This window comes from Pseudomonas sp. 58 R 3 (genome assembly GCF_900006605.1).
In the GTDB taxonomy this organism is placed as follows: Bacteria; Pseudomonadota; Gammaproteobacteria; order Pseudomonadales; family Pseudomonadaceae; genus Aquipseudomonas; species Aquipseudomonas salomonii.
In genome coordinates this window covers 159,115-213,508 of sequence record NZ_CVTT01000084.1, presented here as the reverse complement: position 1 = coordinate 213,508, position 54,394 = coordinate 159,115, and the positions used below count along the sequence as shown (strand labels likewise).

General features: G+C 61.6%; 47 protein-coding genes and 1 pseudogene (1 of these 48 cut by a window edge). 17 read left to right on the top strand and 31 right to left on the bottom strand.

The window, feature by feature from the left end; all coding sequences use genetic code 11:
* The 11 genes from BFP92_RS27655 to tssA form a co-directional block, all read right to left on the bottom strand.
* The coding region (locus BFP92_RS27655; RefSeq protein ID WP_170875860.1) for a DUF6531 domain-containing protein at window positions 1-1,871 on the bottom strand (1,871 nt) is incomplete at its 3' end.
* A gap of 12 nt (window positions 1,872-1,883) precedes the next feature.
* Window positions 1,884-2,318, bottom strand: a complete 435-nt coding sequence (locus BFP92_RS27650) for a DcrB-related protein (RefSeq protein WP_065931928.1) — start codon at window positions 2,316-2,318, stop codon at window positions 1,884-1,886.
* 15 nt (window positions 2,319-2,333) lie between these two features.
* The gene (locus BFP92_RS27645; protein ID WP_065931927.1) at window positions 2,334-4,274 is read right to left on the bottom strand and encodes a type VI secretion system Vgr family protein; all 1,941 of its coding nucleotides are present in this window, start codon (window positions 4,272-4,274) and stop codon (window positions 2,334-2,336) included.
* A gap of 158 nt (window positions 4,275-4,432) precedes the next feature.
* Window positions 4,433-7,090, bottom strand: coding sequence for a type VI secretion system ATPase TssH (tssH, locus tag BFP92_RS27640; RefSeq protein ID WP_065931926.1), 2,658 nt, complete (start codon window positions 7,088-7,090; stop codon window positions 4,433-4,435).
* Window positions 7,083-8,126, bottom strand: coding sequence for a type VI secretion system baseplate subunit TssG (tssG, locus tag BFP92_RS27635; protein ID WP_065931925.1), 1,044 nt, complete (start codon window positions 8,124-8,126; stop codon window positions 7,083-7,085). Before tssG ends, tssH begins: the two co-directional genes overlap by 8 nt.
* Window positions 8,090-9,949 (bottom strand): type VI secretion system baseplate subunit TssF, encoded by a 1,860-nt coding sequence (gene tssF, locus BFP92_RS27630; protein WP_065931924.1) that lies wholly within the window; start codon window positions 9,947-9,949, stop codon window positions 8,090-8,092. Before tssF ends, tssG begins: the two co-directional genes overlap by 37 nt.
* A complete protein-coding gene (gene tssE / locus BFP92_RS27625; protein WP_005792513.1) occupies window positions 9,946-10,461 on the bottom strand; it encodes a type VI secretion system baseplate subunit TssE in 516 nt (171 codons plus the stop codon). The genes tssF and tssE overlap by 4 nt, the downstream gene beginning before the upstream one ends.
* Before the next feature lie 104 nt (window positions 10,462-10,565).
* On the bottom strand, window positions 10,566-11,054 hold the full coding sequence (locus BFP92_RS27620; RefSeq protein WP_005792512.1) for an Hcp family type VI secretion system effector: 489 nt from the start codon (window positions 11,052-11,054) through the stop codon (window positions 10,566-10,568).
* Between the two features lie 149 nt (window positions 11,055-11,203).
* Entirely contained in the window at window positions 11,204-12,700 is a 1,497-nt protein-coding gene (gene tssC / locus BFP92_RS27615; RefSeq protein WP_056860861.1) for a type VI secretion system contractile sheath large subunit, read from the bottom strand.
* Between the two features lie 2 nt (window positions 12,701-12,702).
* Window positions 12,703-13,209, bottom strand: coding sequence for a type VI secretion system contractile sheath small subunit (tssB, locus tag BFP92_RS27610; RefSeq protein WP_017135823.1), 507 nt, complete (start codon window positions 13,207-13,209; stop codon window positions 12,703-12,705).
* Window positions 13,210-13,263: 54 nt separating this feature from the next.
* Entirely contained in the window at window positions 13,264-14,283 is a 1,020-nt protein-coding gene (gene tssA, locus BFP92_RS27605) for a type VI secretion system protein TssA (RefSeq protein ID WP_065931923.1), read from the bottom strand.
* A gap of 393 nt (window positions 14,284-14,676) precedes the next feature.
* Between tssA and tagH the strand changes: the two genes are divergently transcribed.
* From tagH to BFP92_RS27540, 13 genes are all read left to right on the top strand, one after another.
* Window positions 14,677-16,005, top strand: a complete 1,329-nt coding sequence (gene tagH, locus BFP92_RS27600; RefSeq protein WP_065931922.1) for a type VI secretion system-associated FHA domain protein TagH — start codon at window positions 14,677-14,679, stop codon at window positions 16,003-16,005.
* A gap of 56 nt (window positions 16,006-16,061) precedes the next feature.
* On the top strand, window positions 16,062-16,571 hold the full coding sequence (tssJ, locus tag BFP92_RS27595; protein WP_065931921.1) for a type VI secretion system lipoprotein TssJ: 510 nt from the start codon (window positions 16,062-16,064) through the stop codon (window positions 16,569-16,571).
* 18 nt (window positions 16,572-16,589) lie between these two features.
* Window positions 16,590-17,924 carry a type VI secretion system baseplate subunit TssK gene (gene tssK / locus BFP92_RS27590; RefSeq protein ID WP_065931920.1) on the top strand — a complete coding sequence of 445 codons (1,335 nt, stop codon included), beginning with the start codon at window positions 16,590-16,592 and terminating at the stop codon, window positions 17,922-17,924.
* A 6-nt stretch (window positions 17,925-17,930) separates the two neighbouring features.
* A complete protein-coding gene (locus BFP92_RS27585; protein ID WP_065931919.1) occupies window positions 17,931-19,220 on the top strand; it encodes a DotU family type VI secretion system protein in 1,290 nt (429 codons plus the stop codon).
* Window positions 19,217-22,717 (top strand): type VI secretion system membrane subunit TssM, encoded by a 3,501-nt coding sequence (tssM, locus tag BFP92_RS27580; protein ID WP_065931918.1) that lies wholly within the window; start codon window positions 19,217-19,219, stop codon window positions 22,715-22,717. The genes BFP92_RS27585 and tssM overlap by 4 nt, the downstream gene beginning before the upstream one ends.
* A complete protein-coding gene (tagF, locus tag BFP92_RS27575) occupies window positions 22,714-23,367 on the top strand; it encodes a type VI secretion system-associated protein TagF (RefSeq protein ID WP_065931917.1) in 654 nt (217 codons plus the stop codon). Before tssM ends, tagF begins: the two co-directional genes overlap by 4 nt.
* Window positions 23,368-24,087 (top strand): PP2C family protein-serine/threonine phosphatase, encoded by a 720-nt coding sequence (locus BFP92_RS27570; protein ID WP_065931916.1) that lies wholly within the window; start codon window positions 23,368-23,370, stop codon window positions 24,085-24,087. It abuts the gene before it with no gap.
* Window positions 24,084-27,062 carry a serine/threonine-protein kinase gene (locus BFP92_RS27565; RefSeq protein ID WP_065931915.1) on the top strand — a complete coding sequence of 993 codons (2,979 nt, stop codon included), beginning with the start codon at window positions 24,084-24,086 and terminating at the stop codon, window positions 27,060-27,062. The genes BFP92_RS27570 and BFP92_RS27565 overlap by 4 nt, the downstream gene beginning before the upstream one ends.
* Window positions 27,062-27,766: an ABC transporter ATP-binding protein gene (locus BFP92_RS27560; protein WP_056860851.1), complete on the top strand. Its 705-nt coding sequence runs from the start codon at window positions 27,062-27,064 to the stop codon at window positions 27,764-27,766. Before BFP92_RS27565 ends, BFP92_RS27560 begins: the two co-directional genes overlap by 1 nt.
* The gene (locus tag BFP92_RS27555; protein WP_065931914.1) at window positions 27,766-28,950 is read left to right on the top strand and encodes an ABC transporter permease; all 1,185 of its coding nucleotides are present in this window, start codon (window positions 27,766-27,768) and stop codon (window positions 28,948-28,950) included. Before BFP92_RS27560 ends, BFP92_RS27555 begins: the two co-directional genes overlap by 1 nt.
* Window positions 28,943-30,655 (top strand): formylglycine-generating enzyme family protein, encoded by a 1,713-nt coding sequence (locus BFP92_RS27550; RefSeq protein WP_065931913.1) that lies wholly within the window; start codon window positions 28,943-28,945, stop codon window positions 30,653-30,655. The genes BFP92_RS27555 and BFP92_RS27550 overlap by 8 nt, the downstream gene beginning before the upstream one ends.
* A gap of 84 nt (window positions 30,656-30,739) precedes the next feature.
* The gene (tagQ, locus tag BFP92_RS27545) at window positions 30,740-31,666 is read left to right on the top strand and encodes a type VI secretion system-associated lipoprotein TagQ (protein ID WP_065931912.1); all 927 of its coding nucleotides are present in this window, start codon (window positions 30,740-30,742) and stop codon (window positions 31,664-31,666) included.
* Between the two features lie 125 nt (window positions 31,667-31,791).
* Complete coding sequence (locus BFP92_RS27540; RefSeq protein WP_065931911.1) at window positions 31,792-32,172, top strand: helicase; 381 nt, start codon at window positions 31,792-31,794, stop codon at window positions 32,170-32,172.
* A gap of 59 nt (window positions 32,173-32,231) precedes the next feature.
* On the opposite strand, the gene BFP92_RS31565 is transcribed toward BFP92_RS27540, so the two are convergent.
* From BFP92_RS31565 to exbB, 10 genes are all read right to left on the bottom strand, one after another.
* Window positions 32,232-32,990 (bottom strand): hypothetical protein, encoded by a 759-nt coding sequence (locus BFP92_RS31565; RefSeq protein ID WP_139114127.1) that lies wholly within the window; start codon window positions 32,988-32,990, stop codon window positions 32,232-32,234.
* A gap of 388 nt (window positions 32,991-33,378) precedes the next feature.
* Entirely contained in the window at window positions 33,379-34,779 is a 1,401-nt protein-coding gene (locus BFP92_RS27530; protein ID WP_065931909.1) for an aminoacyl-tRNA deacylase and HDOD domain-containing protein, read from the bottom strand.
* 77 nt (window positions 34,780-34,856) lie between these two features.
* Window positions 34,857-36,932: an ATP-dependent DNA helicase RecG gene (recG, locus tag BFP92_RS27525; RefSeq protein ID WP_065931937.1), complete on the bottom strand. Its 2,076-nt coding sequence runs from the start codon at window positions 36,930-36,932 to the stop codon at window positions 34,857-34,859.
* An 8-nt stretch (window positions 36,933-36,940) separates the two neighbouring features.
* Window positions 36,941-37,861, bottom strand: coding sequence for a hydrogen peroxide-inducible genes activator (locus tag BFP92_RS27520; protein ID WP_015886540.1), 921 nt, complete (start codon window positions 37,859-37,861; stop codon window positions 36,941-36,943).
* A gap of 113 nt (window positions 37,862-37,974) precedes the next feature.
* A complete protein-coding gene (locus BFP92_RS27515) occupies window positions 37,975-38,505 on the bottom strand; it encodes an iron transporter (protein WP_065931908.1) in 531 nt (176 codons plus the stop codon).
* The gene (locus tag BFP92_RS27510; RefSeq protein WP_065931907.1) at window positions 38,502-39,329 is read right to left on the bottom strand and encodes an FTR1 family iron permease; all 828 of its coding nucleotides are present in this window, start codon (window positions 39,327-39,329) and stop codon (window positions 38,502-38,504) included. The genes BFP92_RS27515 and BFP92_RS27510 overlap by 4 nt, the downstream gene beginning before the upstream one ends.
* A gap of 3 nt (window positions 39,330-39,332) precedes the next feature.
* Window positions 39,333-39,668, bottom strand: a complete 336-nt coding sequence (locus BFP92_RS27505) for a cupredoxin domain-containing protein (RefSeq protein ID WP_170875876.1) — start codon at window positions 39,666-39,668, stop codon at window positions 39,333-39,335.
* 169 nt (window positions 39,669-39,837) lie between these two features.
* The gene (locus tag BFP92_RS27500) at window positions 39,838-40,587 is read right to left on the bottom strand and encodes an energy transducer TonB family protein (protein WP_065931906.1); all 750 of its coding nucleotides are present in this window, start codon (window positions 40,585-40,587) and stop codon (window positions 39,838-39,840) included.
* A complete protein-coding gene (gene exbD / locus BFP92_RS27495; protein ID WP_003195519.1) occupies window positions 40,584-41,009 on the bottom strand; it encodes a TonB system transport protein ExbD in 426 nt (141 codons plus the stop codon). The genes BFP92_RS27500 and exbD overlap by 4 nt, the downstream gene beginning before the upstream one ends.
* Before the next feature lie 6 nt (window positions 41,010-41,015).
* Entirely contained in the window at window positions 41,016-41,999 is a 984-nt protein-coding gene (gene exbB / locus BFP92_RS27490; protein WP_065931905.1) for a tonB-system energizer ExbB, read from the bottom strand.
* A 189-nt stretch (window positions 42,000-42,188) separates the two neighbouring features.
* On the opposite strand from exbB, the gene BFP92_RS27485 reads away from it, so the two are divergent.
* Window positions 42,189-43,040 carry an SDR family oxidoreductase gene (locus BFP92_RS27485; protein WP_065931904.1) on the top strand — a complete coding sequence of 284 codons (852 nt, stop codon included), beginning with the start codon at window positions 42,189-42,191 and terminating at the stop codon, window positions 43,038-43,040.
* Between the two features lie 107 nt (window positions 43,041-43,147).
* Here BFP92_RS27485 and BFP92_RS27480 read toward each other — a convergent pair whose 3' ends face one another.
* From BFP92_RS27480 to BFP92_RS27455, 6 genes are all read right to left on the bottom strand, one after another.
* Window positions 43,148-43,891, bottom strand: a complete 744-nt coding sequence (locus BFP92_RS27480; protein WP_065931903.1) for a hypothetical protein — start codon at window positions 43,889-43,891, stop codon at window positions 43,148-43,150.
* A gap of 56 nt (window positions 43,892-43,947) precedes the next feature.
* Complete coding sequence (locus BFP92_RS27475; protein ID WP_003176922.1) at window positions 43,948-44,328, bottom strand: RidA family protein; 381 nt, start codon at window positions 44,326-44,328, stop codon at window positions 43,948-43,950.
* 24 nt (window positions 44,329-44,352) lie between these two features.
* Window positions 44,353-46,458 carry a bifunctional GTP diphosphokinase/guanosine-3',5'-bis pyrophosphate 3'-pyrophosphohydrolase gene (spoT, locus tag BFP92_RS27470; RefSeq protein ID WP_056860838.1) on the bottom strand — a complete coding sequence of 702 codons (2,106 nt, stop codon included), beginning with the start codon at window positions 46,456-46,458 and terminating at the stop codon, window positions 44,353-44,355.
* A gap of 60 nt (window positions 46,459-46,518) precedes the next feature.
* Window positions 46,519-46,782 (bottom strand): DNA-directed RNA polymerase subunit omega, encoded by a 264-nt coding sequence (rpoZ, locus tag BFP92_RS27465; protein WP_003176920.1) that lies wholly within the window; start codon window positions 46,780-46,782, stop codon window positions 46,519-46,521.
* A 167-nt stretch (window positions 46,783-46,949) separates the two neighbouring features.
* Window positions 46,950-47,570 carry a guanylate kinase gene (gene gmk, locus BFP92_RS27460; protein WP_065931902.1) on the bottom strand — a complete coding sequence of 207 codons (621 nt, stop codon included), beginning with the start codon at window positions 47,568-47,570 and terminating at the stop codon, window positions 46,950-46,952.
* 10 nt (window positions 47,571-47,580) lie between these two features.
* Window positions 47,581-48,444 carry a YicC/YloC family endoribonuclease gene (locus BFP92_RS27455; RefSeq protein WP_065931901.1) on the bottom strand — a complete coding sequence of 288 codons (864 nt, stop codon included), beginning with the start codon at window positions 48,442-48,444 and terminating at the stop codon, window positions 47,581-47,583.
* Window positions 48,445-48,660: 216 nt separating this feature from the next.
* Between BFP92_RS27455 and rph the strand changes: the two genes are divergently transcribed.
* Window positions 48,661-49,383, top strand: coding sequence for a ribonuclease PH (gene rph, locus BFP92_RS27450; protein ID WP_017253725.1), 723 nt, complete (start codon window positions 48,661-48,663; stop codon window positions 49,381-49,383).
* A gap of 22 nt (window positions 49,384-49,405) precedes the next feature.
* Window positions 49,406-49,774, top strand: a complete 369-nt coding sequence (locus BFP92_RS27445) for a DUF4870 domain-containing protein (RefSeq protein ID WP_065931900.1) — start codon at window positions 49,406-49,408, stop codon at window positions 49,772-49,774.
* Window positions 49,775-49,832: 58 nt separating this feature from the next.
* On the opposite strand, the gene BFP92_RS27440 is transcribed toward BFP92_RS27445, so the two are convergent.
* Complete coding sequence (locus BFP92_RS27440; RefSeq protein WP_003176915.1) at window positions 49,833-50,612, bottom strand: exodeoxyribonuclease III; 780 nt, start codon at window positions 50,610-50,612, stop codon at window positions 49,833-49,835.
* 82 nt (window positions 50,613-50,694) lie between these two features.
* Here BFP92_RS27440 and pyrE point away from each other — a divergent pair, with 82 nt between their 5' ends.
* Window positions 50,695-51,339 (top strand): orotate phosphoribosyltransferase, encoded by a 645-nt coding sequence (pyrE, locus tag BFP92_RS27435; RefSeq protein ID WP_017135848.1) that lies wholly within the window; start codon window positions 50,695-50,697, stop codon window positions 51,337-51,339.
* Window positions 51,340-51,460: 121 nt separating this feature from the next.
* Here the strand turns inward: pyrE and argB are convergent, their stop codons facing one another.
* From argB to dut, 3 genes and pseudogenes are all read right to left on the bottom strand, one after another.
* On the bottom strand, window positions 51,461-52,366 hold the full coding sequence (argB, locus tag BFP92_RS27430) for an acetylglutamate kinase (RefSeq protein WP_015886532.1): 906 nt from the start codon (window positions 52,364-52,366) through the stop codon (window positions 51,461-51,463).
* Window positions 52,367-52,385: 19 nt separating this feature from the next.
* Window positions 52,386-53,807, bottom strand: a pseudogene (locus BFP92_RS27425) (phosphomannomutase/phosphoglucomutase); the annotation flags it as partial.
* A gap of 240 nt (window positions 53,808-54,047) precedes the next feature.
* On the bottom strand, window positions 54,048-54,394 hold the 3' portion of the coding sequence (gene dut, locus BFP92_RS27420) for a dUTP diphosphatase (RefSeq protein WP_056860833.1). 109 nt of this gene lie beyond the right edge of the window; 347 of the gene's 456 nt are visible here — the last part of the coding sequence; its start codon lies off the right edge, out of view — the gene reads right to left on this strand; the stop codon is at window positions 54,048-54,050.

Below are 54,394 nucleotides of genomic sequence, written 5' to 3'. Positions count from 1 at the left end.
CCGCTCTCATCGTAGCTGTACTCATAGCGCCCACCCAGCGGATCAGTCGCGCTGAGCAACTGACGTTCGTCATTCCACTCAAACAGCCAGGTCTGGCCAAGGTTATCGCTGTATTGAATGATCTGATGTTGAGTGTTCCAGTACCGCGTACTCACGCGCTGCAAACCATCGGTGATCCGCGTGAGTCCGGCCTGCAGGTCATAGTCGAACTGGTAAGCATCGCCCTCATCGGTCCAATGCCGAACCACGCGCCATTCCAGGCCTTCAACCAGTGCCCACTCATAGAAACAGCGCAATCCGGTGGGCAATTGATGCTCCACCATTCGGCGCCCGGCATCGTAGGCAAAGCGCCGCTGCACTTGATCGGTTGCATCACGCACTTGCGCCAGATTGCCCGCTGCGTCGTAGCCGTAGCTCACCAGCACTTCGCGACGTTGATCCGGGTACAGGCGTTCGATGCGGCTCAGATAGCCCTGATCGCGGATCAGCTCAACCTGAACCAGATCGAACGTATCGCGCAGGCGCACCAAGTGCCCGGTTTCGTCATAGTCGAGGTAGATGCGGTTGTCGTTACGATCACCCAATTGGCTCAGACGCAGTTGCGACGGGTTCGCTGGCGCAGCTTCGAACAAGCGGTACATGCCGTCGTCGCTTTCGATCAGCAACTGCCCATTGAGGTGTCGCCGCACCGCAAGCCCTTCACCGGCGCTGAACACTGCGCCGCCCAAGGGAATGGCGCCCATGTCGATGGGCCGACCCTGCTCATCGGTATACACCAGCGTTTCGCCGCCCTCGGGATGGGGCTGAATGTCGACGCACACCTCGTACGGCACACTCCAGCCGACGCCAAACAGGCTGCCCGGGCGCTCATCGCGACTGTTGTAGAAGCGCTGCCAGTCAATCGGCAGGATGCCCGGCAGTACGAAATCCAGCTCCTCGACATCACCCAATACCTTCGCGCCCGTCGCAGCATGCACCGGGTTCGACGAACCCATCGCGGCGTTGGCCGCGGCCCCCATCGCGCTGCTGATGGCCATCGAAGTGGCGCCGCTGACCAACATGCACGGCAACTTGCTGAAGAACTTGCCCTTGCCCCCTTTGAGCATCAACAGCGCTGTAACCGCCAGCCCGACGCCGGGCGTCTTGCCGCTGCGAATTTCACGCACCACTACCGAACCGCCGCCGATGGTCACGTTGGAGGAAATCAGCCCGGACGACACCACCGTCGCATCGCAGGTACTGCGATCACCACTGCGCACGGCGGGTTGGCCGTTGATGGTGACCTTATCCGAGCCTTCGGCCAGAAACTGCGGCGGCATCGGCGGGTGCTTCATGCACACCACCAGGTCCAGCGGCTTGGGCACGGCGCCCGGCGCAGGCGTTGCAACGGTAGGGCGCCACATCTGCGAGAAGAAACCCTCGGCCATGTCCAGGTAACTGGGTTCCGGCTCGGGTTTGGTTTCTTCCAGCTCGGTACCGGCCGGCGTGACATGGGAGCTGATCGCCCCGGCGGCACGGGCGGCAGGTATGTTATTGGTCAGGGTATTGGTGGAACCGGTGAGAATGTTCGCCTGCACCGTGGGCGGAAACAGGGCGTTACTGAAGGCATCGCATAGCTTGGTCAGCCCTTTGTCCGCGCCACTTTTGCTCATGGCCAGGCCAACAATCGTGCCCACCACCGCCCCCAGCAGGAAGCAGCCGAGCCCGCCGGTGACCACGGTAATGCCGGTGGCAGCCACCACGGCAGCCGTCGCCACGGCCGTGATCGCGATATTGGCCGCCACCTCCAGCACACCGCCGAGGATGTCCGCCATCATCGACGTGTGGGAGAGCGCATCGCCCATCCGGGCTGCCCATAACGCGTCAGACATGCAGGCGGCTCATCAAGAAATAGCGTCGAACGACAACGAGTTTTTGATCAATGCCCAGTGCGCAGCCTCGGCATCGCCCAGCTTTTCAGCCTTCACATAGCTCAAGGCGAGCATCTTGCGCGTACCTGGCAACACCAGCGCCAGTTGATACTGAAACACCTTGTCATTGCCCTTGTTGAACTGGCTGCGCAACTCGATACCTTCCACCTCTTGAGCGGCGCCCAGGCGCACGGTAACGCGGGGTTGGCAGCGCAACTCCTGCACCTGTTTTTCCAGGCGCTTGAGTTGGTCGTCGAAGTTGCTGTGCAACGTTTCGCCTTCGGCCAGCAAGCTGCGGCTGACGATCAAAGAAGTGCCCAGCTCGGGAAACTTGAGAATATTGATCGTCGCGTCCTGCAACTCTGCGGCCGGCAGTTGGAACTGAAATTCGTTGATTCGGTACGTCATGGCAAACAGGTCTCGTCAGGAGCTTTTAGGCGTGGGGAACGCGGCTTTGATATTGGCGTCGATGCTGGCTTTGACGCCCTGGCCATCGGGCGTGGCACCAGCGCCGCCGCCGTTGTTCAGGTGCAGGAGGCCGCCGGTATTAAACTCGGCATCGCCGCTGGCATAGAAACTGATATTCACGCCCGTGAGGTTGATCTGCCCGCTGGCATTTAACTCCAGGATGCTTTCGCCGCAGACCAGCCGCAGGTTCTCGCCCACTTCGATCACATAGCTCTGGCTGATGCTGTCGGTCTTCCTTTGGCCTACCGAGAGGATGTCCTCCTGCTTGACGATACGCAGGCGGTTATTTCCAATCGTCACCGTCTCGTTATGGCCAATGCTCTTGTTGCGGTCGTGCCCCACCGAGTGGCTTTCATCCACTTCCACCACGATGTCCTGGTTGCGCTCGGCGTGGATATACAACTGCTCCAGCCCCTTCTTGTCCTCCATGCGGATTTCATTGAAGTTGGCCGGCGTGCCGCCTTTGCTGGAACGGCTTTTCATACCGCTCTGGGTGGCGTTTTCCGGCAGGTCGTAAGGCACGGTCTGCTCGGCGTTGTACACCCGCCCGGTGATGATCGGCCGGTCCGGGTCGCCTTCCAGAAAGCTCACAATCACTTCCTGGCCGATCCGTGGGATCTGCATCGAGCCCCAGTTTTTACCGGCCCAGGATTGCGACACACGTATCCAGCACGAGCTGTTTTCGTTGGATTGGTCGTGACGGTCCCAGTAAAAATGCACCTTTACGCGGCCGTACTGGTCGGTCCAGATTTCCTCGCCCTTGGGGCCGACCACCAGCGCAGTCTGCGGGCCTTTGACGATGGGCCGATAGGTGCTGGCCAACGGGCGGAAGCTTTGCTGGGCGTCAATACAGGTGAGGCTGCTTTCGAACTGCGCCGCTCCCGAGCCTCCGCCGCTTTCCAGGCTTTCCTGGACGATGGCATAGCGGCAGCCGACGATCAGGTATTCGCGGTTCTGGTCCTGGCGGCTGAAGCCGGTGAGGCTGAACAAATGGCCCGAGCCCAGGCCACGCGCATTACCGCTGAACTCGACCTGCTCATGCAGGGTTTGCAGGGCTTCAATGCGGGTGCGCGCGTAGTGTTCGCCGTCGGCGCTTTGCACGTAGGTGCCGGGGTAGTCGTACAGCGGGTAGTCGCCGGCGGTGTGCGGGCGCGGCATGGCCGAGCGTACGTCGATGCTGGCGCTGGGGCGCTGGAAGTCGTAGTCGTTAAGCTCAAGCGACCCCGGCTGCACTTCCTGCGCCAGGTGCCAGTTGTGCATATGGTCGCGTTCGCGCTGCTGTTCGTCCTTGGGGTAGTACGGGATCGATGCGTAGCCCGGCACCGTGGAGTGGGCGCCATAAGCATCGGCCAGCACCAGCACATGACGGTCCTGCTCATGGCGGAAGAAGTAGTAAATACCTTCCTGCTCCATCAGGCGGCTGACGAAATCGAAGCTGGTCTCGCGATACTGCACGCAATATTCCCACTCGCGATACGGGCGGCTCAGCGCGTCTTCGAAGTCGGAAAAACCCAGGTCGCGGAACACCTGCTTGATGATCTGCGGGATGCTCAGGTTCTGGAAAATCCGGCAGTCCGAGGTGCGGCTGAGCAGCCACAACCACGGGCGCAGGGTCACCTGATAACTGGCGAACTGGCCCTGGTCGATATTCTGGCTGCAACGCGCGACGATGCCGTGGAAGTGCCGCTCGCCACCGTCCGCCAACTGCACGCCGACACTCATCGGCTTGCCCAGCAACTGGTTAAGGTCGATGTTGGCGTCCAGCGAGGTCAGTCGCAGCTCATAGTTGAACAACCTGCCCAGCTCCTCGCCGCCGCCCATTTCATTGAGCAGCAGCACATCCGGCCCCAGAGGGCTGGTGATCTTGGCCAGGCGTGAGGCTTGGTTGAATAGCATCGGTAGTCCCGTAAATTGCGTATTAACTGTAGGAACCGGTTCTAAATGTGGGAGCGGGCTTGCTCGCGAATGCGGTGTGTCAGCTGATGCAACCGGTGACTGATTCACCGCATTCGCGAGCAAGCCCGCTCCCACAGTTTTGATCGTATTCCGTCAGGTCAATCGCTGAAGTCGTAGTGCAATTCATTATCCCGGCTGCTGATACGCACACCCGCCAGCGCCTTGCCTTCGAGCATGCGTGTGAGGAATTCACGGCTCATGTCCGGCAGCAGACTGTTGGTCAGGATGGTGTCGATCATGCGCCCGCCGCTTTCGGTTTCGGTGCAGCGCGAGACGATCAAATCGACCACCGCGTCGTCGTAATCGAAGGCGACCTTGTGGGTGTTCTCCACGCGCTTTTTGATGCGATTGAGCTGCAGGCGGGTGATCGCCTTGAGCATCTCATCGCTCAACGGGTAATACGGAATCGTCACCAAACGGCCCAGCAGAGCCGGCGGGAAAATCTCCAGCAGCGGCTGGCGCAACGCCTTGGCGATTTCTTCCGGCTCGGGGATGTTCGCCGGGTCTTTGCACACCTGGGAAATCAGCTCGGTACCGGCGTTGGTGGTCAGCAGGATCAGGGTGTTCTTGAAGTCGATCACCCGGCCTTCGCCGTCTTCCATCACGCCCTTGTCGAACACCTGGAAGAAGATTTCGTGCACGTCCGGGTGGGCTTTTTCCACTTCGTCCAGCAGCACCACGCTGTAGGGTTTGCGCCGCACCGCTTCGGTCAGCACACCGCCTTCGCCGTAGCCGATATAACCTGGTGGCGCGCCCTTGAGTGTGGATACCGTGTGGGCTTCCTGGAACTCGCTCATGTTGATGGTGATGACGTTCTGTTCACCGCCGTACATGGCTTCGGCCAGGGCCAGGGCGGTTTCGGTCTTGCCCACACCCGAGGTGCCGGCGAGCATGAACACGCCTATCGGTTTGCTTGGGTTATCGAGCCCGGCGCGGGAGGTCTGGATGCGCTTGGCGATCATCTGCAAGGCATGGTCCTGGCCGATGATGCGTTTTTTCAGATGCTGGTCGAGGTTGAGCACCGTCTCCAGTTCGTTGCGTGCCATGCGGCCCACCGGGATGCCGGTCCAGTCGGCGACCACCGAGGCCACGGCCTGGTAGTCCACGGTCGGCAGGATCAGCGGGGTTTCGCCTTGCAGCGCAGTGAGCCGTTGTTGCAGGTCGACCAGTTGGGCGCGCAACTCATCGTTGCCGCTGTCTACCACGCCCGCCTTTTCGCGCAAGGTCGCGCGAGTGGCCAATAGCTCATCAACCAGGGTTTTTTCTTCGGCCCAGCGGCTTTCCAGCGTTGCCAGGCGTTCGCGCTCGGCGCTCAGCAAGGCTTCGCTATGGGTTTGACGCGCACCAATGGCAATGCCGATGGCATGCTCACGGGCGATGATTTGCAGCTCGGTTTCCAGCGCTTCGATGCGACGGCGGCTGTCGTCCACTTCGGCTGGCACGGCATGCAGGCTGATGGCGACGCGGGCACAGGCGGTGTCCAGCAAGCTCACGGATTTATCCGGCAACTGGCGCGCGGGGATGTAGCGGTGCGACAGTTTCACCGAGGCTTCCAAGGCTTCATCAAGGATCTGCACCTGATGGTGTTTTTCCATGGTCGAGGCCACGCCGCGCATCATCAGCAGCGCTTTGTCTTCCGACGGCTCGGCCACCTGCACCACCTGGAAGCGGCGGGTCAGGGCCGGGTCTTTCTCGATGTGTTTTTTGTACTCGGCCCAGGTCGTGGCGGCTACGGTACGCAAGGTGCCACGGGCCAGCGCCGGCTTGAGCAGGTTGGCGGCATCACCGGTCCCGGCGGCGCCACCGGCACCCACCAGGGTGTGAGCTTCGTCGATAAACAGAATGATCGGCTTGGGCGAGGCCTGCACGTCTTCGATAACCTGGCGCAGGCGCTGTTCGAACTCGCCCTTCATGCTGGCACCGGCTTGCAGCAGGCCCACGTCGAGGCTGCGCAGTTCCACATCCTTGAGCGCAGGCGGCACGTCACCGGCGACGATGCGCAGGGCGAACCCTTCAACCACGGCGGTCTTGCCCACACCCGCTTCACCGGTGAGGATCGGGTTGTTCTGGCGCCGACGCATCAGGATGTCCACCAGTTGGCGGATCTCTTCATCACGCCCCACGATCGGGTCGAGTTTGCCGCTGCGCGCCTGCTCGGTCAGGTCGACGGTAAAGCGCTTGAGCGCTTCCTGCTTACCCATCGCACTTGGCGCCATGGCACCGCTGGCTTCGCCCGGTACGGCACCGGCACTGAAGCCATCGCTGGCACTGAGCGCATTCTCCGGCGAATCGCCGACGTATTCGTCAAAACGCTCGCTCAGGGCTTCGGGTTTGATCTTGTCGAACTCAGCTGACAAGCCCAGCAGCGCATGGCGCAGGCTTGGCGTCTTAAGGATACCCAGCACCAGGTAGCCGGTACGCACCTGGCTTTCGCCAAACATCAGGCTGCCGTAGACCCAGCCGCGCTCTACGGCTTCTTCCACGTGGGAGGACAAGTCGGTGATCGACGTCGAACCACGCGGCAGGCGGTCCAGCGCTTCGGTCAGGTCACGGGCCAGGCGTGCCGGCTCCACGTTGAACTGACGGATGATGCGGTGCAGGTCCGAGTCCTGCAGTTGCAGCAACTGGTGAAACCAGTGGGCCAGTTCCACATACGGGTTGCCCCGCAATTTGCAGAACACGGTGGCGGCTTCGATGGCCTTGTAGGCCACGCTGTTGAGTTTGCCGAACAGTGCGGCGCGACTGATTTCACCCATGCTCTGGATTCCTTGAGGTGGTGGCGTGATCGGCGTAATGCCGGGCCAGGATTAGGTCGTTGGCGTCATGCTCGGGTTGGCCGAGCCAGGTGTTGAAGCCCAGGCGGAATTGGCCATTGAGTTGCAGCTTCGGGACTTCAGGTTGTTGCAAAACCAGGTTCAAGTCCCAGTCCAGTTCATGGCCCAGGTACTCGGCCACCCACGCCACCAGCTCGTTGAACGGCTGGCTGCCGGGGAGCATGCCCATGTAATCGTCCAGCTTGAGCGGGCCCAAGCGGATACGGAATTTATGCTGGCGATCCCACACATGGCTGCCCAGGCAAAAGTCCACGCCCAGCTGGTTGGCGCTGACACTCACGCGGCTGCGCTCCGGCAGTTCCAGCCATTGGCCGACGTATTCTTCGATGGTTACCGGCAGGCCGAAGTACTCGCTGAGAATGGCTTTCAAACCGTCCGGGTAGCGGGTTTGTGCCGACAGGTGGCCGCTGTAGTGCAGCTTCGCGGTATCCGGAATCAGCCCCTGATTCAGCAGGCTCGGCATGCCTCGACCACTCAGCGCCGCGAGGCGTGCGGACCAGTAGTCATCATCCGGGCGGTCGTGGCTGACGGTCGGCCGTGCCTCGGCCCAGGCTCGGTAAAACAGGCTGAGCAGGCGATGGTGGAACACATCCAAAAACTGTTTGCTGGTGCTGTCGGCGTTGTTGCGCTGGCGTTCGCGCACGTACTCGGTGATATGCAGCGGCAAGGGGCCGTTGGGGCCGCCGAGGCCGAAAAAGAACTGCTCCAGCCGTGCCGGTTTGCCATTGCCGGCGGGGTCGACCGAGGCCAATGTGGCCGGTGCGAAGGTGCAATCGGCTTGTTGCCCGAGGCGCAGTGGGTCATCGGCCAGGCGCAGGGAATGGCCCAGGCGCGGCAGCTCGGGCGATTCGCACTCGATACGCCGCAACGCCTGGAAGAAATCGTATTCCCAGGGCTCCTGATGCATCGCATCCAGTGTGTTCACAGGGTCGGACGTCGACCGGGCTTGGCTTTCCATCGCATGATCTCGCCGCGTTCGGTGGTACGGATCACCGTCTCGGTAAAGCTGTTGATCGACACATAACGTGCCAGGAAGCGTTCCAGCACTGCGCCGAGCAGGAACACGCCGGTGCCGCGAAACGCGTTTTCATCGAATTCCAGGGTGATTTCCAGGCCGCGTCCAAACACGATCGGGCCGGGCATCGGCAGGCGCCGGGTCACGGCTTTGCTGCTGACTTCGCGCAAGCCTTCGATCTGCAATTGCAGGGCCGCGTCATTGCTGTCGCCGTACAGGCGCAGCAGTTCACGCAAGGCGCCGGCGCCCTGGCCTTGTTCGCTTAGCGACAGGTAGTTGAGCGACAGCTGGCTGATCAGGCGCCACGCTTTGGCGTCATGGGCATGGCTGGCACGCGGACGACTTGGGCCGGCAACGCAGCGCACAGACAACACGGGCGCGCTGTCGGCCAGGGTGAAGTCGGTCTTGCCGTTGCCCACGCTCATGAACAGCGGCAGATCGCGATTGGTACACAGCGCGGTCACGCCGAGCTGGCGCAGGTCATGACGGTAGGGCGCTTGCTGGCTGTCGACCAGGCTGACGAAGGTTTCGCTGCCCACATAGGTGGAGCGCGGGCCGTTACGGCGTTGGTCACTGGACAACACGCGAGGCTCGCGGCGCAGCGTGTAGTAAGCCTGATCGCGGCCGTAGCGGGACGGATCGCGCACCGCATAGAACGGCAGGAACGGCTGCTCCGGCCCAGTGCCATGGCCGGTGATGCCGCTCAACGAATGAATCTCGAAATCCATCGGCCGCGTGCGGTCGGCGATCACATGGTGTTCGTTGACGCGGTCCGACAGGTGGATACGGTCGACGCGTTTGGGAAACAAGTTGATCGCCGGCGTGCAGAACGGCAGGAACTGCGCCGCGCCGACGCTGCCTTCCAGGCTCGGCTCGTGACGGTCGAACAGCACGATCAGCTCCAACTCCTGGCCGTCGCAGCGTTTGACCGCACGGCTCAGCTGCGCGAATTCGACGAACAGGAAGCGGTGGGGCAGGGCGAAGTATTCCTGCAGTAGCCGATAACCCTGAAACGCGCGGGCCACCACCGGCATGGCCGCGTCGGCGTCGTCAAAACCCCGGGAGCGCACCGCGTTTGGCGGCAGGCGCTCGACCCAATCGCCACCGGGTTTGCGGGCGAACACCGCGCAGGCATTGCCCAGCAGTTGTTCGTAAAGGCGGAACGGCTGCTCATCGGCGCCACTGAGGTACAGCGGCAGGCTATCGAGGTCGAGGCTGTTGAAGGGTAATTCGGCGCCGGTGCGCAGAGTAAGGCGCAGGCCGGCTTTGGCCTTGGGTTCGCTGGCCGCCAGGCGACCCAGCACGGCAGCGGGGTTGCCGAAGTACTCGGCGCCACTGACCTGCAACGGCCACAGCGTCACCGGGTGCGCGGTGCGGTACTCGCAGCAAGTCTGGGTTTCGCGGCCCAGTGCGGCGCGCAACACGGTGTCGCGTGGCAGCGGGAAACCACTGGCCAGCGAGCCTTCGTCGGGGTCGGTCTGCAATTGCACCACGGTCATCGACGGCGTGGGCGCGAGGTAGTGCGGGTAGGCGATTTCCAGCAGGTTATGGGTGAAGGTCGGGTACTCGGCGTCGAGCTTGAGCTGCACCCGGGCCGTGAGGTAGGCAAAGCCTTCGAGCAAGCGTTCGACGTACGGGTCGGCGCAGTCCATGCCGGACAACGTCAGCCGACTGGCGATCTTCGGGTATTCCTTGGCGAACTCGGCGGCGCTTTCGCGCACGTGGTGCAGTTCCTGGTTGTACAACTCCAGCAGGCGCGGGTTCATGGGCGCCTCCGTTGGTCGGCATTGACGACACGCACATGCCCGGATTCCAGGTCCAGGTCGGTTTGCAGCAGCAGGCGCAACGGCACCGGCTGCGCCCACAGGTCGCCTTCGATCTCGAAACTCAATGCGTTGTGGTTCATCTCGCCATGGCCCACGCGGGCTTTGACGCGCAGGGTGTGGCGCAGAATTCGGGGTTCAAAGGTGGCAATCGCCTGATAGATCAGGGCTTCCAGGGCTTTGATATCCACACTGGAAACACTATTGCCCGCCAGCGCCGGCAGGCCGTAATTGACCACCGATGTGCCAGCCGGGGTGTGCAACGTGGCATCGGCGTCGAGGAGCGACGTGGTGTTAAGCAGCCACGCCAGGTCGCGCAGCACCGAAGCTTTCAATTGGGTCAGGGACAGCACGCGTTTATCGGCGCTTTCCTTGGGGTTGGTCGGGTCGTCGTCGGTCAGCCGGTCCAGCAGGGACGGTTGCAGACGGTCGCGGGAAGCGATTTCAGTTACCACCAAAGCAGCTCCACGGACGGGCTAAGAGAGGGACAAGGTGCCAGGGGTCGCAGCCAGGGGTCGCAGCCAGGGGCTGCGGTCATTGGCTGCGGCCGCCAGGGCTATCAGCGCTTGGTGTTGGAACGGATGTTCCAGCCAAACTTGATTGCGCCGCCGTCTTTGGTGCCGTCGGCTTTCTGCGGCTGGTAGTCGACCATCACTTGAGCGAAGTTCAGGGTGACGTTTTCGGTCAGGCGATCATCGGTGCCCGAGCCGCCGGTGCTCAGGGACGTGACCAGCACTTCTTCCAGGTTGATCACCATGTACTCGACCTGGCTTTCGCCACCGGCCTTGCGCACGGTCAGCTTGACCTTGTCGATGTGCTTGCCGCTGGCGCAGTGCATCATCAGGTTAGGTGAAGCCTTGTCGACGTACTTGGTCAGCGACAGGTCCTGGATATTCACCTTGCCCGCGCCGCCGCCACCGCCCACATGCATGTTGCCGGACTGGGCCATGCCCCAGCTCCAGTTCAGCACGTCGATTTCGTCCTTGTGGGCCTTGTCCATGGACTCGCCCTTGATGTCGCCGATCTTGATGAAAATATCAACAGCCATGTTTTCTCCCTGTGTGGACTCAGCCACAGAATTTATTAACGCTGATCGTTCCCACGCTCTGCGTGGTAACGCATCCTGTGACGCTCTGCGTCACTGGGACGCGGAGCGTCCCGGGCGGCATTCCCACGCAGAGCGTGGGAACGAGCGAGTTACGCGCTTTTTGCCGAAGGCAGTTTCGATACCAGGCGCAACGACACGGTCAGCCCTTCGAGCTGGTAGTGCGGGCGCAGGTAGAACTTGGAGTTGTAGTAACCCGGGTTGCCTTCGACGTCTTCCACGATCACTTCGGCGGCGGCCAACGGGTGCTGGGCCTTGGTGGTTTCGGTGGAGTGTGCAGGGTCGCCGTCGACGTAGTTGAGGATCCAGTCCTGCAACCAGCGCTGCATCTCGTCCTTCTCTTTGAAGGAACCGATCTTGTCGCGCACGATGCACTTCAAGTAGTGGGCGAAGCGGCAGGTGGCGAACAGGTACGGCAGGCGCGCAGCCAGGTTGGCGTTGGCGGTGGCGTCCGGGTCGTCGTATTCGGCCGGTTTCTGCAACGACTGGGCGCCGATGAACGCGGCGAAGTCGGTGTTTTTCTTGTGCAGCAGCGGCATGAAACCGTTTTTGGCCAGCTCCGCTTCACGGCGGTCGCTGATGGCGATTTCGGTCGGGCACTTCATGTCCACGCCACCGTCATCGGTAGGGAACGTGTGGGCCGGGAGGTTTTCCACTTCACCGCCGGACTCCACGCCACGGATGCGCGAGCACCAGCCGTAGTGTTTGAACGAACGGTTGATGTTCACCGCCATCGCGTAAGCGGCGTTGGCCCAGGTGTACTTGGAGCTGTCGGCGCCGTCGGTGTTTTCTTCGAAGGCGAAGGCTTCCACCGGGTCGGTCTTGGCACCATACGGCAGGCGCGCCAGGAAGCGCGGCATGGTCAGGCCGATGTAGCGCGAGTCTTCCGATTCACGCAGCGAGCGCCAGCCGGCGTATTCCGGCGTGGTGAAGATCTTGGTCAGGTCGCGCGGGTTCGACAGTTCCTGCCACGAGCCCATGCCCATCACGGTCGGCGAAGCGGCCGCGATGAATGGTGCGTGCATGGCGGCGCAGACTTTCGACAACTCGCCCAGCAATTCGACATCCGGAGGCGACTGGTCAAAGTAGTAGTCGCCCACCAGGCAACCGTACGGTTCGCCGCCGAACTGGCCGTATTCTTCTTCGTACATCTTCTTGAAGAGCGGGCTCTGGTCCCACGCCGTGCCCTTGAATTTTTTCAGGGTCTTGTGCAGTTCAGGTTTGGCGATATTGAGCACGCGAATCTTCAGCTGCTCATCGCTCTCGGTGTTGTTGACCAGGTAGTGCAGGCCACGCCAGGCGCTTTCGAGCTGCTGGAAATCCGGGTGGTGGATGATCTGGTTGACCTGGGCGGTGAGCTTGGCGTCGATGGCCGCGATAATCGATTCAATCGACTTGATCGCGTCATTGGAAACCAGGTCCGTCTGCGCCAGAGCCTGCTCGGCCAGGGTGCGCACGGCGGTTTCCACGGCTTCGCGGGCACGCTCGGTCTTGGGCTTGAATTCTTGCAGCAGCAGGTTGGCGAACTCGCTGGCTTCTTCGGTAGCCCCCAGAATCTGGGAGCCTTCGCGGGCGGTATTGTCGGTCATGATTACTGATCCCCTGCTGGCTTAGGCGCGCTGGCAAGTGCCTGAAGCAGTGCCGGGTCCTTGATCGCCTTCATGATGATTTCTTCAGCGCCAGTCTTGCCGTCCATGTAGGTCAGCAGGTTGGCCAACTGGGTGCGGGCTTCGAGCAGTTGCTTGAGGGAATCGACCTTGCGGGCTACGGCGGCCGGGCTGAAGTCGTCCATGCTTTCGAAGGTGATGTCCAGGCTCAGGTTGCCTTCGCCTGTCAACTCATTCGGTACGTGGAAGGCCACGCGTGGCTGCATGGCCTTGAGGCGCGAGTCGAAGTTGTCGACGTCTACCTCAAGGAACTTGCGATCAGCCACAGGCGCCAGCGGCTCGGCAGGCTTGCCGGCGAGGTCGGCCATCACGCCCATCACAAAGGGCAGCTGGACCTTTTTCTCGGCGCCGTAAAGCTCGACGTCGTACTCGATCTGCACTCGAGGCGCACGGTTGCGCGCGATGAATTTCTGAGAACTTTGCTTCGCCACGTTGCTGCTCCTGGTCGCTTGAGCGACGGTGTTGTTACTGCACAGTCCGGCGGCTTACTCGCTTTCCGGGCCGCGCAGGTTTTCAAATTGGGACATGCCGTCGGGGATCAGATTGCGCACGATGGCCGCAAAGTCGGCGTGCACCAGATGCTTAGCCCGGTTCAACAACACCGGCAGCGGGCTCGAAGGCTCGTGCCGGGTGTAGTACGCAAGGATCTTGTCGAGGCTGCGCAGCACGTCATCGCGGGTGGCGATGTCGCCCGTGGGGCGCGGTGCTGCGGGGGCGGCGGCGAAATCGACCGAGGGGGCATTGTCTTCACTGACGGCCTCGGGTTCGCTGCTGCCTGCAGGGTCGGGTACGGCTTGATTGAGGATCTGCAGCGCCTGCTTGAGCGGTTGCTTCAACAGGCTCAGGTCTACGCCCTGGGCCGAGCCGACCTGGTCGCTGACCTGTTGTTCGATGGCCTCGCAGGCGGCACGCGCGGCACTCAAGGCGTCGCGCGTGGCTTGCAGGTGTTCGGCGTCGCTGTCGAGGAACGCGGCATTGAGTTGCTGCGCGCCGAGTTGCTCATCCGGGAAGTTCGACAGGCCGCTGGCGTTGAGCGCCGCGCGCAGGCTCACCGGCCCGAACGTGCGCGAGCGCGTGAGGATGCTCTCGCGCAGCAGGCGAATGGTCGCGTCACTGGTCAAGCCGGACAGGGCGTTGATGCGCACGGTGGGGTCGTTATCGTCTTCGGCATCCAGGCGCGGGTACAGGTCGGCCCAGTATTCGCGCAGCAGCGCGTTGATCAACGTAAGGACTTCGGCAAGCCCGGCCACACCCTGGAGGGCGAGGGAGCTTTGCAACAGGAAATGGGTGATGCGCAGGTCTTTGCTGCGTTGCAACAAATCGAGGCTTTGCTGCTGGATGCTGCGCCATTGTGGTGGTTCGGCGGGCAGGATCGAGTCGCCCATGCTGCGCTCGGGCTGGCCCTTGGCGTCACGTTCCAGTTGAAGGAATTGCGCGTCATATTCCAGGTCTTCACCACAGGGCGAAGTCGCGGAAACGGCGGCGAGCAGCAACGGCACATCCACTTGATTCGATCTCCTTATCAGCCCGTTAGATGCCGGGCAACGCATGCATTAGTTGCGCAATGAACTTTGCATGTTTTCTTGGTCATATACTCAGCGTGCCACTATGGTGCCATCACTTATGTTCAAGAAGTTGTGCATTTTTGGTGTAGTAGTTACGCGTTGTCAAGGTAAGCTACTCGCCCTCTGTGACAGATGTGCGGTGTTTAACACACTGCGCGACTGACGGGTCTGACGGCGCCCCGAGACAGGATTTTTGTCACAGAAGCCGGTTAAGATCAGCGATCATGGTGACAAGAGCAGATTTTACGGTCGGTTGCACGACTTGGCAGGGCGTTTACGGTAAACGCCCTCCCTTGGAATAGACCGCGCGCGATGTATCAGCAAGGAGGCAAGATGTCGCTGTGTTTGACTATCACTAGTTATCACAAGATTACCCCTGGGCAATGCTCTGAAAAGTCCATGGATCAGGGCGTGATGGCTATTGGCCGCAATTCCGACAATGACTGGGTATTACCTGATCCAGAGCGGTTAGTCTCCTCGCAGCATTGCGTGATTCAATACAAAGATGGCCGTTACTATCTGACCGATAACAGTACAAACGGAGTGGAGCTGGTTAACGCCGGCATCCGGATGCGTAGAGGGAACAGCGAGCCGTTGCAAGATGGCGAGTTGATCCGCATCGGCGATTACGAGATCCAGGCGCGTATCGACTTCAACGTGCAGGCGCTTGATAGCCAGCCGTTCAGCGGCGATTCGGCGAACAGTTTTGAAGCGCTGATGGGCGCGGTGGCGAACAAGCCTGCACCTGTACCTGCGCCTGTGATCGCGCCGCAGTTCCAGGGCGCCTCGTCGATGGACACGCTGCCGGACCTGTTCGACTTCCTCACCCCGACCACCGTGCCGCCGCCAACTGTGGCGGACCACGTACCCAGCGAGCAGCACGATTTTCGTCCGCCAACGCCGTTCGCGGTGCCTGTGGTCGAAAAGCCCGCAGTGTCAGGCTCGGTGATTCCCGAAGATTGGGACTTGTTCGGCGACACGCCAGCGCCCGTCGTAGCAACTCCCCAGCCGGTTGCACCCGTTGAACCGCCCCTCGCGCCAATCATGCAGCCGGCCGCCCCGGACATTTCCTCGCAGCCCGACCTGCTCCAGGCGTTCCTGCGCGGCGCCGGGCTGGACCAATTGCGCCTCGACAAGGCTCAAGCCGAAGCACAAATGGAAAGCATCGGCTGCAGCTACCGCCTGATGGTCGAAGGCCTGATCGACGTGTTGCGTGCCCGCGCCAGCCTCAAAGGCGAGTTCCGCATGCAGCAGACCATGATCCAGCCGGCTGAAAACAACCCGTTGAAATTTGCGCCGAATGCTGACGAAGCCTTACTGCTGCTGCTTCGTCATGGCAACCAAGCGTTTATGGCGCCGGACGTTGCCGTGCGCGACAGTTTCGACGACCTGCGCGCCCACCAACTGGCAGTGATGGCCGGTGTGGAAGCGGCGATCAAACACCTGCTCACACGTTTTGAACCGGCACAGCTGGAAGAGCGCATGGGCAAGCCCGCCGGGCTGTCGAGCCTGTTCAACGGTTCGCGTCAGGCGCAGTACTGGCAGCAGTTCACCGAGCTCTACAGCAATATTTCCCGTGAGGCCCAGGAAGATTTCCAGGACCTGTTCGGTCGCGAATTCAGCCGGGCATACGAAGAACACAGCGCACGACAGCGACGCTAAAACGCGCCGCAATAATGGATAAAACGGATAGCTAAGTACGTCATTGAGGACGCAGGATGATTCCCAGGTTTTTACTCGCAGCCGCCACCGCACTGCTGCTGACGGCGTGTGCCAAGGACGCGGTCAAACCCGAGGCTGCCGCTGAAGCCGAGGCGGGCACTGCCGCCGTCGAGCTGCACTTTCACGCCATTGCCGGGCTAAACCCCGGCGCCAACGGCCAGGCCGCTCCGGTACGGGTGCGCATTTTCGAACTGAAAAATGCCGCCACCTTCAGTCGCTCCGACTACTTCGCCTTGGCCGATCGCGCGCAATCCACCCTTGGCCTGGACCTGCTGGACCAGGATGAAGTGATGATCCAGCCCGGCCAGCAATTGAGCATCCAGCGCGACCTTGACCCCTCCACACGCCAGATCGGTTTGTTGGTGGGCTATCGCGAGCTGGACCGCGCGCAATGGCGCACGGTGCTCACTGTTCCGGCGCGCCAATACACCGAATATCAGATCAGCCTCGATGTGCGTGCCGTGCGCGCCGACGTCGTGGTTCCCCCATCCAGCCCTGCCCAATAAGAAACCCTCGGAGCCCCCATGTCCTGGAACAATCGCGTGGTCTGGTCGGAAGGCATGTTCATCGGAACGCAGCACTTCCAGCAGCATGACCGTTACCTGGAAAACCTCATCGACGCGCGCAGCCGCCCGTTGTCCGCCGGTGCCTGGGGCTTCTCCGAGTTGCTGATCGATCAGGGCCTGCTGGCCCAGGGCAAGCTGGCGATCGTGTCGGCGCGTGGCCTGTTGCCCGACGGCACGCCGTTCAACATTCCCCAGGACGACCTGGCGCCGAGCCCGCTGAATATCGACGACAACCTGCGCGACGGCCTGGTGTACCTGGCCTTGCCGCTCAAGCGCGCCGGTGCGCGAGACACGGTGGATGAAGGTGAAGCGCTGGAAGCGGCGCGCTACGTAAGCCAGGTGCGCGAAGTGCGCGACGACAACGCGCCGTTTGAAAACCGCGCACCAGTGGCCGTGGGCTCCCGAGCGCTGCGCCTGTTGACTGCGCAGGATGGCATCAGTGACTACGCCGCCATCGGCCTGGTGCGCATCAAGGAAAAGCGTGCCGACCGCGCGCTGGTACTCGATGACACTTACATCCCGCCGGTGCTGGACGTGGCCGCGAGCAAACCACTGACTGCCTTTCGCAGCGAACTGCTCGGCCTGCTGCACCAGCGCGGCGAAGCCCTGGCGGGCCGCGTGGTCGCCTCGGGTGCGGGTGGTGCTTCGGAAATTGCCGACTTCATGCTGCTGCAATTGGTCAACCGGGCGCAGCCGCTGATCCAGCATTTGAGCCAGTTGAGCCCGCTGCACCCTGAGCGGCTTTTCAGCGAGTTGGTGAGCCTGGCGGGTGAGTTCGCCACGTTTTCCACCACGGGCCGGCGCCCGCAGGAATACCCGCAATACCAACATGATGACCTGGCCCTGAGCTTTGCCCCGGTGATGGCAGCATTGCGTGAAGCCTTGTCGATGCTGATCGACAGCAAAGCCACGCCGATCCCTATTGTGGAAAAAGCCTACGGCATCCACGTGGCCATGCTCGCCGACAAAACCCTGCTCGACAGTGCCAGTTTCATCCTCGTGGTCCGCGCCGACGTGCCCGGCGAAACCCTGCGCGCACGCTTCGGCCAGCAGAGCAAAGTCGGTTCGGTGGAGCACATCCGCGACATGGTCAACCTGCAACTGCCAGGCATCGGCCTGCTGCCGTTGCCGGTCGCGCCACGCCAGATCCCCTACCACGCAGGCTCCACCTATTACGAGTTGGACCGTGGCAGCGAGCACTGGCAGCAACTGAACAACTCCGGCGGGTTTGCCTTCCACATCGCCGGGCAGTTCCCGGGCTTGAACCTGGCCTTCTGGGCGATCCGAGGATAATTGGCGATGCATCCCAATGATGATGACCGCACTCAGTTCATGCCGCGTCCGGGTGGCCGGGAGCCTGCTCCCGCACGTGCGGAACCGGCGCCTTTGTCGATGCCGGCCGCGCCGATCCTCACCGGCAAAAGCCAGGGCCTGAACCCGTTGGAAAGCGCCGCCGGGCCGCTGCTGGCGTTGTTGACGCGCCTGCGCAACACCATCGCCCACCCAGCGCCGGCCAGTTTGCGTGCGCAGTTGCTGGCCTACCTGCGCCAGTTCGAAGAACGTGCTGAAGCCGCCGGTGTGGCGCGCAACGAAGTGCTGCTGGCGCGTTACGCGCTGTGTACGGCGCTCGATGAAGCCGTGCTCAGCACGCCCTGGGGCAGTACCAGTGACTGGGGCAAGCAGAGTTTGTTGATCACCGTGCACAACGAAGCCTGGGGCGGTGAAAAGGTCTTCCAGTTGCTCGACCATTGCCTGCAAAGCCCACGCGAGCGGTTGTACCTGCTGGAGCTGTTGTACCTGTGCATGTGCCTGGGTTTTGAAGGCCGCTATCGTGTGATGAATGACGGTCGCAGCCAGTTGGAAGCCTTGCGTGAACGCACCGCCGCAGCGATTCGCAGTGCGCGTGGCGAGCACGAGCGCGAACTCTCGCCGCATTGGCGCGGCGTGACCGTGGCGCGTGATCGCCTGGCGCAATTCATGCCGCCGTGGATCGCCGTGGCCATCGGCCTGGCGTTGCTGCTGACGTTACTGTTTGGGTTGCGCATGAAGCTGGCGTCGGATGCGGAACCGGTGTTCAAGAATATCCATGCCCTGGGCGAGATTCCCGTGCAGGCCATCGACCGCCCGGTGGCGCAACCTAAAGTCATCGAACGGCCGCGCCTGGCCGGCTTCCTGGTGGAAGACATCAAGGCGGGCCGCGTGGCGGTGGAAGACAAGGTCGACCGTTCCGTGGTGACGATTCGCGGCGATGAGCTGTTCGCATCTGCCAGCTCCAGCATCCGCGATGACTTCGAGCCGCTGATGCTGCGCATCGCTGACGCCATCCGCAAGGTCAAGGGCCAGGTCCGCGTGACCGGCCACAGCGACAACCGCCCGATTGCCACGCTGCGTTTCCCGTCCAACTGGGCATTGTCCGAAGCACGTGCCAAATCGGTGCTGGAGATTCTGGCGGCCAAGACCGGCCAGTCGGATCGCTTCAGTGCCGAAGGCCGCAGCGACACCGAGCCGGTGGCGACCAACGCTACTGCCGAAGGCCGTGCCCGTAATCGACGGGTTGAAATCACCGTATTGGCGGAGGGCGTCGAGTGAAGGCGTTTTTCAGTTTTATGATTCGCTGGGTGATCCCCGTACTGGGCCTGATTGCCCTGAGCCTGATCATCTGGTTTGTGGGGCCGTTGCTCGATGTGCTGGTGCCGGAAGGGCGGCGCTGGGCGCTGATCATCCTGGTGTTTGCGCTGTGGATCGCCTACCGCGTAGTGCGCATTATCCAGGCGCGCCGCCAGGCCGCCGAAGTGATGCGCAGCCTCGCCGCCGAAACCCCGGCCGACCCCAACAGCGTCGCCACCGCCGAAGAGTTGTCGGCCCTGCGCCAGCGCATGGACGAAGCCCTGGCATTGCTGAAAAAGGCCAAGCTCGGTGGTGATGAGCGCCGCAATCTCTATGAGCTGCCGTGGTACGTGATCATCGGCCCGCCGGGTTCGGGCAAGACCACCGCGCTGGTCAATTCCGGCCTGCACTTTCCACTTGCTGCACAGTTGGGCGCCGGTGCGGTGCGCGGTGTTGGCGGCACGCGTAACTGTGATTGGTGGTTTACCGACCAGGCCGTTTTGCTCGATACCGCCGGCCGCTACACCACCCAGGACAGCAACTCCACAGTGGATAAAGCTGCGTGGTTGGGCTTTCTCGATCTGCTGAAAAAGCAGCGTTCGCGTCGCCCGATTGATGGCGCGTTTATCGCCATCAGCCTCTCGGATCTGCTGCTCGGTACGGATGCCGAACGCGCCGCCCATGCGGCCGCAATTCGCCTGCGGATCCAGGAGCTGTACACCCAACTGGGTGTGCGATTCCCGATCTACCTGATGCTGACCAAGCTCGACTTGGTGCCGGGTTTCATGGAGTTCTTCGACAACCTGAGCAAGGAAGACCGCGCCCAGGTGTGGGGCATGACCTTCGCCCTGGACGACGGCAAAAACAGTGACAGCCCACTGGCCCATCTGCAAAGCGAGTTTGCCGGTCTTGAGCAGCGCCTGAACGAACGGCTGGTGGAACGCCTGCAACAGGAGCGTGACCCGGCGCGGCGTGACCTGATCTACGGTTTCCCGCAGCAGTTCGGCGCGTTGAAAGATTGCCTGCAAAGCTTCCTCGAAGGCGTGTTCAAACCCAACGCCTTCGAAGAGCGTGTGTTGCTGCGCGGTGTGTACTTCACCAGCGGCACCCAGGAAGGCAGCCCGATTGATCGCCTGATCGGCGCCATGGCCCAGAGCATGAACCTGGACCGCCAGCACCTGGCGCGACAGAGCGGCACCGGGCGCAGTTATTTTATCGAAAAATTATTCACCGCCGTGGCGTTTGCCGAGCGTGGGTTGGTGGGTGTAAACCCGAAAGTCGAGCGCCGCCGCAAGTGGATTGCACGCGGTGTGCTGGCAGCTACCGTCGCCTTGGTGGTGGTGGTCAGTGGCCTGTGGTGGGTAAGTTATCGCGCCAATCAGGCGTATATCGCCCAGGTTGATCAGAAGGTTGCGCCGCTCGGCCAGACGGTACAGAACCTCAGCCCGGCGCAGCGTGAAGTGCTGGCAGTGTTGCCGCTGCTCAATGCGATGAAGAACCTCGCGGGCGATTCGCCGAGCTGGTCCGAAGGCCTGGGCCTGTATCAGGGCGATATGCTCGAAGCCGAATCTGCCAGCGTCTACCGCAAGCTGTTGATCGCCGTGTTCGCGCCACGCCTGGTCACGCGCATCGAAGAGCAACTGCATGGTGGCGGCAATTCCGACTTCCTCTATGAAGGCCTCAAGGCCTACCTGATGCTCGCCGACAACGAGCACTACGACCCGGACTTCATCAAGGCCTGGGTCGCCCTGGATTGGGACCGCAACCTGCCGCGTGACCTGCCGGCCGATCAGCGCCAGGCGTTGAACGGGCACTTGCAGGCGCTGTTCGACCGCCACCCGCCGAATGCGCGGCTGGACCCACGCTTGATCGATGACCTGCGTCGCCAACTGCAACAGCTGCCGGTGGCGCAACGCGTGTACGACCGGGTCAAGCGCCAGAAGCTGCCCGAGGGCATCCCCGACTTTCGCCTCAACGAAGCCGCCGGCCGCGATGCCGCGCTGGTGTTCAGCCGTAAAAGCGGCAAGCCGTTGGGCGAGCCGTTGAGTGGGTTCTTCACTGCCAAAGGCTATCGTCAGGCCTTCCTGCTCAGCAGCCTGAACCAGACCGGCACCCTGGCCGAAGAGCAATGGGTACTGGGCCGTGAACAGGCCGATCAACAGAACGTGGTGAGCCTGGCCGCCGACGTGCGCCGCCTGTACTTCCAGGACTACCAGCGCCAATGGGACGCCTTGCTCGCGGACATCGACTTTGTGCCGATCACCAGCGTGGCCCAGGCGGCCGATGTGCTGCGGGTGATTTCCGGCCCCACTTCGCCGCTGAAAAAGCTGCTGGTAGCCGTCGCCAAGGAGACCGACCTGCAAGCTGAAGAACGCCAATTGGCCGCCAAAGGCGTGCCGGTGGAAGGCGGCGTCGACAAGCTCAAGGAGCGCCTCGGCAGCCTGCTCGGCCAGGAGCAACCAAGCGCTAATGCACCGCAAGCGGCGGACGATCCGGTGACCGCGCACTTTGCCGAACTCAATAGCATCGTCAGCAAAAACGAAGGCGAACCCGCGGCCATCGACGGCCTGCTGGCGGACATGAACGCGCTGTATGTGCAAGTCAGCGCCATGGTCGGCGCCAGTGGTGACGCCTTGCTCGGCGAGGCCAAGAACCAGGCGGCGGCTGCGGCCACGCGGGTCAGCTTGAATGCCGAACGCCAGCCCCCGCTGGTGCAGGGCATGGTCAAGTCGGTGGTCAACTCCACCACCAACAGCATGATGGGCGGGGTGCGTAACCAGCTGAATGCGGCGTGGGTGAGTGAAGTGGTCAACGTGTATCGCCAGTCTCTGGCAGGCCGTTATCCGATGTCGCCGGGCAGCGCGCGGGACGCCACGCTGGATGACTTCGGCCAGTTCTTCGGCGTGGGCGGGGTGATGGATAACTACTTCCGCAAATACCTGCAGCCTTACGTGGATACATCCACGCAGACCTGGCGCTGGCAGCCGGGCGCGGCGCAAAAGCTCGGGATTGCACCGGGCGTGCTGCAAACCTTCCAGCGTGCGGCGGCTATTCGTGACGCGTTCTTCAGATCGGGGGGCACCCAGCCGATCGTGCGTTTCGAGCTCAAGCCGGTGTCGATGGACCCGACCATCACCCAGTTCCTGCTCGACCTCGACGGCCAGCAACTGAGCTACGACCACGGCCCAAGCCGCCCGGTGGCGATGCAATGGCCCAACCCCGGCAGCATTGGCGTGGTGCGTATTTCGATCATGCCGCCGTCAGCCAGTGGCCGTTCCGGCGTGACCCTGGACGGCCCGTGGGCGTGGTTCCGCCTGCTGGAACAATCGGACCTGAGTGCCGGCAACTCACCGGACCGTTTCAACCTGCGTTTGCGGGTTGATGGCGCGAGCATCGCCTACGAGTTGCGCGCCAACAGCGCCTTCAACCCGTTCAAAAGCCGCGTACTCAGTGGCTTCAGCCTGCCGGAGCGGCTATGACCACGCTAGGCTTCTACGGCAAGTTGGCCAGCCGCGGCGACTTTGTCAGCCGCGCCTTGCCCCAGAGTTTTATCGGCCCGTGGGACAGCTGGCTGGCCGCCGGTTTGCTCGCCAGCCAGAACAGCCTGGGCGGCGATTGGCTCAACGTCTATCTGGTCAGCCCGTTGTGGCGTTTTGTGCTGGCACCGGGCGTGTGCGGGCCGGACGCGGCGACAGGTGTGGTGATGCCGAGCATTGATCGGGTCGGGCGCTATTTCCCGTTGGCCGTAGTGGCGTTGCTTGATCACGACACTAACCCGGCGTCATTGGTGGGCGGTCCGGATACGTGGTTTGAGCAGGCTGAAGAGCTGTTGCTCAGCACCCTGGATACTGACGCCACGTTCGAACGTTTCAACGATGGCGTCGACAGCCTGGGCCTCCCGGCCAGTGAGCAACGCGCGGTCGACAGTCGCTTCGCGGGCCTGCAACGGGTCGCCGCCACTGTGCCCCACAGCCGCATGACCGCACTGGCCGAGCAGGCCTGTGAAGGTGCCAGCCTGTGGTGGGGCCGTGGCTCACAACGTATTTCACCCGGTTTATTGCGGTGCCAGGGTTTGCCGGCTGCCGGCGATTTTGCGCAGTTTTTGCTCGGACAAGAAGGTGTGGTGTAGATGGGGGCGACGTTTAAATCCGCGAGCAAAAGCCATGTGGGCATGGTGCGTCAGGTCAATGAAGACGCGTGCCTGGACCTGCCGGAAAACCGCCTGTGGGTTGTGGCCGATGGCATGGGCGGGCATGCGGCCGGTGATTACGTCAGCAGCCTGATCGTCGACAGCCTGCGCAATGTGTCGGTGGGGCGCTCACTGGATGAATACTCGGCTGCCTTGCGCAATGACCTGATTCGCATCAACGCCACGGTGCGCGAAGAAACCGCTAACCGTGGCGTGAGCATGATGGGCAGCACTGTGGTGGTGCTTGCCGCACGTGGCCTGCGTGGCGTGTGTTTATGGGCCGGCGACAGTCGCCTGTACCGCCTGCGCGAGGGGCAGCTGGAGAGCATTTCCCGTGACCACAGCTACGTGCAGGACCTGCAAGACAGCGGCCTGCTCAGCGAAGCCGACGCGCGCGTGCATCCCCGTGCCAATATTGTCACCCGCGCGGTGGGCGTGGAGGCCCAGCTGGAAGTGGCGGTGGCTGACCTGTTGATTTCCCCCGGTGACAGCTACCTGCTGTGCAGCGATGGCCTTAACAAGACCGTTGAAGACCATGAGATCCGCGAAGTGCTGAGCCATGATGCGCCGGATGAAATTGTGCGCAGCCTGGTGCACCTGGGGCTCAATCGCGGCGCGCCGGACAATATCACTGCCATTGTCGTGAAGGTCTCGCCATGAACATTGTGATCCCGGGCTACGACATCGAAGGCGAGATCGGCGAAGGCGCCATGGCCAGCGTGTACCTGGCGACCCAGCGCTCGCTGGAGCGCAAGGTGGCCTTGAAGGTGATGGCCGCGGCGCTGGCGGCCGACCCGAGCTTCTGCGAGCGCTTCCTGCGCGAGGGCAAGACCCTGGCGCGCCTGTCGCATCCGCACACGGTGACCATCCATGACATCGGCAATGTCGGTGAGCTGTACTACATGGCCATGGAATACCTGCCCAACGGCACGCTCAAAGAGCGCATCGCCGCCGGCCTGACGCCGGAGCAGGGCGTGACGCTGATTCGCCAGATCGCTTCGGCGTTGGGCTATGCGCATGCGCAGGGTTTGGTGCACCGCGACGTCAAACCGGCGAACATTCTGTTTCGCGCTGACGGCACCGCCGTACTGTCGGACTTCGGCATCGCCAAGTCCCTGGACGATCGCACCCAGTTCACTCAAGCCGGCTTTGCCGTGGGCACGCCGAGCTACATGAGCCCGGAGCAGGCGCGAGGCCAGGAAATTGATGGCCGCGCCGACCTGTATGCGCTGGGCGTGGTGCTCTACGAAATTCTGGTTGGCAAGCTGCCGTATAACGGCACTGATGCGCTGTCCACTGCGCTGGCGCATCTGACCGAGCCGCTGCCGGAACTGCCGGTGCACCATGGCCGTTATCAGGACGTGCTGCGCAAGCTGTTGGCCAAAGACCCCGCCGAGCGTTTTCCGGATGCGGCGGCGTTGCTGCGTGCGCTGGACCAACTGCCCGCAGACTCGCCGGAAGCCACGTTGGTACGGCCGTTACCGATTCCGCTGAGTTTTGACTTGGCCGGAATGACGCCGGTGTCCATCGACATTCCGACCGACAAACCCCAGCCGCAACCGGTGCGTCAGCCGGTGGTGACGCCGACGCAACACCGCGCCGTGTCCGAACAGCGCCGTGGCCCGATGTTGGCCCTGGCCGCCGTGGCCGTGGCGGTGGCACTGGCCATTGGTGGCGCCAGTTACTGGTGGCTGAGCGGCAGCGATGAACCTGCCAAACCGCCTGTCGCCGTGGTGCCCAAAACCTCACCACCGCCGCAGGTAAAGCCGGCAGTGGCTGAGGCGGATGGCGGCCAGCGGCCGTTGCTGATGGCGGGCAAAAAGACCTTGTTCCAGCGCGTGCTCAGCAAGCCGGGCGCCAAGCTTTCCCATGATGCCGGTGGTGCAGCAGGCGAAGCTCTGCCGGCGTTTTCGGTGCTCTATGTTTACCAGCGCAAAGACATCGACGGCAGCCCGTGGGTGCGCGTCGGCGCCGCTACCGATGGGCGCAGCGATGGGTGGTTGCCCGCCGCTCAAGTCAGCGACTGGAAGCAAAGCCTGGTGCTCAAGTTCACCGAGCGCTCGGGCCGCGCGCCGGTGATGTTCCTGCGCCAACCGGCTGAGGTGGAAAAGCTGTTGGCTGATCCCGCCGCCGCCAAAAACGTGTTGGCCAAGGCGCAGAAGAACCGCGAAGACAATCAACAGGTGCTGGCGCTTGAGCCGACGGCCAGCGCCGTGCCGCAAAACCAGTTTTACCTGCTGCCGATTTTTGACTCCAAAGAGAGCTTCGACGAAAACGGCCAGCCGGTGCAGTTGCTCAATGTGGCGTCCATCGACCCGGGCAGCGCGGCGGCCAAGCCGGCTACCAAAGCGATCGCTGCAGACGCTTTCCGCACGGCGGTGGTGTTGGTGGTCGACACGACGGTTTCGATGCAGCCTTACATCGACCAGGTTCGCGATGTGGTGCATGAGTTGCAAACCCGCATTGCCGAGCGCGGCGAGCTTGATAGCGTGAGCTTCGGGCTGGTGGGGTTTCGCAACAGCATCAAGAAAACCCCCGGTTTGGAATACGTCGCCAAGACGCTTATTACCCTTGATCAGGGGCGCGACCCGCAACGTTTCCTCGACATGGCGCGCCAGGTCAAAGCGTCAACGGTGTCCAGCCACTCGTTCAACGAAGATGCATTTGCCGGGGTGATGCAGGCGGTCGATGGCATGGACTGGTCCGGCTACGGCGGGCGCATCATTTTGCTGGTCACCGATGCCGGCGCGCTGCGCAAGAACGACCCCTTTGCCGCCACCCAGATGAACGAAGCCGAAGTGCGTCAGGCGGCACTCGGCAAGCAGATCAAGATTTACGCCTTGCACCTGCGCACCGATGCCGGCAAGAAAACCCACGCCGGTGCCGAAACCCAGTACCGCGTGCTCACCGCCGACGCCAATCCGCAGATCGGCGACCTTTACACGCCGGTACCCGGTGGTGATGTACACAAACTGGGCGAGCGGGTTGATGAGATTGGTACAGTGTTCGCCAACCTGGTGCACCAGGTTCGCAGCGACACACCGCAACCGGTGCCGCTGCTGAGCAGCGCGCCGAGCCTGGCGGACAAATCCGCAGCAGTCGGCTACGCCATGCACATGGACTTCCTTGGCCGTAAAACCGCGAGCCAGGCGCCGCAACTGGTCAGCGCCTGGACCGCCGATCGCGACCTGACCAACCCGGCGCTGCCGGCGTTCCAGGTGTGCGTGATGCTCACCAAATTGCAGCTCAACGACCTGCAGCAATCGCTGAAACTGATCGTGGATGCCGCGCGCAAAACCCAAACCTCGCCCAAGGATTTCTTCCAGGAAATTGCCAGCGCTTCGGCCTATATGAGCCGTGACCCGCAGGCCCTGCGCAAGGGCGGTAACCTGGCCGATGGCGGCCTGCTCGGTGAGTACCTGGAAGGCCTGCCGTACCGCAGCAAGTCGCTGAACATGACCCAGGACTTGTGGTTGTCGCTGAGTGTGGCCGAGCAGGAAGACTTTATCGACGAGCTGGATTCGAAAATCCGCCTCTACGAAACCTTTCACAATGATGTGGCCAACTGGGTCCGTTTCGGCGATGCCGAGCCGGGCGATGCGTTGTACCGCGTGCCGTTGTCGACGCTGCCGTAATGCTGAACTTGAGCGCGGTACACAAAAGCCGGGGCACGGGCAGCCAGCGTTACAGCCTGGTGATTCCGGCCTTGCAGCTGCGTGCCGGTGAGCAACTGGCGATTGTCGGGCCCAGCGGCTGCGGCAAAAGCACGTTGCTGGATTTGCTCGCGCTGGTGTTGGCGCCGGATCAGGCCGGTCAGTTTGAATTCGACAACACCGATATCGGCGGGCTATGGCGTGCCGATCAGCAATCTACCCTGGCTGCGCTGCGCAGCCGGCACTTGGGTTATGTGCTGCAAACCGGTGGCCTGCTGGGTTTTCTCGATGTGCGCAGCAATATCGCCTTGTCGCGGCAATTGCTGGGTTTGAAAGATGACGGCAGCGTGACGCGTCTGGCGGGGCAGCTGGAGATCAGTGACCAGTTGGCGAAGAAACCGGCGGACCTGTCGGTAGGCCAACGCCAGCGCGTGAGTTGCGCCCGTGCCCTGGCCCATGCGCCGCAGCTGGTGCTGGCGGATGAGCCGACCGCGTCGCTGGACCCGCTGAATGCCGAGCGCGTGATGCAGGCGCTGCTGGCCCAGGCCCGCGAACACCGTGCCGCCTGCGTGATCGCCACCCATGACGAACCCCTGGCCCGCGCCAGCGGCTTGCAGGTACGGCGCATCGGTTGCCGCCGCGACCCTGACGGCGGCGTCACGGCCACGCTCGGGGAGGTGTGCTGATGCGCATCGGCGTGGTGGCCTCGCTGGCCTGGCGGGATTTCCGCAATGATGCCTGGCTGTCGGCCTGTTCGGTGCTGGCGCTGGTGGCGGTGATCGCGCCGCTGCTGGTGTTATTCGGCCTGAAATTTGGACTGGTTGGCAGTTTGACCGAACGTTTGGAGACCGATCCGGCCACCCGTGAAATTATCCCATTGGGCGGTGGGCGATTCAGCAGCGAATTTATTCGGCAGCTGGGTCGGCGCAGCGATGTGGCCTTTGCCGTGCCGCGTACCCGGCAAATTGCGGCGACCGCGCAGGTGGGCACACTGGCGTTGGAAATGCTGCCGACGGCGGCGGGTGACCCGCTGCTCAGTGGTTTGCCGATGCCCAAGGGCCTGGACCAGATCGTGCTGAGCCACACCGCAGCCGAAAAGCTTGCGGCGCGGCCTGGGGATTGGCTGGAAACCCGCTTTGCGCGGCAAGTGGCGGGGCGTGTCGAGGCCCAGCGCACCCGCTTGCAAGTGCTGGCGGTGTTGCCGTTGGAAGCCTTCGCCCGTGACGGTTTGTTTGCTGATTTGGGTTTGCTGGAAGCAGCGGAAGATTACCGCGATGGCCGTGCCGTACCGGCGTTGGGCTGGGACGGGGATGCGGTCGGGGTGAGCGAGCAGCGTGTGTACCCGGCGTTTCGTCTATACGCGCGCACCCTGACTGATGTGGAGCCGCTGCGGGTGTATTTCGCCGGGCAGAATCTGTTGGTGTCGACCCAGGCACAGACCATCGCCCAGGTGCAGTCGTTGAGCCGCAACCTGTCGTTGGTATTCTGGATTATTGCCGGGCTGGCCTTGGTTGGGGCGTTTGCAGCGATCTTCGCCGGGGCGTTGGCGGCGGTTGCACGCAAGCGGCGGGAATTGTCGGTGCTGCGCCTGTTGGGGTTTTCCACCGGCGCACTGTTGTTGTTTGTGGTGTTGCAGGCGCTGTACAGCGCAGGGTATGCCGCCGTGCTGAGCGCCGGGCTGTATGGCCTGGCCGAGGCCGCTTTGAATAAACTATTTGTGCAGGGGGCGGGCGAATACGCCAGTCACCTGTTGGCGCGTCACTACGCCCTGGCCCTGGTCGCAATCCTCGGCGTCAGCGCCGTGGCGGCGGCCTGCGGCGGTTGGCGAGTGGCGCGTATCCAGGCTTCTGAAGGAATCAGAGATGTATAAGTTACTGGGCGCCTGTGTGGCGCTGAGCCTGGCCTCGTTGGCCTGGGCCGATGAAGCGAGTGACAAACTTGATAACCCCAAGCCGTTGGCGGATGACGTGAGCCTGCCGCTGCCCTGCGAAGGCAACATGGTGTTCCGCTACGCCTACGTGTTGGCCCAAGGCACGCTGGATGACCGCGAGATCAGCCTCGGTTATCCCTTTGCCGAAGGCGAGGCGGGTTATCAGCAGTCGTTTATTTCCGGCTACCGTCGCGACTTTATCAACGGCCAGTTCACGCTCAAGGATTTGCCCAAGGGCTGGAACACAGTCATCGCGCCATTGATGCCGAAAACCGACGCCAAGACGCCGCTCAAGCCGATGCTGTATTTCATCGGCAAGTACGAAGTGACCGCCCGCCAGTATGCGCAGGTGATGTCCCAGGCACAGTCGCTGGCCAGCGGCGAGCCGGCACCTGCGTGTGATGCACCGACCGGCATGGCTGCGCGCCTGCCCAAGGTGAAATTGTCGCGCTTTGAAGCGGAGCGTTTTTCGGCGGTGTACAGCGCCTGGCTGATGAAGTACCACCGTGAGCTGCTGCCGGTGAGCGGCCGCGGCTCTTCTGCCGATGACGGCGGCCTGGGTTTTGTGCGCCTGCCCACCGAAGTGGAATGGGAATACGCCGCACGCGGTGGCCAGGCGGTGAGCCGTCAGGAACTGGAAGGGCGGTTGTTCCCGCGCCGCGTCGAAGGCAGCGAAAGCGATGGCCCGCTGGGTGACTACGCAGTGTTCAACCAGGTCGCTGGCGGCACTGGCCAGGCAGCGCGCTTGATGCCCATCGGCACCAAATTGCCCAACCCTATCGGCCTGTTCGATGTGATCGGCAACGCGGCGGAAATGGTCCAGGAATCCTTCCAACTGGTGCACGCCGGGCGTCGTCAGGGCACCTACGGTGGCTTCGTGGTCAAGGGCGGCAACTACCTGGAAGGCGAGGGCACGCTGTTTACCGGTATGCGCCGCGAGTACCCGTTATTCGCCGCTGACGGCACCGAGCAAAGCAACGAAACCACCGGTTTTCGCGTAGCGATCGGCGCGCTGTCGGCGCCGCGTTCGCGCTACAAGGAGCTGTTCGCCCAGTGGCAGAAAGAAGGCCGCCTGGCTTCGCTGACTGACGCCATCGATGACGCTCAGGACCCGACCAAGCGCCTGGACAGCATCATCGCAGCCAGTGTCGACCCAAAACTGCAAGCCGAACTCGGCCTGGTCAACGAAGAGCTGAAACGCAACGTCTCGTTGATCGCCCAGCAGCGCGAAGAAGCCGCGGGCAACCTGATCCAGTCGGCCGCGTTGGTGGCCGAGACCATCAGCAATTACAACATCCGCCTGGCCAACCTGCAGAAGAGCCGCCAACAGGCCAAAGACAATAAGGATGAGGCCAGCGCGCAACTGTTCGACATGGCCATCACCAATGGCCGCAGCGCCCTCGACGGCGCGGTGGCGATTTACATCGACAACCTGGCCACCGGCACGCGTTACACCGATGCGGTGATCCAGGCCCAGTTTCAAAGGATCAAGGAAGAGTTGGATCGCAAGCCAGTGCTCGGCAAGAGCCTGGTGACGCGCGCGACACTGTTCGTTCGCCATGTCGGCAACTACCGCAAGCAACAGCGGGCCGACCCGGCAACGATCTTGAAGGAACTGCTCGCAGCGAGCGGTCAGCGGTCTTGACCGTTGGTTGTGCGGCGAGCTTGGAAGGGACTCAGTCGGCGGTGGGCCGTGCTGGGCAAGTCAAACTTAACAGAGAACACACCTATGCTTTTTTCCCGTAAGGCGGTTTCCAAGCGTCACCTGCTGCTGATCGCAGCCGGTTTCAGCACCGTGTTGACCGGTTGCGCCACGTCGCCGGCCTCCAAGGTCGCGTCGAGCACCAAGGTCGAGTACTACCCTAACTGCTACGAGCCGGTGCAGCACCTGCGTGCAACCGATTCGAACATGACCAAGTCGGTCGTGACGGGTGCCGCCCTGGGCGCAGCCGGCGGTGCATTGCTGGGAGCATTGACCGGCGACTCCGAAAAGCGCGGCCGTAATGCCGCCATCGGTGCAGCGGGCGGTGCCCTGGCGGGTGGCGCAGCAGGTTATTACACCGAGCGTCAGAAGCAGATCACCGATGACAACCAGCGCATCGCGTCGTACTCCACCGACTTCAACAAGAGCGCCTCTGACATCGACCGCAGCACCGCGTATGCCAAGGCATCCCAGCAGTGCTACCAGAGCGCGTTCACCAAGCTGGTGAATGATCGCAAGGCCAAGACCGTCAACGACACTGAAGGCCGCAAACGCCTGGCGGAAATCGTGGCGGGCTTGAAAGAGTCCAATGACCTGATCGTTGCCGTGAACGGCAAGGCCAGCGAAGACTTGAACAACTACACCCAGGCTTACGAGCAAGACCTGAAACAAGTGGGTGTGCAGCGTGCTGACGTGGTGACCGTGGCCCAGGCCGACACGACGCCGCAGGTGGTGCCGGCGAAGAAGGGCAAGACGCCTGCCAAAGTCGCCAAAAAACCGGTGCTGCCAACCGTGCCGAAAGAAGCGGTGACCACCGAGAAGAGCATTCAGACCGTGCAAACCAAGCAGGCTGAAAGCAAGCAGGTGGCCAGCGCCGGTAAGGCGCAGATCGAAGGCACCTGCCGCGATCCGAACCTGGCCGACTGGGCGCCAGTGCCGTGCCCTAACGTTTAAGTAATATTGTTGCTATAAGCGTTAAACGCCTGCCGATCTCCTGCTAAAGCGCGAGATCGGTGGCGTTCTGCCGGTAAATCGTTACACTGCTGCGGCCACTTAATAAATACACTGAGGCTGTGTGCATGAAATTTCGTCTTCTGCTGTGGGTGCTGGGCCTGATGATGGGCAAAGCCAGCCGCACCAATCCTGCCTTTCAGCAACAGCTGGGTGACAAAGACCTGGCGTTCCAGTTGCAGACCCTCGACGGCAAGGTTGCCCGTCACTTCATCGTCAAAGACCAGCGCATCACCAGCCGTTCAGGTGTTCACCCGTCGCCCGCGTTTGCCATTGCCTTTAAAGATGCCGCCTACGGCTTCGCCACGATGCAGGCGAAAAACAAGCAACTGGCGTTCATGACGGGGATTCAGGACAAGTCGATCCAGATCAAGGGCAACCCGGCGCTGGTGATTTGGTTCCAGGGGCTGACCAAGTATTTGAAGCCGCGTAAAAAGACAATACGTTAGTTCTTGTCGGTGTTCAGGGCAGCGATTGCCCCGAACGCTTGTTTCCAGGAAAGGTATTTTTATTCACGAATAAGTTTTGTTTTAGTTCGCTTGGAAATGTGCGCTGCAGTATCTCGACCCTTGAGGGTAATCTCGCTACCGATACTGTCTGAATAAAGATTGATCTTAACACTTGCTTCTTTGTTTACCTGGATTTTAGCGTTTCCTGCCCGAACCTCAATGTCTACTTCGCCTGCGCGAGCGAATATCGTGTCACGGAGTCCCGATGAGCGTATGTGAGTGTTTCCTGCGTTGTGCGTGGGTATATCGGTGGTAAAAAAGTTTTCTCCGCCTTCACCGTGAAGTTCGCTTTTGCCACTGCCCGCAAACAGTCTATCATTGCCGTTTCCGCCCTTTACATAACCTCCCCCGGTGCTGAGTTGTACGTGATCATCGCCGTCTGCTGTGTCCACGTTGGCAAAGCCACCACCTGTTTGTACAAAGTCGTCGCCGGCTCCGGATTTTACGTTAGCGGTGACCCTAACGTCGTCGTCGATCGTTATACGATCTTTGTAGCGGCCTGTGGTGATGTTGAGGGTGCTGCTGCCAGAGTTTGGAACGTCCAGCGCATGTGGTCTTCCATTTATAAAGGCAACCAGTCTTCCGTCGAGTTCTTTTTTAATTCTGATGTCGGCCTGGTTTTCAGTGACGCTAATAGAGACGATGTGACCGCTTGAATCGCGATCATGTACGATCTTTACAAAATTTTCTTGCGGGGGTTTGGGCTGTTGAGATAGTGGAGGAGAAGGCGTAAATGAAAAGGGCGAAGTGACGTTCATAAGAAACTCCAGGTACGGATTGGGCACATTCGCTATGTGGGTCGGAAGGGGTGATCAGTTCAACGTTATATGTTGCTGCATATATTAACTTCAAGTTGTTACGGTGAGGCGCGTGTTTAAAATATAAAACTATTGTTCGCTTTTCTTGCATTGAAAACTCATATCGAGAGGGGGTCGATCTCATGTTTATTTCAGGGTCGAACCCTGTGCGAAGGCGATATCAATGGCATATCGTCTGCGGTGTCCTGCTAACGCGAGTCTTTCAGGCAGACCGAGTTGTATTCATCGCAGGCAAGCCAGCTCCCACAGTTGACTGCATTCCAACGCTGGAACGCGGTCAGGTGTGGGAGCTGGCTTGCCTGCGAAAGCTATGCAGCAGGCGGCAGACTTATCCCTGGCTGAACTGGGATGCCAGCTCGCGCAACAGCACTTCGGCATCCAGCACTTTACCGACCACTTCTTCAGCCTTTTCCCGGCTCAGGCCCAGGCGTTCCAGCAGGGCGTCCGGGATGGCTTCATCCGGCCCGGAACCAATCCCACGGCTGCGCAGCAGGCGTACCGCCAGGCACACCAGATTCGGGTATTCGGCATATTGCCCGTCATAGGTCGGGTCGTGCTGGAAGCGCAGGGCGGTGGACAGTTCGTCCGGCATATCCCAGTAGCGCATCAGCCAGGCGCCGATCTGCTCGCGGCTGATGCCCAGCAGATGCTGTTCGACATAGCTGTGACACAGGTGCGGGTTGACCTCCAGGTGACGGCAGATCAGCGAGAAGTGTGGCGGGAACACATGGGCCAGCAGCAAGTAGCCGAAGTTGTGCAGCAGGCCGGCGAGGTACGTCAGGCCGGCTTCCGGGCGCTGGGCGCGGGGCATGGCGCGGGTCAGGCCTTCGATCACGGCGGCGGTGTAGATCGACTGGTGCCAGTACGGCGTGGACTGGTGCGGATGATCCTTGGGCAGGCTCAGGGTTTTGCCCAGGGCCAGGCCCAGCGCCAGGTTGATCACCAGGTCAAAGCCCAACACGCGCACGATGGCGTCTTCGACTGAACGAATCTTGCCCGGCGAGGCGTAGTACGGCGACGCGGCCCAGCTCACCACTTGGGCCGCAAGGGCCGGGTCGGTTTCGACGACGCTGGTAATGTCATCGATGGTGGCGTTGGGGTCGACGCGCAGCTTGATGATTTTCTGTGCGGTGTCGGCCAGTGGTGGAATCTCGATAGTCGCTTCCAGACGCTGCTGGATACGGCGTGCGGTGAACGCTTGCATCGCCTGGGTGATTTCCTCGCGGTCATCATTGGGGCGGTCGAGGTTAGGGCGGATGTTGCTCAGCGGTTCGCCGAAGTGCCCGGCACTGGCCTTGGTGAGCATGCTCTTGAAATCGCCGCTGGCGATCTCCAGCAGCAGCCCGGCTTCACCGGAGTGCACCAACAGGCTTGGCTCGTTGAGCAGGCTGCCTTCGTACAGGCATGGCGAGCTGGTCAGCGCCGGCAAGCCCGGCAACAGGCTCAAGTCGTGCTTGGCCAGCATGCGTTCGATGCGGTCCGGCGACACGGCCGTGAGGCGACGGCCGGTCAGTTCTGCCAAGCGGTTGAGGTCGAGTAACTGGCTCTGGGGGAACAGCACCATGAGTGCGCCCACGGCATCTTCCAGCAGCACCGCCTGGACCTTTTGTGCGGGATTCAGGCCGGCGTGTTCGGTCACTTCCGTGTAAGGGATGGCGAGCTTTGCGAGCAGAGCCCGAATGACCGGCGGGGCGGTCAGTGGGGCTGTGGCGAGGGCGACTTCTGACATGGCCTGATCCAATTTCTTACAGTCATTGGAGTATAACCAGCTTGATACATCTGTTGGTTGGATAAGTGAGTCAGGCGTCACACTTGGCCGTATTGCTGCCCGTGCCTGAGCCAGCGATCCAGCAAAGGGCTGACATGCTCCGGCCAACGCTCCAGCAGCGCTTGCGCCGCATCACGCACGGCAGGCAGCAGGTCGGCATCGCGCATCAGGTCGGCGACCTTGAATTGCAACAGGCCGGTCTGGCGGGTGCCGAGCATTTCACCGGGGCCGCGCAGTTCGAGGTCTTTTTCGGCGATGATAAAACCGTCGTTGGTTTCGCGCATGATGCCCAGGCGCTGACGGCCGATCTGTGACAGCGGCGGGTGGTACAGCAGCACGCAGTGGCTGGCGGCGCTGCCCCGGCCGACACGGCCGCGCAGTTGGTGCAGTTGGGCCAGGCCCAGGCGTTCGGGGTTTTCGATGATCATCAGGCTGGCGTTGGGCACGTCCACGCCGACCTCAATCACCGTGGTGGCCACCAACAGTTGCAGGTTGCCAGCTTTGAACTCGGCCATCACCGCGGCTTTTTCCGCAGGCTTCATGCGCCCGTGGATCAGCCCGACCTTAAGTTCGCCCAGAGCGCTGGTGAGGTCTTCAAAGGTGGTTTCGGCGGCCTGGCAGGTCAGTTCTTCGGACTCTTCGATCAGCGTACACACCCAGTACGCCTGACGGCCTTCGGCGCAGGCGCCGCGCACGCGCTCGATCACTTCGACGCGGCGCGTGTCGGTGACCAGCACGGTGTTGACCGGGGTGCGGCCGGGCGGCAGCTCATCGAGGATCGAGGTGTCGAGGTCGGCGTAGGCGCTCATCGCCAGGGTGCGCGGGATCGGCGTGGCGGTCATGATCAACTGGTGCGGGTTCATGCGCCCACCCACGCCTTTCTGGCGTAACGCGAGACGCTGCTGCACGCCGAAGCGGTGCTGTTCGTCGATGATCACCAGCGCCAGGTTCTTGAACTGCACTTCGTCCTGGAACAAGGCGTGAGTGCCCACCACCATCGGTGCGCCACCGGCGATCTGCTCCAGGGCGGCGGCACGCACCTTGCCCTTGAGCTTGCCGGCCAGCCACGCCACTTCCAGGCCCAAGGGTTCGAGCCAGCGCTTGAAGGTGATGAAGTGCTGTTCAGCGAGGATTTCGGTAGGCGCCATCAGCGCCACCTGGTAACCGGCTTCCAATGCCTGCAAGGCGGCGAGGGCGGCAACCACGGTCTTGCCCGCGCCCACGTCGCCCTGGATCAGGCGCAGCATCGGTTCATGCTGGCTGAGATCGTAGGCGATTTCATTACCTACCCGTTGTTGGGCGCCCGTCGGCGCAAAGCCAAGGTTGGCCAGGTATTGGGCGGGCAGGCGCGTGGCCTTGGGCATCGCCGGCGCGCGCAGGGAGCGCATGCTTTCGCGCAGGCGCTGCTGGGACAGTTGGTGGGTCAGCAGTTCTTCGAAGGCCAGGCGATGCTGAGCCCAGTGATGGCCCAGTGCAAGTTCGTCGACGTCAGCGTCGGCGGGTGGGTTATGCAGGTAGCGAATCGCATCGTCCAGCGGCGCCAGTTGATAGTCGCGCGCCAGCTCCAGAGGTAGCCAATCGGGCAGGCTTTTGGGGCCGAGCATCGTCAGCGTTTGCATACACAGCTGGCGCAGGCGTTGCTGGGTCAGGCCTTCGGTCAGCGGGTAGATCGGTGTGAGCGTGGTGTCGACCGGCGGCGGCTCGTCACCGGTGATGGCACGGTATTCCGGGTGGTAGATTTCCAGGCCGGAGGCGCCGGGGCGCGCTTCGCCATAGCAACGCACGCGGGTACCACGCTTGAGGCCGTCCTTTTGCGCGTTGCTGAAATGGTAGAAGCGCAGGCTCAGGCCGCCCGTGCCGTCCTGCAGGCGCACGACTAAACTGCGGCGCTTGCCCATGACCACGTCGGCGCCGCTGACCGTGCCTTCGACCACCGCATCCTGCCCAGGGCGCAAGTGGCCGATGGGCACGACGCGTGTGCGGTCCTGATAACGCAGGGGCAGGTGGAACAGCACGTCCTGGAGGTTTTCCAGGCCGACCTTGGCCAACTTCTCGGCCATGGCGTCACCGACACCTTTAAGTGCCGTCACCGACACCTGCGACAGCTCAGTCATACGTTTGCTTAGCTCGCAGCAGGCGGTTTGGCCACCGAACACAGGCGGATCGAGTCGGCGAGGATCTCAATGGCTTTCGGGCGTGGGAAGCTCGCGCGCCAGGCAATCGCCACGGTACGGAACGGCACCGGTGGCGTCAGAGGGCGCACTTCGATCACGCCGGGAGCGTAGTGATGGCTGTCCACCGCCGACAGCGGCAGAATCGAAATGCCCAGGCCGGACGCGACCATGTGCCGGATGGTTTCCAGGGAGCTGGATTCCACGGTGGTGTGCTTGGCGCCGTCGTTGCCCTTGGTCAGGGTCGGGCAGGCTTCCAGTACCTGGTCGCGGAAGCAGTGGCCTTCGCCCAGCAGCAACAGGCTCTTGTCGTTGAGCAGGCCGGCGTCGATGGTGTCTTTCTGCGTCCACGGGTGGGAGGCCGGCATCAGCACGTAGAACGGCTCGTCGTAGAGCGGCAGGGTCAGCACGTCTGCTTCGTTGAACGGCAGGGCGATGATGATCGCGTCGAGCTCACCGTTGCGCAGTTTGTCGCGCAGTACGTGGGTAAAGTTTTCTTCGATATACAGCGGCATCTGCGGCGCAACGCGGTGCAGTTGCGGAATCAGATGCGGGAACAGGTACGGGCCGACGGTGTAGATGGCGCCGACTTTGAGCGGTGCGGTCAGCTGGTTCTTGCCGGCCTGGGCCAGCTCGCGAATGCTTTGCGCTTGCTCCAGTACCTTTTGGGCCTGGGCAACGATGCCTTCGCCCACCGGCGTGAGGCGCACGGCGCTCTTGCTGCGCTCGAAAATCAGCACACCGAGTTCGTCTTCAAGCTTTTTCACACCCACCGACAGCGTCGGCTGGCTGACATGGCAACGCTCGGCCGCGTGGCCGAAGTGCTGTTCTTGGGCGAGGGTCACGATGTAGCGTAATTCTGTAAGAGTCATAGCGGGCGTCCATGAGGTTGCGGGCCAAGCATACCGGCTGCAATCGATAGACGCACGTTATCAGACACTGTGGTGTTTACGACACCCGGTAATCGGGTGTCGTAAGTAAGCGCTTAATTCTGTGGGTACTTGAAGGTGAAGGTTTCGGTGAAGGGAGACCACCATTCCGGTACGCCGGTTTCTTTGTCAACGTGATGGAAGAAACCTTTGATCTGCGGGCTCTCGTAACGCAGTACCACGGTGTAGGTGCCGGGGCCGTCCATCTTCACGTTGTTGGCGTAGTGGGCGCCGTCTTTGGCGACCATCGGCAGCAGGGTGCCGATTTCCTTGTAGTCCGGCGCGCCTTGCTTGACCAGCGAGTAACTGATGGTCAGGTACGGCACCCATTCACCGTTGGCCAGGCCGTATTTGTTGTCGGCGGTGGCGTGGACGTCGGTTTCCAGGTGCACCGAGTCCTTGCTCATGACCATGCCCGGCGGCATCGGCGCCATTTCGATGCCGACCAGGTAGGAGGATGCGATTTCCATGTCGTTGGCCTGTACCGGGCCGCCAATCGGATATTCGCGTGCCTGTGCCAGGGTCGACATGACCACGGTGCCGGCCAATAGCAGCGCGGCAGCCAGGGGTTTGCTCAGGTGTTTCATTGGGTAGCTCCTTGGGAGGTGGAACGTGAGTGAATCAATCGGCTGCCCATCACCAAGAGCAGTAGCGTGGCGACCCAGGCAACCAGCTGCACACCCAGCGGTCGATCGGTGTAGCCCACCAGCGCTTGCAGCGCCCTGCCGGTGAGACTGGCGTCGGACACCAGCCAGGAGGTATCCCAGAGCTGATAGCCCCAGGCAGGAATCAGGTCGATGCCGGCAAGGATCGCGGCGGCGCGCCCGGCCATTCCGGCGGCGAGCAGGGCAATCATCCAGGAGGTGATCGAGAACAGGCGTTTCAGGCTGATGGCGACCAGGCCGCGATATAGCAGCCACGATAGCGCCGCGCCGGCAATGATGCCGAGCACGCCGCCGACCAGCATCGTCAGCGGGTCGGTCTGGGTCGAGGCGGCAATGCCGTAAAGGAACAGCACTATTTCCGAGCCTTCGCGCAACACTGCCACGGTGATCACCACGGCTAATGCCCAGAGCGATTTCTCCCCACGCAGCACCGCATTGCCGGCGCTGCGCAGTTGCGTCGCCAGTTCGCGCCCATGGGTGGCCATCCACAGGTTGTGCCAACCGAGCATGAGGACCGCCACGATCAAAATCGCTGCGTTGAAGATTTCCTGACCAAACCCTTGTAGCGCTTGGGTGATTGCACCAGTGAACAGCGCAAGCAGGCCGGCCCCGAGTACGCCGGCTGCGACTCCGCCGCCAATAAACAGGCCGCGGCGTGCCAGGCCCTGAGTGGCGGCCATGATGATCCCGACCACAATCCCGGCTTCCAGCACTTCACGAAACACGATCAATAGACACGCGAGCATGGGCTACTCCTTCGGCGCGACGGCGGTGACCGTGCCTTTGGCCTGGTCTGGGTGGTAGTCATCGAAAAAGGTGTAGGTGCCAGGGTGCAGCGGGCCGGCGAAAACCGTGATGGTGTTGCCGGGGACGATGATTTTCTCGAACTTCATGTCATAGCTTTCGAACTCATCCACGCTTTCGTCATGGCTGGTGAGTTGAATACGAAAGCGTTCGCCCGCCGGCACTTCGAAACTTGAAGGGGTGAAGGTGTGGTTTTGAATGTTTAGCGTGACCAGGCGATCCGCATGGGCGGCGAGCGGAAACGCGAGCAGGGCGAGGGTCAATCGGGCGAGGTTGGGCACACCGGATATCCACTAATGAGAACTATTCGCGGATGATTGGCATTGTAATTAAATGTTACAAGTGAAGATTGCGCCGACGCGAAGCCTGTTCAATCCAGGTTCAGGTTGGCGGGTGTGAGAGAGGAGGGAGCAGCAACCGTGGGCACCCGACAGGTGCCCACGCAGAGGGTTAACGACGACGTTTTTCGATGTTGTAAACAAACGGCGCGACGATTTCGACGCTGCCGCCTTTCAGCATGTCGGCCGGTGGCTTGGGCAAGGGCTGGGCACGACGGATCATGTCCAGGGTCGCACGGTCCAGATCGGCGTTGCCGGAGCGGCCCACCAACTCGTAGGACAGCACGTTGCCTTCGCCATCGACCACAAAGCGCAGGCGGTTCAAGCCTTCCTTGCCGCGCTGTTGGGCGCCTGGCGGGTACTTCTTGTACTTCTGCAAGTGCGCCAGCAGGGTGCCTTCCCAGGACGCTTTGGCTGCGATCTGTTGTGGCGACGGGCCCGGAACCGGCTGGGCGGACTTTTCAGCCGGCGCATTGTTTTGTGGCGATTCGCTCGGCGGCTCTTCGGAAGGTTTTTCCTTGGGCGGCTCGGGCTTCTTCTCCACCGGCTTGGGCGGCTGAGGTTTGGGTTTTGGCTTGACCGGCTTGGGCACCTGGATCGTTGGCTTCGGCGCCTCGGCCAGTTTTGGCAGGGGCAGCTCTTCCACGGGGGCAGGCGGCTGTGGCGGCGTGACAACCTTGGGCGGCGCCGGCGGTGGCGGTGCAGGCATCGGCGCCAGGTCGATGACCATGGCCGCCGGTGGCAACGTTACCGGATGCGGCGCGGACCACTGGAGCGCGATGATGATCGCGACGGCATGCACGCCCAGCACGACGGCGAGGCTGGTGCCATAACGCGTCAGTTTGTGGCGCGTCGTGATCATTTCTTGGCTGCCGTCTCAAGTCCGACCAGGCCGACCTTAAGGTAGCCGGCTGCGCGCAGCGCGTCCATCACGCTCATCAGGTCGCCGTAGTCCACGCCTTTGTCGGCCTGGAAGAAGATCGTCGTGTCTTTCTTGCCCTGGGTCTTGGCGTCGAGCACCGGGCCCAGGGTTTCAGCTTTGACTTCTTCTTCGCCCAGGAACAGACGTTGGTCTGCCTTGACGCTGAGGAAAATCGGCTTCTCTGGCCGCGGCGCAGGCTTGGCGCTGGACGCGGGCAGGTCGACCTTGATATCCACGGTCGCCAGCGGCGCCGCCACCATGAAGATAATCAGCAGCACGAGCATTACGTCGATAAACGGCGTGACGTTGATCTCGTGGTTCTCGACGAGTTCGTCGTCGCCTTGATTCAAATGCAGGCCCATGGCCGATTACCCCACTTTCACCATGTGCGGTTGCGAGCTGCGCTCGGTAGGCAGGTGATCGAGGTCGCGGCTGACCAGCAGCAGGACTTCTGCCGACGCGTCCGATACCTGGGCCTTGTAGCCGGCAATCGAACGGGCGAAGACGTTGTAGATCACCACCGCAGGAATCGCGGCAACCAGGCCCAGGGCGGTTGCCAGCAGGGCTTCGGCAATGCCGGGGGCGACGACGGCGAGGTTGGTGGTCTGGGTTTTGGCGATGCCGATAAAGCTGTTCATGATGCCCCACACGGTGCCGAACAGGCCGACAAACGGTGCGGTGGAACCGATGGTGGCGAGTACGCCAGTGCCGCTGCTCATGTTACGGCCACAGGCTGCAACCAGGCGTTCGAGGCGGAAGCTGACGCGCTCCTTGATCCCTTCTTTTTCGCGGGTATTGACCGACAGGCGCATTTCTTCCAGCGCGTCGTGTACCAGCAGGTTGGCCAGGGTGCCCTTCTTGGTCGCACTGTCGCTGGCTTCCTTGAGGGTGGTGGCTTTTTTCAGGTGGACGATTTCAGTGCGCAGGCGGCGCTTGGCCCCCAGCAGCTCGAAGCCCTTGGCGATCCAGATGGTCCAGGTGATGATCGAGGCGATGGCCAGGCCGATCATCACGGCTTTTACCACCACGTCAGCGTTCTGGTACATGCCCCAAGGCGACAGGTCATGGGCCATGCCCAGGCTGTTGTCTTCTTCCAGCACTACACCGGTTTGGTCGGCAGGTGCTGCATCGCCTGCAGCCTGGGCCGGGTCGGTGGCAACCGGCGCAGCCACAGGAGCGGCAGGCGTGGCGCCAGTGTGCTCGGCAGCAGCCGGTGCGGTTGGGGCGGTGGCATCAGCGAAGGCGGCGGTCGGTGCCAGCAGTACGCTGAACAGCAGCGCAGCAATCGCACGCCAGGCGCGGGATGGGCTGTGAAGCTTGGTTGGCGAAGCGGGGTTTGTATTACGTGTCATGCTGGCCGGACCTGAGAGAAAAAATGGAGTGATCGTCCTGCCAGACCCTTGGGGGTCGAGGACAAATGGGCGGTTATTATTGCAAGTAATTCTTGTTAACAGAAGTAATACAGTTACTTTATTTGTCCTTTTTCTGGCCGCTCGTCATCTGCGAAGGCTAATCTAGACCTTTAAGAACGGAGTTTTATGATGTCTGCGCCTTCTGTTGTGATTGCCGGTTGCGGCGATGTGGGTAGTCGGCTGGCTAGCCAATTGCTGGCCTCGGAATGGGAGGTTCACGGCCTGCGCCGTGATATTTCAAAGCTCCCCGATGGCGTGATCGGTATTGCCGGCGACCTGTTCAAAAAGGATTGCCCTGAGACCTGGCCGATCGGTGCAGTGGATTACCTGGTGTATTGCGCAGCCGCCACCGACCACGATGAGGCCGGGTATCGTGCGGCATACGTGCAAGGGTTGCAGCATGTGCTGGAGTGGCTGAACGACTACGGCCAAACGCCCAAACATTTGCTGTTTGTGTCCAGCAGCAGCGTGTACGGCCAGCAGAATGGTGAGTGGGTCGACGAAACCTCCGAGACCCAAGCGAAGGGCTATTCCGGCCAGGTCATGTTGGAAGCCGAGCAAGTGGCTCTCAACAGCGGTATCCCGGCGAGCATCGTGCGCTTGACCGGTATTTACGGTCCTGGCCGTGAATGGCTGCTGACCCAGGTGCGCCAAGGCTATCGTGTGGCAATCGATCCACCTTTATATGGCAACCGGATTCACGCCGATGATGCGGCAGGTTTGCTGGCCTTTTTGCTACGCCATATTGAGCAGGGCGGCTCGCTGGAAAAAATCTACATCGGTGTCGACGATGCCCCAGCGCCCTTGGCGGAGGTGGTGGGCTGGTTGCGCGAATACCTGGGCGTGACGGAGTGGGCGGATGACGCCAGTGTAAGACGTGCAGGCAGCAAGCAATGCAGCAACGCCCGGGCCAAGGCGTTGGGCTGGATGCCGACCTACCCGACTTATCGCGAAGGCTATGCTGCGATTCTCAAGGGCTGAAACAAAAAAATGCGGGAGCTGGCTTGCCTGCGATAGCGAAGTATCAGTCGACATCTATCTCGACTGAACCACCGTCATCGCAGGCAAGCCGGCTCCCACATTTGGTTCTATTTCTTCTCAAGCAGCCATTGGCGCGGGCCGGGTGTGAACTGCGGCACTTCGTCGGCCAGGGCGGTGTTGATCGCCTGGAAGATTTCCAGCTGCTTGCCTTTGCGCGCGAAGATCCACGGGTTGCCCTGGCCGTTCAATTGCAGCCAGATACTGTCGTAGCCGCCGCTCATGGAGGCGCAGTCGCCAGCCAGGCACAGCGAGTAGCGGTCGACGCCTGGCAGGCCGGCGACCTTGCCGTCGGCCTGGAACTGCACCGTGGAGCCGCTGCCGTTGCCGTCGGTAATCTTCCAGTCGCCGCCCATGTAGGCTGCATATAGCGCCCGCTCGAAGTTGGCACCCAGTGGCGCACCTTCCGGAGCGGGATCCTTGGCACGGGCGAACAGTTGCTCAGGCTCGTTATCGTTGGCCACTTGCAGCAGTTGTTTGCCTTTGCGCTTGAGTTCGGTGGCGGAGCTGCCGTAGAACTCGACGCTCCAGGCGCCGGATTTATCGCCGAGCAATTTGCCTTCAGCGACTTCAAAGCCGTTGTAGTAGCGCGCCTGCAAAGCCTTGGTGTTGACCTCCCATTCGAGGTTCGGGCCAAAACTCTGCAGCGCTTCACGCAAAGGGCCGCCCTTGGCTGCCGCGTTGATGGCGGCCTGGTTGATCCAGGTGCCACTCACATCCAGGTCGGCGGGGTTGCTGGCGCAGCCGCCGAGCAACAGGGCGAGCAACGAAGTGGCTACAAGCGCTTTGCGCATCATGAAATCCTTCTGAAACAAAGTCGGCGCAGCCTGTTGAGGCTGCGCCGGGTGTTTTATTCGATGACCAGGATCGCGTCCATCTCAACCTGTGCGCCCTTTGGCAGGGCGGCAACGCCGATGGCGGCGCGGGCTGGGTACGGCTGTTCGAAGTACTTGCCCATGATCTCGTTGACCTTGGCGAAGTGGCTCAGGTCGGTGAGGAAGATGTTCAACTTGACGATGTCCTTGAACGAACCACCGGCGGCTTCGGCTACGGATTTCAGGTTTTCGAAGACTTGTACGGTTTGCGCTTCAAAGCCTTCAACCAGTTCCATGGTCTTTGGGTCCAGCGGAATCTGGCCGGACATGTAGACGGTGTTACCCGCCTTGATCGCCTGGGAGTAAGTGCCGATGGCGGCCGGGGCTTTGTCGCTGGTGATAACAGTCTTGGTCATGAGTTGCTCCTTGTAAGAGAGGTGCTATGCACGCATGCGGGTGATGCGGATCACCCCGGTCAGGGCGCGCAGTTTCTTGATCACGCGGGCCAGGTGCACGCGGTCGTGCACGCTGACCACCAGCTGGACCACGCTGATGCGGCCGTCGCGTTCATCCATGCTGATTTTTTCGATATTGCCGTCGGCCGCGTTGACGCTGCTGGCCAGCAAGGCGATCAGGCCGCGCTGATGCTCCAGCTCTACACGCAGCTCGACGTTGAATTCGCCGGTGACATCCTTGGCCCAGGAAAGCTGAATGCATTTCTCCGGGTTGTGGCGGATTTCGGTGATATTGCGGCAGTTGTCCAGGTGCACCACCATGCCTTTGCCCGCCGACAGGTGGCCGACAATCGGGTCGCCCGGGATCGGCGTACAGCATTTGGCGTAGCTGAGTACCAGGCCTTCGGTGCCGCGAATCGCCAGCGGGCCTTCCGGGCTTGGCAACTGTTCGCCTTCGCCGAGCAAGCGGCGTGCGACTACATAGGCCATGCGGTTGCCCAAGCCGATATCTTCCAGCAGGTCCTCGATGGTTTCCTGGCGGTACTCGTGGAGCATCGCTTGCACGCGCTCGGCCGGGATCTTGTCCAGGGCGCTGTCGAAACCGTTGAGGACCTTGTTCAGCAGGCGTTCGCCGAGGCTGATGGATTCGGAGCGGCGTTGCAACTTCAGGGCGTGGCGGATGTGTGTCCGCGCTTTACCGGTAACCACGAAGTTGAGCCAGGCCGGGTTCGGGCGCGCGCCGGGTGCACTGACAATCTCGACCGTGGAGCCGCTTTGCAGCGGTTCGGACAGCGGTGCGAGGCGACGGTTGATCCGGCAGGCAATGCAGCTGTTACCGACGTCGGTGTGCACCGCGTAGGCAAAGTCGACCGCCGTGGAGCCTTTGGGCAGCTCCATGATTCGGCCTTTGGGCGTGAACACGTAGACCTCGTCCGGGAACAGGTCGATCTTCACGCTTTCGATAAATTCCAGGGAGTTGCCGGCACGTTGCTGCATTTCCAGCACGCCTTTGACCCACTGGCGAGCACGGGCGTGAGTGCCCTTTGGCTGTTCGTCACCGCTGGACTTGTACAGCCAGTGGGCGGCGATGCCATTGTTGGCCATCTCTTCCATTTCCCGCGTACGGATCTGTATCTCGATCGGCACCCCGTGCATACCGAACAGCGTGGTATGCAACGACTGATAGCCGTTGGCCTTGGGAATGGCGATGTAGTCCTTGAAGCGCCCCGGCAAGGGTTTGTACAGATTATGTACAGCGCCCAGCACGCGGTAGCAGGTGTCTACCTTGTCGACGATGATCCGGAACGCGTACACGTCCATGATCTCGTTGAAGGCCCGGCGCTTGCCGCGCATCTTCTTGTAGATACCGTAGATGTGCTTCTGCCGGCCGCTGACTTCGCCTTCAATCTCGTCGATCGCCAGGCAGTGGCTCAGCGACTCTTCGATCTTGTTGACGATTTCCTTGCGGTTACCCCGTGCGCGCTTGACCGCCTGGTAGATGCGCGCCGAGCGCATTGGGTGCATGGCCTTGAAGCCGAGGTCTTCGAATTCGATACGAATGGCATGCATGCCCAGCCGATTGGCGATGGGCGCGTAGATTTCCAGGGTTTCCTTGGCGATGCGCCGGCGTTTTTCGCCGGACAGCACTTCCAGCGTGCGCATGTTGTGCAGCCGATCGGCCAGCTTGACCAGAATCACACGGATATCCCGCGCCATGGCCATGGCCATTTTCTGGAAGTTTTCTGCCTGGGCTTCGGCCTTGGTCTCGAAGTTCATCTGGGTCAGTTTGCTGACCCCGTCGACCAGTTCGGCCACGGTTTCACCAAATTGCGCGCTGAGCGCTTCCTTGGCGATGCCGGTGTCTTCGATCACGTCATGCAGCATCGCGGCCATCAGGCTCTGATGGTCCATGTGCATGTCGGCAAGAATATTTGCCACCGCAAGAGGATGGGTGACATACGCCTCACCGCTTCGGCGGCGTTGGCCGTCGTGGGCTTGTTCGGCGTAGAAATACGCTCGGCGGACCAGGTTGACCTGGTCTGGGCCGAGGTAGGCCGATAAGCGATCGGCGAGGGCGTCTATGCTCGGCAAAGTATGAACTCCTGCCGTTGGCTGTGACCCTGCGCCGTGCTACGTCGACCAGGCATAGGCTTAGACGGCCTCGTTGGACTCGTCCTCGAACGCTGCAAACAGCGGTTCGTCTTCAACGATTTCAGCGTTGGCGATGAACTCGTAGCTCATCAGGCCTTCAGCGATTTCACGCAGGGCTACAACGGTAGGCTTGTCGTTTTCCCACTGGACCAGGGGCTCTTTGCCGCCGGTGGCCAGTTGACGGGCACGCTTGGTAGAGAGCATGACCAGCTCAAAGCGGTTATCCACGTGTTCTAGGCAGTCTTCAACGGTTACGCGGGCCATGGTATTCCTCGGAGCGAATGCAAGATGCGCGCTGCCCGGTTGGGCGAGCGGACTAAACAGTTTAAAAAATCACCAGCGTTTAGGGAAGCGCTGATTTTCCACGCGTCCTCGCAAAAGCGCTACAAGTGCCAATGTAAAGCCCTTGCAGCGGTTTTGGGAAGAGCCAATCAACCGAGCAGTTCGGCGAGTAATTTGCCAAAACGCTGCTGCTGACGCTTTTGCTGGAGCTGATTGGTGCGGAAAATCGCCTTTAAATCATCCAGTGCGTGGGCAAAATCGTCATTGATGATCAGGTAGTCATAGTCGACGTAGTGGCTCATTTCGCTGACGGCTTCACGCATGCGGCCTTCGATGATCTCATCGCTGTCCTGGCCACGGTTGGTCAGGCGCTGGTGCAGCGCTTCCAAAGACGGCGGCAGGATGAAGATGGAGCGCGCCTTGGGCATCAACTGGCGCACTTGTTCGGCGCCCTGCCAGTCGATTTCCAGGATCAGATCGTGGCCTTCGTCCAGCGTCTGCTGCAGGTGGCTTTGCGAGGTGCCATAGAGGTTGCCGAACACTTCGGCGCGTTCCAGGAAGTCGCCGTGTTCGATCATCTTGACGAATTCGGTGCGCTCGACGAAGTGATAGTGCACGCCGTTCACTTCACCTGGGCGCATGGCGCGGGTGGTGTGCGAGACCGAGATGCGGATGTGTTCGTCGGCGTCGGTCAAGGCTTTGACCAGGCTGCTTTTGCCCGCGCCCGAAGGGGCGGAAATGATGTAAAGGGTGCCGGTGCTGTGGGTCATGGAAGTTGCCTTACTCAATATTCTGTACTTGTTCGCGCATCTGCTCGATCAACACTTTGAGGTTGACCGCAGCCGTAGTGCTGCGCGGATCAAACGCCTTGGAGCCCAGTGTATTGGCTTCGCGGTTGAGTTCCTGCATCAGGAAGTCCAGGCGCCGACCGGCGGCACCCGCTGATTTGAGCACGCGGCGCACTTCAAGGATGTGGGTGCTCAGGCGGTCGAGTTCTTCGGCCACGTCGCTTTTTTGCGCCAGCAGCACCATTTCCTGCTCCAGGCGCACGGGGTCGAGGTCGGCCTTCATGTCGGTGAAGCGGTCCAGGACCTTTTGGCGCTGAGTGGCGAGCATCTGCGGCACCAGCTCGCGCAGGGTGACCACATCTTCTTCGATCGAAGTCAGGCGCTCATTGATCAGGCGGGCCAGTTCGGCGCCTTCGCGCTCGCGGCCGGCCTTGAGCTCTTTCAATCCCTGGGTGAACAGCGCGAGGGCTTCGGCGTTCAGGGCTTGCGGGTCGGTGGCGTCGGCCACCAGCACGCCGGGCCAGGCCAGCACTTCCAGCGGGTTCAGCGCAGCAGGTTGTTTGATCAGGCCGGCGATGGTTTCGGCGGCGGCTACCAGCTGCGCGGCGCGGTCACGGTCGATCTGCAGCGGCTTGCCGGTGGTTTCTTCGGTAAACCGCAGGGTGCATTCCAGCTTGCCCCGCGAGATACCCTGGCGCAACGCTTCACGCACGGCGCCCTCGAGGTCGCGGAACGACTCCGGCAGGCGCAGGTGCGGCTCCAGGTAACGGCTGTTGACCGAGCGCAGTTCCCAGCTCAGGGTGCCCTGGACGCCGGCTTTTTCGACGCGGGCGAAGGCGGTCATGCTGTGCACCATGGAAGTACCTCGCGATGCAGTCCCGCACAGCGGGCTGATGAGTAAATTGAAGCCGACAGGCTGCGAAGGCGCAGGATTGTAGCGCAGTGGGGCGAGCGCGCCCAAACAATGGGCAATAGTCTGAACATTCGTAACCGAATTTTTTAGAAGTGCCCCGAAACGGTTCGCGGCTCTATAATGCTCGGCAGTTTTTCGTCCTTCGTACAGGTATCCCCTATGAAACGTCCAAGTGGTCGCGCTGCCGATCAGCTCCGCTCGATCCGCATCACCCGCAACTACACCAAACACGCCGAGGGATCTGTACTGGTCGAGTTTGGCGATACCAAGGTGATTTGCACCGTCAGCGTCGAAAACGGCGTGCCGCGTTTCCTCAAGGGTCAGGGCCAGGGTTGGTTGACTGCCGAATACGGCATGCTGCCGCGCGCCACCGGCGAGCGTAACCAGCGTGAAGCCAGCCGTGGCAAGCAAGGCGGCCGCACCCTCGAAATCCAGCGCCTTATCGGCCGCTCGCTGCGCGCCGCCCTGGACATGTCCAAGCTGGGCGACGTGACCCTGTACGTCGACTGCGACGTCATCCAGGCGGACGGCGGCACCCGCACCGCCTCCATCACTGGCGCCATGGTGGCCCTGGTTGATGCGCTTAAAGTGATCAAGAAGCGCGGCGGCCTCAAAGGCGGCGACCCGCTCAAGCAGATGATCGCTGCCGTGTCGGTTGGCATGTATCAGGGCGAGCCTGTGCTGGACCTGGACTACCTGGAAGACTCGGCTGCCGAGACCGACCTGAACGTGGTGATGACCAGCACCGGTGGTTTCATCGAAGTGCAGGGCACCGCTGAAGGCGCGCCATTCCAGCCGGCCGACCTGAACGCCATGCTCGCCCTGGCCCAGAAAGGCATGGCCGAAATCTTCGAACTGCAGAACGCCGCCCTGGCCGACTGAGCCCGCCTCAAGGAGAAGCGCCATGAATGACAGCCAGTTGCCCGCACCTACGCCTTCCTACGAAGTGCGCCAGGGAGCCATGTTGTGTCATCTCGCGGCGTTTCTGGGGTTTGTGTTCCCCTTCGGCAGTGTCGTGGGGCCGCTGATCCTGTGGCAGATGAAGAAGGAAGTGGACCCGTTCATTGATGATCAGGGCAAGGAAGCCCTGAACTTCCAGATCACCGTGGCCATCGCCTGGATGGTGTGCATCGTGCTGGCCTTCGCGGTAATCGGGTTTTTCCTGATGGTCGCCCTGGCCATTGCCACGGTGGTGCTGACGATCATCGGCAGCATCAAGGCCAACAAGGGGATTGCCTATCGCTACCCCTTGACCTGGCGAGTGGTCAAATAATGAGCAGGCACAAAAAAACCGACAGCGATGTCGGTTTTTTTGTGCCTGGAAAAAGACCTTAGATGGTCAGCGTCCAGTCGTAGTCCACGATCAGCGGCGCATGCTGCGAGAAGCGCGGCTGGCGCGGCAGGCGTGCGCTGCGAACGAACCGGCGCAGACCCGGGGTCAGCAACTGGTAGTCGAAACGCCAACCCAGGTTGAGCATCTCAGCCTGTTCGTTATCCGGCCACCAGCTGTACTGGTCGCCTTCACGGCTGACTTCGCGCAGGGCATCCACATAGCCCATGTTGCCGACAATCTCGTCCATCCAGGCCCGTTCAGGCGCCAGGAAACCCGGGGATTGCTGGCTGTCGCGCCAGTTCTTGATATCCAGCTTCTGTTGCGCCACGTACAGCGAGCCACAGTAAATGTACTCGCGACGTTTGCGTCGCTGTTTATCCAGATAACGGGCGAAATCGTCCATTAGCTTGAACTTCTGGTTCAAGTCTTCATCGCCGTTCTGCCCCGAAGGAAGCAGCAAGGTCGCGATGCTGACCTTGTCGAAATCGGCTTGCAGGTAGCGCCCGTAGCGGTCGGCTGTCTCGAAGCCGAGGCCGCTGATGACCGCCTTGGGTTGCAACCGTGAGTACAGAGCCACGCCACCTTGGGCAGGGACTTCGGCATCACAGGCATAAAGGAAGTAGCCATCCAGTTGGAAGGCTGGGTCGTCCAGTTCAAAGGCGGAGGCGCGGGTGTCCTGCAGGCAGATGACGTCGGCATTCTGTGCTTGCAGCCAACTGAGCAAACCACGCTCGACTGCAGCCTGAATACCATTGACGTTCACACTGATGATCCGCATAAATGGCCCCAAAAATCGCGTGCGTGTATGATACACGCCGTCTACCTAATTAGCTAAATCCGTGGTATCTGAGGCTTTTTTCATGCAGGCGTATCAACGCGATTTCATTCGTTTTGCCATCGATCGCGGCGTTTTACGCTTCGGTGAGTTCACGTTGAAGTCCGGGCGCACCAGCCCTTACTTCTTCAATGCAGGCTTGTTCAACTCGGGTTCGGCCCTCGCTCAGTTGGGTCGTTTCTACGCGGCCGCCATCGTCGACAGCGGTATTTCCTTCGACGTGCTGTTCGGCCCAGCCTACAAGGGCATCCCTTTGGCGGCCGCTACGGCGGTGGCTTTGGCTGAACATCATGAGCTGGATTTGCCATGGTGCTTCAACCGCAAAGAGGCAAAGGCCCATGGCGAAGGCGGCAGCCTGGTCGGTGCCCCGCTCAAGGGCGACGTGCTGATCATCGATGACGTGATCACCGCCGGTACCGCCATCCGTGAAGTGATGCAGATCATCGCGTCCCAGGAAGGCGCCAAGGCCGCCGGCGTTCTGATCGCGCTGAACCGCCAGGAGCGCGGCAACGGTGAGCTGTCGGCAATCCAGGAAGTGGAGCGTGATTTCGGTATTCCGGTGGTGAGCATCGTGTCGCTGAACCAGGTGCTGCAATACCTGGAAGATGACGCGCAGCTCAAGCAGCATTTGCCGGCGGTGCGTGCGTATCGCGAGCAATTCGGCGTCTGACACGGAACACCTGTGGGAGCGGGCTTGTGTGGGAGCGAGCAAGCCCGCTCCCACATTTGGACCGAGTACCCACAAAAGGCCCCGCTCAACTGTATTGAGCGGGGCCTTTTGTTTTCGCCGTTTAAGGACGCTTGCGGTTACTGATCAGCGTGCCCACACCGGTATCGGTGAAAATTTCCAGCAGGATCGCATTCGGCACGCGGCCATCCAGGATCAGCGAGCTGCCCACGCCGCCTTGCACGGCTTCCAGCGCGCAGCGGATCTTCGGCAGCATGCCGCCGTAGATGGTGCCATCGGCGATCAGTTCGTCCACTTGTTGAGTGGTCAAACCGGTCAACACCTTGCCTTCCTTATCCATCAGGCCGGCGATGTTGGTCAGCAGCATCAGCTTCTCGGCTTTCAGTGCTTCAGCCACCTTACCGGCCACCAGATCGGCGTTGATATTGTAGGACTCACCGTTGGCGCCCACGCCGATTGGCGCGATCACCGGAATGAAATCGCCCTTGACCAACAGGTTGAGCAAGTCGGTGTTGATGCCGATCACTTCGCCTACCTGGCCGATGTCGATGATTTCCGGCTGGGTCATTTCCGGCGTCTGGCGGGTCACCGTCAGTTTTTTCGCGCGGATCAGCTCCGCGTCCTTGCCGGTCAGGCCGATGGCGCTGCCGCCGTGGCGGTTGATCAGGTTGACGATGTCCTTGTTGACCTGGCCACCCAGGACCATTTCCACCACGTCCATGGTTTGCGCGTCAGTGACGCGCATGCCATCGATGAAGTGGCTCTCGATCGACAAGCGCTTGAGCAGGTCGCCGATTTGCGGGCCGCCACCATGGACGACCACCGGGTTGATCCCCACGGCTTTCATCAACACGATGTCGCGGGCAAAACCGGTTTTCAGCTCGTCGCTTTCCATGGCATTGCCGCCGTACTTGATCACCAGCGTCTTGCCGACGTAGCGTCGAATGTAAGGCAACGCTTCGGACAGGACCTTGGCAGTATTGGCAGCGGCTTCGCGTTCGAGGGTCATTCAGGGCTCCGGTAAAAAATCAGAACGGTAATTGGAGATCAGGGGCAACACGTTTCAACTGGGCGTGGAACACGTCCTTGATGCGCTGCAACTGCGCCTCGGTATCCGCCTCGAAGCGCAGGACCAGCACCGGCGTGGTGTTGGATGCGCGAACCAGGCCCCAGCCTTTGGCGTAATCGACTCGCACACCATCAATGGTGGTCAGGTTGGCGCCTTCGCCCCATTGCGCATCGTGCAGTGCGTCAATGATGCTGAATTTGCTCTCCTCGGTCACATGTATATTGATCTCTGGCGTAGAAATATCGTTCGGGAAGGTCTGAAACAGCTCCTGCGCCGTGGATTTTTCCTTGCTGAGGATCTCCAGCAGGCGGGCGGCGCTGTAAATGCCGTCGTCAAAACCGAACCAGCGCTCTTTGAAGAACACGTGGCCGCTCATTTCACCGGCCAACAGTGCGCCGGTTTCCTTCATTTTCTTTTTGATCAACGAATGACCGGTCTTCCACATTAGCGGGCGACCGCCATATTCCTTGATCAGCGGCGTGAGGCGGCGGGTGCACTTCACGTCGAAGATGATTTCGGCGTTGGCGTTGCGCGCCACCACATCACGGGCAAACAGCATCAGCAGGCGGTCGGCGAACACGTTTTCGCCGGTGTTGGTCACCACGCCAACACGGTCGCCGTCACCGTCGAAAGCCAGGCCCACGTCGGCGCCGGTTTCCTTGACCTTGGCGATCAAGTCCACCAGGTTTTCAGGCTTGCCTGGGTCCGGGTGATGGTTGGGGAAGTTGCCGTCGACGTCGCAGAATAGCGGGATCACTTCACAGTTGAGGGCTTCGAGCAGTTGCGGAGCGATCACGCCAGCCGCGCCGTTGCCGCAGTCCACCACCACTTTCAGGCGGCGCGCGAGTTTGACGTCGCCGGTGATCTGGTCAGAGTAGCGTTGCAGGATGTCGACTTTGGTGACGCTGCCTTTGCCGCTGGTCAGGTCGTTGGTCTTGAGGCGATCGTGCAGGGCCTGGATCTGTTCGTTGGCCAGGGTGTCACCGGCGATCACGATCTTGAAGCCGTTGTAGTCCGACGGGTTATGGCTGCCGGTGAGCATCACCCCTGACTTGCCAGCCAGTACGTTGGCCGCGTAGTACAGCGCCGGTGTCGGCACCAGGCCGACGTCGCTGACGTGGCAACCGCTGTCGGCGAGGCCCTGGATCAGTTGTTCCACCAACTCCGGGCCGGACAAGCGGCCATCACGGCCTACCGAGACATTGGGCTCGCCCTGGGCCAGGCTCTGGGCACCGATGGCGCGGCCGATCCAGTAGGCGGTTTCGGCGGTCAGGGTCTTGGGCACGACGCCACGAATGTCGTAGGCGCGGAAGATGCTGTCGGGGAATGTCGGGGCTACTCGGGCTGCGGTACTCATCGCGGGGGTGAACTCCATCTGAAGGGGGCAAAGCTGGCCTTAAAGTGGCTGACCGGCAGGCTCAAACTGAAGGGTATGACGGTGTTTTCGGCAGAGAGTTCGTGGTGCAAAAATGCCATCGGCGTGTCGATGCACTTTCAGAAAATGCGTAATGCAATGATTTCATTATGGAAATCTCGCTGAATAAATCCGCACATTCTTCATCCTGAATAGCCATGCGGTGGCGTCTTGCCGGACAAATGCGTCCGGCAAGGTTCAGCTTAGTCAGTGGCTGCCGGAATGCCCAAAACCACCTGCGCCGCGCTGAGTTTCGTCGAACTCCTGCACCAGTTCGAAGTGTGCCTGTACCACCGGTACCAGCACCAACTGGGCGATGCGCTCGCCGACAGCGATGTTGAACGCGGTGTTGCCACGGTTCCAGCACGACACCATCAATTCGCCCTGATAGTCCGAATCGATCAGGCCTACGAGGTTGCCCAGCACGATGCCATGTTTGTGGCCCAGGCCGGAGCGCGGCAGGATCAATGCCGCCAGGCCTGGGTCGCCGACGTAGATCGACAGGCCGGTAGGAATCAGGATTGTCTGGCCCGGCTCAAGCACGGTGTCTTGCT

Excerpts from the sequence above, each read along its gene's own strand:
- BFP92_RS27555 (WP_065931914.1), top strand. The coding sequence starts at position 27,766 with ATGCGCATCGGCGTGGTGGCCTCGCTGGCCTGGCGGGATTTCCGCAAT.
- tssJ (WP_065931921.1), top strand. The coding sequence starts at position 16,062 with ATGATTCCCAGGTTTTTACTCGCAGCCGCCACCGCACTGCTGCTGACG.
- BFP92_RS27440 (WP_003176915.1), bottom strand. The coding sequence starts at position 50,612 with ATGCGGATCATCAGTGTGAACGTCAATGGTATTCAGGCTGCAGTCGAG.
- BFP92_RS27480 (WP_065931903.1), bottom strand. The coding sequence starts at position 43,891 with ATGCGCAAAGCGCTTGTAGCCACTTCGTTGCTCGCCCTGTTGCTCGGC.
- tagH (WP_065931922.1), top strand. The coding sequence starts at position 14,677 with ATGTCGCTGTGTTTGACTATCACTAGTTATCACAAGATTACCCCTGGG.
- BFP92_RS27550 (WP_065931913.1), top strand. The coding sequence starts at position 28,943 with ATGTATAAGTTACTGGGCGCCTGTGTGGCGCTGAGCCTGGCCTCGTTG.
- recG (WP_065931937.1), bottom strand. The coding sequence starts at position 36,932 with ATGACTGAGCTGTCGCAGGTGTCGGTGACGGCACTTAAAGGTGTCGGT.
- rph (WP_017253725.1), top strand. The coding sequence starts at position 48,661 with ATGAAACGTCCAAGTGGTCGCGCTGCCGATCAGCTCCGCTCGATCCGC.
- BFP92_RS27510 (WP_065931907.1), bottom strand. The coding sequence starts at position 39,329 with ATGCTCGCGTGTCTATTGATCGTGTTTCGTGAAGTGCTGGAAGCCGGG.
- tagF (WP_065931917.1), top strand. The coding sequence starts at position 22,714 with ATGACCACGCTAGGCTTCTACGGCAAGTTGGCCAGCCGCGGCGACTTT.
- exbD (WP_003195519.1), bottom strand. The coding sequence starts at position 41,009 with ATGGGCCTGCATTTGAATCAAGGCGACGACGAACTCGTCGAGAACCAC.
- argB (WP_015886532.1), bottom strand. The coding sequence starts at position 52,366 with ATGACCCTCGAACGCGAAGCCGCTGCCAATACTGCCAAGGTCCTGTCC.
- BFP92_RS27485 (WP_065931904.1), top strand. The coding sequence starts at position 42,189 with ATGTCTGCGCCTTCTGTTGTGATTGCCGGTTGCGGCGATGTGGGTAGT.
- rpoZ (WP_003176920.1), bottom strand. The coding sequence starts at position 46,782 with ATGGCCCGCGTAACCGTTGAAGACTGCCTAGAACACGTGGATAACCGC.
- BFP92_RS31565 (WP_139114127.1), bottom strand. The coding sequence starts at position 32,990 with ATGAACGTCACTTCGCCCTTTTCATTTACGCCTTCTCCTCCACTATCT.
- BFP92_RS27520 (WP_015886540.1), bottom strand. The coding sequence starts at position 37,861 with ATGACTCTTACAGAATTACGCTACATCGTGACCCTCGCCCAAGAACAG.
- pyrE (WP_017135848.1), top strand. The coding sequence starts at position 50,695 with ATGCAGGCGTATCAACGCGATTTCATTCGTTTTGCCATCGATCGCGGC.
- BFP92_RS27540 (WP_065931911.1), top strand. The coding sequence starts at position 31,792 with ATGAAATTTCGTCTTCTGCTGTGGGTGCTGGGCCTGATGATGGGCAAA.
- BFP92_RS27455 (WP_065931901.1), bottom strand. The coding sequence starts at position 48,444 with ATGGTGCACAGCATGACCGCCTTCGCCCGCGTCGAAAAAGCCGGCGTC.
- gmk (WP_065931902.1), bottom strand. The coding sequence starts at position 47,570 with ATGACCCACAGCACCGGCACCCTTTACATCATTTCCGCCCCTTCGGGC.
- BFP92_RS27475 (WP_003176922.1), bottom strand. The coding sequence starts at position 44,328 with ATGACCAAGACTGTTATCACCAGCGACAAAGCCCCGGCCGCCATCGGC.
- BFP92_RS27515 (WP_065931908.1), bottom strand. The coding sequence starts at position 38,505 with ATGAAACACCTGAGCAAACCCCTGGCTGCCGCGCTGCTATTGGCCGGC.
- BFP92_RS27650 (WP_065931928.1), bottom strand. The coding sequence starts at position 2,318 with ATGACGTACCGAATCAACGAATTTCAGTTCCAACTGCCGGCCGCAGAG.
- exbB (WP_065931905.1), bottom strand. The coding sequence starts at position 41,999 with ATGACACGTAATACAAACCCCGCTTCGCCAACCAAGCTTCACAGCCCA.
- tagQ (WP_065931912.1), top strand. The coding sequence starts at position 30,740 with ATGCTTTTTTCCCGTAAGGCGGTTTCCAAGCGTCACCTGCTGCTGATC.
- tssK (WP_065931920.1), top strand. The coding sequence starts at position 16,590 with ATGTCCTGGAACAATCGCGTGGTCTGGTCGGAAGGCATGTTCATCGGA.
- tssG (WP_065931925.1), bottom strand. The coding sequence starts at position 8,126 with ATGGAAAGCCAAGCCCGGTCGACGTCCGACCCTGTGAACACACTGGAT.
- tssH (WP_065931926.1), bottom strand. The coding sequence starts at position 7,090 with ATGGGTGAAATCAGTCGCGCCGCACTGTTCGGCAAACTCAACAGCGTG.
- BFP92_RS27645 (WP_065931927.1), bottom strand. The coding sequence starts at position 4,274 with ATGCTATTCAACCAAGCCTCACGCCTGGCCAAGATCACCAGCCCTCTG.
- BFP92_RS27560 (WP_056860851.1), top strand. The coding sequence starts at position 27,062 with ATGCTGAACTTGAGCGCGGTACACAAAAGCCGGGGCACGGGCAGCCAG.
- BFP92_RS27585 (WP_065931919.1), top strand. The coding sequence starts at position 17,931 with ATGCATCCCAATGATGATGACCGCACTCAGTTCATGCCGCGTCCGGGT.
- BFP92_RS27620 (WP_005792512.1), bottom strand. The coding sequence starts at position 11,054 with ATGGCTGTTGATATTTTCATCAAGATCGGCGACATCAAGGGCGAGTCC.
- tssF (WP_065931924.1), bottom strand. The coding sequence starts at position 9,949 with ATGAACCCGCGCCTGCTGGAGTTGTACAACCAGGAACTGCACCACGTG.
- BFP92_RS27500 (WP_065931906.1), bottom strand. The coding sequence starts at position 40,587 with ATGATCACGACGCGCCACAAACTGACGCGTTATGGCACCAGCCTCGCC.
- tssC (WP_056860861.1), bottom strand. The coding sequence starts at position 12,700 with ATGACCGACAATACCGCCCGCGAAGGCTCCCAGATTCTGGGGGCTACC.
- BFP92_RS27530 (WP_065931909.1), bottom strand. The coding sequence starts at position 34,779 with ATGTCAGAAGTCGCCCTCGCCACAGCCCCACTGACCGCCCCGCCGGTC.
- BFP92_RS27565 (WP_065931915.1), top strand. The coding sequence starts at position 24,084 with ATGAACATTGTGATCCCGGGCTACGACATCGAAGGCGAGATCGGCGAA.
- BFP92_RS27570 (WP_065931916.1), top strand. The coding sequence starts at position 23,368 with ATGGGGGCGACGTTTAAATCCGCGAGCAAAAGCCATGTGGGCATGGTG.
- BFP92_RS27445 (WP_065931900.1), top strand. The coding sequence starts at position 49,406 with ATGAATGACAGCCAGTTGCCCGCACCTACGCCTTCCTACGAAGTGCGC.